44 protein-coding genes and 1 pseudogene (2 of these 45 cut by a window edge) are annotated in these 57,671 nt (G+C 44.5%); 19 read left to right on the forward strand and 26 right to left on the reverse strand.

The window, feature by feature from the left end:
- Positions 1-304, reverse strand: the 5' portion of a protein-coding gene (locus G3R49_RS14165) for a tRNA-uridine aminocarboxypropyltransferase (protein WP_167870127.1). The gene continues 254 nt to the left of window position 1, outside the view; the window shows 304 of its 558 coding nt (coding positions 1-304); its start codon is at positions 302-304; the stop codon falls past the left edge of the window.
- 248 nt (positions 305-552) lie between these two features.
- Here G3R49_RS14165 and G3R49_RS14170 point away from each other — a divergent pair, with 248 nt between their 5' ends.
- Positions 553-1,233, forward strand: coding sequence for a LysE family translocator (locus G3R49_RS14170; RefSeq protein WP_167870128.1), 681 nt, complete (start codon positions 553-555; stop codon positions 1,231-1,233).
- 294 nt (positions 1,234-1,527) lie between these two features.
- Positions 1,528-2,091, forward strand: a complete 564-nt coding sequence (locus tag G3R49_RS14175) for a hypothetical protein (protein WP_167870129.1) — start codon at positions 1,528-1,530, stop codon at positions 2,089-2,091.
- An 86-nt stretch (positions 2,092-2,177) separates the two neighbouring features.
- Here the strand turns inward: G3R49_RS14175 and G3R49_RS14180 are convergent, their stop codons facing one another.
- Positions 2,178-3,695, reverse strand: a complete 1,518-nt coding sequence (locus G3R49_RS14180) for a sigma-54 dependent transcriptional regulator (RefSeq protein ID WP_167870130.1) — start codon at positions 3,693-3,695, stop codon at positions 2,178-2,180.
- Between the two features lie 44 nt (positions 3,696-3,739).
- The gene (locus G3R49_RS14185; RefSeq protein WP_245335377.1) at positions 3,740-7,330 is read right to left on the reverse strand and encodes a PAS domain S-box protein; all 3,591 of its coding nucleotides are present in this window, start codon (positions 7,328-7,330) and stop codon (positions 3,740-3,742) included.
- A gap of 374 nt (positions 7,331-7,704) precedes the next feature.
- Here G3R49_RS14185 and G3R49_RS14190 point away from each other — a divergent pair, with 374 nt between their 5' ends.
- The 6 genes from G3R49_RS14190 (at position 7,705) to G3R49_RS14215 (ending at position 14,376) form a co-directional block, all read left to right on the forward strand.
- Positions 7,705-9,069, forward strand: coding sequence for a fused response regulator/phosphatase (locus G3R49_RS14190; RefSeq protein WP_167870132.1), 1,365 nt, complete (start codon positions 7,705-7,707; stop codon positions 9,067-9,069).
- A 30-nt stretch (positions 9,070-9,099) separates the two neighbouring features.
- Positions 9,100-9,489: an ATP-binding protein gene (locus tag G3R49_RS14195; protein WP_167870133.1), complete on the forward strand. Its 390-nt coding sequence runs from the start codon at positions 9,100-9,102 to the stop codon at positions 9,487-9,489.
- A gap of 388 nt (positions 9,490-9,877) precedes the next feature.
- Positions 9,878-10,243 carry an STAS domain-containing protein gene (locus G3R49_RS14200; RefSeq protein ID WP_242620252.1) on the forward strand — a complete coding sequence of 122 codons (366 nt, stop codon included), beginning with the start codon at positions 9,878-9,880 and terminating at the stop codon, positions 10,241-10,243.
- Positions 10,244-10,290: 47 nt separating this feature from the next.
- Positions 10,291-11,586 (forward strand): polysaccharide biosynthesis/export family protein, encoded by a 1,296-nt coding sequence (locus G3R49_RS14205; protein ID WP_167870134.1) that lies wholly within the window; start codon positions 10,291-10,293, stop codon positions 11,584-11,586.
- Between the two features lie 10 nt (positions 11,587-11,596).
- Entirely contained in the window at positions 11,597-13,168 is a 1,572-nt protein-coding gene (locus G3R49_RS14210; protein ID WP_210147230.1) for an exopolysaccharide biosynthesis protein, read from the forward strand.
- The gene (locus G3R49_RS14215; protein WP_130602125.1) at positions 13,108-14,376 is read left to right on the forward strand and encodes an O-antigen ligase domain-containing protein; all 1,269 of its coding nucleotides are present in this window, start codon (positions 13,108-13,110) and stop codon (positions 14,374-14,376) included. Before G3R49_RS14210 ends, G3R49_RS14215 begins: the two co-directional genes overlap by 61 nt.
- 1 nt (position 14,377) lies before the next feature.
- Here G3R49_RS14215 and G3R49_RS14220 read toward each other — a convergent pair whose 3' ends face one another.
- The gene (locus tag G3R49_RS14220; protein ID WP_130602123.1) at positions 14,378-14,623 is read right to left on the reverse strand and encodes a hypothetical protein; all 246 of its coding nucleotides are present in this window, start codon (positions 14,621-14,623) and stop codon (positions 14,378-14,380) included.
- A gap of 557 nt (positions 14,624-15,180) precedes the next feature.
- On the opposite strand from G3R49_RS14220, the gene G3R49_RS14225 reads away from it, so the two are divergent.
- Positions 15,181-15,537 carry a hypothetical protein gene (locus G3R49_RS14225; protein WP_130602121.1) on the forward strand — a complete coding sequence of 119 codons (357 nt, stop codon included), beginning with the start codon at positions 15,181-15,183 and terminating at the stop codon, positions 15,535-15,537.
- Positions 15,538-15,645: 108 nt separating this feature from the next.
- Here G3R49_RS14225 and G3R49_RS14230 read toward each other — a convergent pair whose 3' ends face one another.
- Positions 15,646-16,014: a hypothetical protein gene (locus G3R49_RS14230; RefSeq protein WP_130602119.1), complete on the reverse strand. Its 369-nt coding sequence runs from the start codon at positions 16,012-16,014 to the stop codon at positions 15,646-15,648.
- 388 nt (positions 16,015-16,402) lie between these two features.
- Here G3R49_RS14230 and G3R49_RS14235 point away from each other — a divergent pair, with 388 nt between their 5' ends.
- The 6 genes from G3R49_RS14235 (at position 16,403) to G3R49_RS14260 (ending at position 24,824) form a co-directional block, all read left to right on the forward strand.
- Positions 16,403-17,800 carry an oligosaccharide flippase family protein gene (locus tag G3R49_RS14235; RefSeq protein WP_167870135.1) on the forward strand — a complete coding sequence of 466 codons (1,398 nt, stop codon included), beginning with the start codon at positions 16,403-16,405 and terminating at the stop codon, positions 17,798-17,800.
- Positions 17,797-18,855, forward strand: coding sequence for a glycosyltransferase family 2 protein (locus G3R49_RS14240; protein ID WP_130602115.1), 1,059 nt, complete (start codon positions 17,797-17,799; stop codon positions 18,853-18,855). The genes G3R49_RS14235 and G3R49_RS14240 overlap by 4 nt, the downstream gene beginning before the upstream one ends.
- Before the next feature lie 385 nt (positions 18,856-19,240).
- On the forward strand, positions 19,241-21,298 hold the full coding sequence (locus G3R49_RS14245) for a WecB/TagA/CpsF family glycosyltransferase (RefSeq protein ID WP_167870136.1): 2,058 nt from the start codon (positions 19,241-19,243) through the stop codon (positions 21,296-21,298).
- Between the two features lie 64 nt (positions 21,299-21,362).
- Entirely contained in the window at positions 21,363-22,835 is a 1,473-nt protein-coding gene (locus G3R49_RS14250) for a sugar phosphate nucleotidyltransferase (protein ID WP_167870137.1), read from the forward strand.
- A gap of 47 nt (positions 22,836-22,882) precedes the next feature.
- A complete protein-coding gene (locus tag G3R49_RS14255) occupies positions 22,883-23,296 on the forward strand; it encodes an adenylyltransferase/cytidyltransferase family protein (RefSeq protein ID WP_130602109.1) in 414 nt (137 codons plus the stop codon).
- A 124-nt stretch (positions 23,297-23,420) separates the two neighbouring features.
- Entirely contained in the window at positions 23,421-24,824 is a 1,404-nt protein-coding gene (locus G3R49_RS14260) for a CDP-glycerol glycerophosphotransferase family protein (RefSeq protein ID WP_167870138.1), read from the forward strand.
- 227 nt (positions 24,825-25,051) lie between these two features.
- Here the strand turns inward: G3R49_RS14260 and G3R49_RS14265 are convergent.
- The 4 genes and pseudogenes from G3R49_RS14265 to G3R49_RS14280 all read right to left on the reverse strand — a co-directional run.
- Positions 25,052-25,282 (reverse strand): annotated as a pseudogene (locus G3R49_RS14265) (4-oxalocrotonate tautomerase family protein); the annotation flags it as partial.
- Positions 25,283-25,467: 185 nt separating this feature from the next.
- A complete protein-coding gene (locus G3R49_RS14270) occupies positions 25,468-28,677 on the reverse strand; it encodes a DEAD/DEAH box helicase (protein WP_167870140.1) in 3,210 nt (1,069 codons plus the stop codon).
- Positions 28,678-28,960: 283 nt separating this feature from the next.
- Positions 28,961-29,212, reverse strand: a complete 252-nt coding sequence (locus G3R49_RS14275; protein WP_167870141.1) for a hypothetical protein — start codon at positions 29,210-29,212, stop codon at positions 28,961-28,963.
- Between the two features lie 515 nt (positions 29,213-29,727).
- Positions 29,728-31,683 (reverse strand): monovalent cation:proton antiporter family protein, encoded by a 1,956-nt coding sequence (locus G3R49_RS14280; protein ID WP_167870142.1) that lies wholly within the window; start codon positions 31,681-31,683, stop codon positions 29,728-29,730.
- Positions 31,684-31,840: 157 nt separating this feature from the next.
- On the opposite strand from G3R49_RS14280, the gene G3R49_RS14285 reads away from it, so the two are divergent.
- The gene (locus tag G3R49_RS14285) at positions 31,841-32,722 is read left to right on the forward strand and encodes a GGDEF domain-containing protein (RefSeq protein WP_167870143.1); all 882 of its coding nucleotides are present in this window, start codon (positions 31,841-31,843) and stop codon (positions 32,720-32,722) included.
- Between the two features lie 71 nt (positions 32,723-32,793).
- Here G3R49_RS14285 and tilS read toward each other — a convergent pair whose 3' ends face one another.
- The 17 genes from tilS to rpsB form a co-directional block, all read right to left on the reverse strand.
- Positions 32,794-34,440, reverse strand: a complete 1,647-nt coding sequence (gene tilS / locus G3R49_RS14290) for a tRNA lysidine(34) synthetase TilS (protein WP_167870144.1) — start codon at positions 34,438-34,440, stop codon at positions 32,794-32,796.
- A gap of 22 nt (positions 34,441-34,462) precedes the next feature.
- Positions 34,463-37,939 carry a DNA polymerase III subunit alpha gene (gene dnaE / locus G3R49_RS14295; RefSeq protein ID WP_167870145.1) on the reverse strand — a complete coding sequence of 1,159 codons (3,477 nt, stop codon included), beginning with the start codon at positions 37,937-37,939 and terminating at the stop codon, positions 34,463-34,465.
- A gap of 198 nt (positions 37,940-38,137) precedes the next feature.
- The gene (gene rnhB / locus G3R49_RS14300; protein ID WP_167870146.1) at positions 38,138-38,761 is read right to left on the reverse strand and encodes a ribonuclease HII; all 624 of its coding nucleotides are present in this window, start codon (positions 38,759-38,761) and stop codon (positions 38,138-38,140) included.
- Between the two features lie 354 nt (positions 38,762-39,115).
- Positions 39,116-40,258, reverse strand: a complete 1,143-nt coding sequence (gene lpxB, locus G3R49_RS14305) for a lipid-A-disaccharide synthase (protein ID WP_167870147.1) — start codon at positions 40,256-40,258, stop codon at positions 39,116-39,118.
- Positions 40,259-40,267: 9 nt separating this feature from the next.
- Positions 40,268-41,038 carry an acyl-ACP--UDP-N-acetylglucosamine O-acyltransferase gene (gene lpxA, locus G3R49_RS14310; protein ID WP_167870148.1) on the reverse strand — a complete coding sequence of 257 codons (771 nt, stop codon included), beginning with the start codon at positions 41,036-41,038 and terminating at the stop codon, positions 40,268-40,270.
- The gene (gene fabZ / locus G3R49_RS14315; protein ID WP_130602087.1) at positions 41,035-41,496 is read right to left on the reverse strand and encodes a 3-hydroxyacyl-ACP dehydratase FabZ; all 462 of its coding nucleotides are present in this window, start codon (positions 41,494-41,496) and stop codon (positions 41,035-41,037) included. Before fabZ ends, lpxA begins: the two co-directional genes overlap by 4 nt.
- A gap of 97 nt (positions 41,497-41,593) precedes the next feature.
- Positions 41,594-42,613 (reverse strand): UDP-3-O-(3-hydroxymyristoyl)glucosamine N-acyltransferase, encoded by a 1,020-nt coding sequence (gene lpxD / locus G3R49_RS14320; RefSeq protein WP_167870149.1) that lies wholly within the window; start codon positions 42,611-42,613, stop codon positions 41,594-41,596.
- 5 nt (positions 42,614-42,618) lie between these two features.
- On the reverse strand, positions 42,619-43,116 hold the full coding sequence (locus G3R49_RS14325; RefSeq protein WP_130603577.1) for an OmpH family outer membrane protein: 498 nt from the start codon (positions 43,114-43,116) through the stop codon (positions 42,619-42,621).
- A gap of 63 nt (positions 43,117-43,179) precedes the next feature.
- Positions 43,180-45,663 (reverse strand): outer membrane protein assembly factor BamA, encoded by a 2,484-nt coding sequence (gene bamA, locus G3R49_RS14330; protein WP_130602083.1) that lies wholly within the window; start codon positions 45,661-45,663, stop codon positions 43,180-43,182.
- Between the two features lie 31 nt (positions 45,664-45,694).
- A complete protein-coding gene (gene rseP, locus G3R49_RS14335) occupies positions 45,695-47,059 on the reverse strand; it encodes a sigma E protease regulator RseP (RefSeq protein ID WP_167870150.1) in 1,365 nt (454 codons plus the stop codon).
- An 18-nt stretch (positions 47,060-47,077) separates the two neighbouring features.
- Positions 47,078-48,268, reverse strand: a complete 1,191-nt coding sequence (gene ispC, locus G3R49_RS14340) for a 1-deoxy-D-xylulose-5-phosphate reductoisomerase (protein ID WP_167870151.1) — start codon at positions 48,266-48,268, stop codon at positions 47,078-47,080.
- 2 nt (positions 48,269-48,270) lie between these two features.
- On the reverse strand, positions 48,271-49,131 hold the full coding sequence (locus tag G3R49_RS14345) for a phosphatidate cytidylyltransferase (RefSeq protein WP_167870152.1): 861 nt from the start codon (positions 49,129-49,131) through the stop codon (positions 48,271-48,273).
- Between the two features lie 34 nt (positions 49,132-49,165).
- Positions 49,166-49,984, reverse strand: coding sequence for a polyprenyl diphosphate synthase (uppS, locus tag G3R49_RS14350; protein WP_130602075.1), 819 nt, complete (start codon positions 49,982-49,984; stop codon positions 49,166-49,168).
- Positions 49,985-50,065: 81 nt separating this feature from the next.
- Positions 50,066-50,623 (reverse strand): ribosome recycling factor, encoded by a 558-nt coding sequence (frr, locus tag G3R49_RS14355; RefSeq protein WP_130602073.1) that lies wholly within the window; start codon positions 50,621-50,623, stop codon positions 50,066-50,068.
- Positions 50,624-50,748: 125 nt separating this feature from the next.
- Positions 50,749-51,489 (reverse strand): UMP kinase, encoded by a 741-nt coding sequence (pyrH, locus tag G3R49_RS14360; RefSeq protein ID WP_130602071.1) that lies wholly within the window; start codon positions 51,487-51,489, stop codon positions 50,749-50,751.
- 68 nt (positions 51,490-51,557) lie between these two features.
- Positions 51,558-52,409: a translation elongation factor Ts gene (tsf, locus tag G3R49_RS14365; protein ID WP_167870153.1), complete on the reverse strand. Its 852-nt coding sequence runs from the start codon at positions 52,407-52,409 to the stop codon at positions 51,558-51,560.
- 115 nt (positions 52,410-52,524) lie between these two features.
- On the reverse strand, positions 52,525-53,253 hold the full coding sequence (rpsB, locus tag G3R49_RS14370; protein ID WP_130602067.1) for a 30S ribosomal protein S2: 729 nt from the start codon (positions 53,251-53,253) through the stop codon (positions 52,525-52,527).
- A gap of 364 nt (positions 53,254-53,617) precedes the next feature.
- Here rpsB and map point away from each other — a divergent pair, with 364 nt between their 5' ends.
- From map to dapD, 3 genes are all read left to right on the forward strand, one after another.
- Complete coding sequence (gene map, locus G3R49_RS14375; protein WP_130602065.1) at positions 53,618-54,430, forward strand: type I methionyl aminopeptidase; 813 nt, start codon at positions 53,618-53,620, stop codon at positions 54,428-54,430.
- Between the two features lie 77 nt (positions 54,431-54,507).
- Positions 54,508-57,081: a bifunctional uridylyltransferase/uridylyl-removing protein GlnD gene (gene glnD / locus G3R49_RS14380; RefSeq protein ID WP_167870203.1), complete on the forward strand. Its 2,574-nt coding sequence runs from the start codon at positions 54,508-54,510 to the stop codon at positions 57,079-57,081.
- 9 nt (positions 57,082-57,090) lie between these two features.
- Positions 57,091-57,671: the 5' portion of a 2,3,4,5-tetrahydropyridine-2,6-dicarboxylate N-succinyltransferase gene (gene dapD, locus G3R49_RS14385; RefSeq protein ID WP_130602063.1), read on the forward strand. 244 nt of this gene lie beyond the right edge of the window; only the first 581 of its 825 coding nucleotides appear in the window; its start codon is at positions 57,091-57,093; its stop codon lies off the right edge, out of view.

Genomic DNA, 57,671 nt, shown 5'->3' on the forward strand with positions numbered 1-57,671 from the left:
CTGCAAATTCTTGCCATGATACTGAACTTGCAGCAACAGATTCTGTAATCGGCTGAATCGAGCGACTAACCTCACTAGGCTCAGCACCATTTTCTGCACTATGATCTTCACTTGAACTAGCTCTATCATCCTTATATACCAGTGCATACTTGCCAGTTTGCAAGCGAGCCAATAAATCTTGATCAGGCACTTTGCGCTGCCACTCAACGACCTGGCAATCGCAATACACTTCTGCGACTAATTTTCCGGTATTGCTTGGGCGCATTAACTCCCTTGAGTGAGTCAGCAAGATAATTTCAAACATAAGTTATATATGCCTTCGCCAATAGTTGATAGCTGGTTACTACAATTTAGGTGAAAATTCATTAGAGTAATTAAGCAGTTAAGAGTGGTATTATACCAATCAGGATAAATAAGTGAGCAGAGATTACGCAGGAAAAATTGCTTAGAACAAGGCGGAAATTGCAGCGAGCTAGTTATTCTAACGAAGTTATAAGCAATTTTAACCAGTAAGCATGTTCAAAGACTTATGCTGATTGGTATTATACTTCAATGCAAGCCCATCACTACCTAAACTTATTTATCGCCATAATTACGCTAGCTGTCATTCCCGGCCCTTGCGTACTCGCCATTGTATCTCGAGCAATGAGTCACGGCTTTGGTGCGGCTGCGTTAATGACGCTGGGCGTGGCGCTGGCTGATGTGGTATTTATTTTACTCGCCGTACTGGGGCTTAGCGCACTGGCAAGCATGTTGGGTAGTGCCTTTGTTGTGATTCAATATTGCAGCGCAGCTTATCTGATTTATCTAGGCGTAGGTTTAATATATGCCTCATTAAAAATGCAGCATGAAGTTACAAGCACTGTGCGTCATCATGAGCGAGATGAATACAAACCATCTACTGGCTCTGTAAAGGCAAATAAGCCGACAACTCACCTGCTAACTGGGCTCGCGATAGCCATGAGCAACCCTAAAGCAATTGTGTTCTATGTCAGTTTTTTCCCTGCATTCGTGCCAGTAACACAACTTGGCTATATGGATATTCTGGGTTTAATGCTGCTATCTATTGCTGGTTTTGGTGGTACCAACCTTTGTTACGCAGCCTTAGGAGCCAGCGCACAAAAGCTATTAACATCAGCCAAAGCGGTAAAGATAATGCAGCTTGTATCGGGAATAATTATGCTCTGTGCAGGCTTTGCCATCAGCTATGTTATAAGTCAAACAGCTCTCTAATCGAAAGTTCCCTTAACAGGTTTTAGCTCAACTTAGCGAATGAGCCAGATTCTCATAAACAAACACCTTATTAAGCAAAGGCTAAATTTGTTAACAAGTTAGATCATCAAGGTTAACCCGGTTGCAATTACGTACCGCGTCGCAACCTGCTTGTTAATCCTGAGTAGTATTTGCTCAATAACACCCGCCAATAAATGAACAATTTTTAGCTATTCGCTAGGCTAAGACTATCAATTAACCCGCTTGGGCATCCAAAAATAAAAGCACAAGTGGATTAGTCTAGATGGAGCGCATATGGCACTTTCAACATTAAATAGTCAAGCACAGGTTTCTGCGGCTCAGGCTTACCTGACCCAATACCAAACTGATAATAATCAGCAACAGGTGCAGTCGGTTAAAAAGGTCAACCAAACCAATGCAACTCGCTCAGCTAATGAAAGTGGCTACCAGGCGACCCGCGCTCAGCAGCAAGTTAAAAATCGCGAACTACCGCAACCTTCAACCTCAGTAGCCATCAGTAAGCAAGCACAAGAAAAGCTTGCCGCCGAGCAAGCGAGGGAAGTAGACGAAAAACATGAAGAGTTTATCACTCCTCTTGAGCCTACCTTACCGAATGAAGGTGAGAAAATTGAAGACTATCTGGCATTCAAGAAAGGCATAAAGCAGTACCAGATATATGCAGACCTCGCCAATATTGCCACAGGCTCGAATCAACACATGTCAGCGTCCACTGCATACTATTTATCAAATAATGACGGCGCCCGTAACGCGACGGTTAACGTGATGAATAAGAATATGCAGATGGCAGCGATGCAAACCTACTATGACACGACTCAGGCTATTAACACTGAAGCCTAGCTTTCATTCTGCTCATATACTCAATAAATGAAAAACGCCGCTTGATGATATTCAAGCGGCGTTTTGATTATTTACGACGAATCGAATTAAGACTCAGCAGCTTCCATTTCATCCCATGACTGCTTTTTACGATAAATCGTTGATGGGCTAATATCTAATAACGCTGCTGCTTTTGGAATATTGCCATCGCACATGGCAATGGCATGCTCAATCGTACGTTTCTCAGTTTTCCACAATGCCTCAATCTGCTCATTAGTAATGGATGAAACTTGTTGATTTGGCATTGCTTGCTCAGGCGTATTTTGATACTCACTTCCAACCTCTAGCTGAGCTTGGTCAGCAAACGGCTCGACAGGGTTAGTATGTGCCAGCTGCGTACTAACTTGCACTGTCTCACTTGCATTCGAAACAGGTTTAGCCGTTTGACTTAGTTGAGTTTTGACCTGCTGTGGCAGCATTTCAAATTCGACCTCAGGAGCATCATTTAACACCACAATCTGCCTGATCACATTTTGTAGTTGCCTGACATTGCCAGGCCATGGGTACTGACTCAGCGCCATTTGCACCTGTTTACTGAATCCTTTAAACGACTTGCCCTCTTCCGTCGCATATTGGCGCAGCAATTTTTTAGCAATCAACAGCACGTCTTTTCCGCGCTCTTTTAGCGGTGGCAGTTCTACTGGGATAACATGCAAGCGATAATATAAATCTTCCCTAAACTCGCCTTGTTGCACCTGCTGCCAAGGATCTTTGTTAGTAGCACTAATAAAGCGTACGTCTACTTTTTCATCTTTAGTTCCACCCACACGACGAAACACGCCGGTTTGAATAAAACGCAATAATTTACTTTGAAGCTCAAGCTCCATTTCGCAAATTTCATCAAGGAACAAGGTGCCACCATCGGCCTGGGTTGCTGCGCCATCACGCTGATTAACCGCGCCAGTAAATGCACCTTTGGTATGACCGAATATTTGACTTTCGATTAAGTCTTTAGGAATGGAGGCACAATTTAGCGCGATAAAAGGTTTTTCTGCGCGTTTACCTGCTTTATGAATCGCTTCTGCGCATACTTCCTTACCTGTACCACTTTCGCCGACAATGAACACTGACGCCTTACTATCAGCAACACAGTCAATTGTTTTATATACAGTTTGCATCGCAAGAGACTCACCTATAAAGCCTTGATAGTTAGCTTTAGGTAAGCTTTTTTCATAATCGCCAACTAGCTTCAACAAGCGTCTTTGTTTCAGTGCATTGCGCACGGTAATTGACAATCGCTTGCCATCAAACGGTTTAACCAAAAAGTCAAAAGCGCCAGCTCGCATGGCATCAACGGCTATATCTATCGAGCCATGGGCGGTGATCATAATCACTGTGATATCGGGATGGGTTTGCTGCACTTGGGCAAGAATATCCATTCCTGACATATCTGGCAGTTTAATGTCTAACACCAGTAAGTCCGGTGGTTGGCGATTAATTTCTTTAAGCGCCTCTTCACCTAGCTGGACTAGCTTGACATCACCACCTTCACTGCACAAAAACTCACTGTATAGCGCCCCTAATGACATACTGTCTTCAACTAAAATTACGCTAAATTCTGCCATTTACTCTGTCCTTAGCCTGTTATTCTTTTTCACTTACACGCAGCTTATTCGTTGAGTCGGAGCTTAAGCGCTTTAATACTCATTGTTGCGAGATGCACACATTCATCAATGGCATCCTTGCTTACCTGTTTATCTCTGGCTTGCTGCTCAAGTACTTTCGCTGATGCCGATAAGGCTTTGGCTCCAAAACTACCTGCGCTTGATTTAATAGTGTGGGCCTGCGTTTCAATTTGCTCAAAATCTTCATCATTCAAGCTAACACTGGCAAACTCACTTAAGGTGTTTGCACGCATTTGTGTCTCATCCATAAACACACCGAGCATTTTCGCGAGGCTCGAGACACCTATTGCTTGCTCTAGATCATAAATAATCGCTTCGTCTATAAGTTCATGATTTGGCTCATGAGTTATTTCGTTCTGGTCACTTTCAGCTACTTGCGAGCTTTCAGCATCAACTGAAGAGCCTTCTGAGTTGGGTAAGTCCCCCTCAGAGCTAACTGTCTCCCCCATGCTTTCTGTAGTTTGAAAAGCATCTGATGCATTACCCGTTAGCAATGAAGTAGATTCTTTTTGCTCTACGTTCTCATCAGATTGCTCATTAGCAGCATTGATATCAAGAGACATTGCGGTCGTCATCGCCGCTTGCACTGGCTTTACATTAGCCCAGCGAGCCACGCTGGAAATCAAGTCATGACGAGTGACGGGTTTACCAATGAAGTCTTTCATCCCTACAGCCATGCAAGCTTCAATTTCTTCTTTAAAAACGTTGGCCGTCATAGCCAAAATAAGTTGCTGCGGCTTTTGTGCAAGAATACGCCGAGTAGCTTCAAGACCGTCCATTTCTGGCATACGAATATCCATTAAAATAAGGTCGTAATCTTTACTAAGCGCCATTTCCAACGCTATTGCACCATTATTAGCATACTCAATATCTGCGCCGTATTTATCTAACATGGCGCCTGCAACCATCTGATTTGCTGGGCTATCTTCTGCTAGCAATATGGTCAAGCCCTGAGGTAGACTTAGCTCCGACTTGGCTTCAGTGGTAATACTGGTTTGCGAAGTCGCGCCGCTGATTAAACTGAGCAACATAGAGCGACTGAGTGGTTTATTCACCACTTGCTCAATGCCCATTTGAGCTAAAACTGAAGATAACTCTGGATTGACACCATCACTCAACACAGCAAGTAAACCGCTATCAAAGACATAGTCATTGGTTAGCATTTGAATAGATTTATCATCCATTTCAGTCAGATTTGAATCATCAAGAAGTAATAGGTCAAAACGCCCTTTAACTTTTGATATTTTAAATACATCTTTAATATCAGTAACATAAATAGTACTTACACCATACTGAATGTACTGTTTCTTGACCATCTTACAAAGGGTTGGGTCTGGATGAACTAACAGCACGCGACTGTGCTCAGGCAAATGCACATGATGAGTTTGGCTGTCGCTACTTTCATCTAGGGTAACGTACAAGTTAAAGCTACTGCCCTTGCCAGGTTCACTGCTGACTTCTATATCACCACCCATCATGCGCACTAGCTCAGCGCAAATAGCCAGTCCTAACCCCGTACCCTTGTAGCTTGTACTGTGGGTATCATGGACTTGCGAGAATTCCTGAAACAGCTTTTGCTGAGCATCGCCACTGATCCCAATACCCTGATCGGTCACGCGGCAACACAGCTCCACTCTCGCTTGGTGGTTATTGGGGATCCACACTTCGACTGTGATGCAGCCCGAAGTCGAGAACTTAATCGCATTGTCCACAAGGTTATGGATCACCTGCCTAAGTCGCTGCGGATCGCCTACCAAAGATTGCGGCACATTGCGATTAATAAAGCTGGCTAAATGTACGCCTTTATCAGCCGCTTTAGTCGCCAAAATTTGCAGCACCTGTGCCACCAGCTTATCGGGCTCAAATTCGTGAGACTCAAGCACCATTTGCCCAGCCTCAATTTTAGAAAAGTCGAGAATATCGTTAATTGTATTGAGTAGCGCATCACCGGCTTCTTTGGCTGTATTGGTGTATATTCGTTGCTCAGAACGCAACGGCGAGTCAAGCAGCAGCTCAACACTGCCCAGCACAGCATTAAGCGGCGAGCGGATTTCATGACTCATGGTGGCTAAAAAGCGAGACTTAGCTTTACTGCCCGCTTCGGCTTGCTCTTTGGCTTGTTTAAGCTCTTCTTCTCGAGATTTTTGCTCAGAAATATTGCGCAAAAATGCGGTAAACAAAAGCTCATCACCCAGTTGAATTGGAATAACCCTAAGCTCAACTGGAAACTCCTTACCACTTTTATTCACCGCTGGCACTTCAATTCGCTTATTAAGCACCGGGCCTTCACCAGTGCGGCGATGGTGCTCCATCCCCTTACGGTGAGGGTCACGAAACCCGGATGGAATGATTAAATCTTCTAACATCTCACCAAGCGCTTCTTCGCGGCGGTAGCCAAATAACTCAACTGCTGCAAGGTTAAACTCTTGCACCCGCCCAGTGATATCAATCGAGATAAGCGCATCCTGGCTAGCTTCAAGGGTAGCCAGCAAAATCGACTCAGAGCGCGCGGCTTCTGCCTCGTTAGTTTTAATCTCAGATAAGTCTTTTACAAAGCCAAGGAAGAAGGTCTCGCCGTCTATTTCCATGCGAGAAACCGATAATTCAATTGGAAATTCTTGCCCAGATTTGGCTTCAGCAACTAGCTCTCGGCGCGTATCAACAACACGCTTTTCGCCAGTATCCAAAAAGCGTTTAATAAAACCATCATGTAAATGTCTGCCCGCCATCGGCGTTAAAATAGCAACATTCTCACCAATTAATTCATCATGTTGATAGCCAAACATCTGCGCAACGGCAGGGTTTGCATCGGTGATAATGCCGCTAACATCAATGATCACAAAGCCATCAATCGCTGATGCTAGTATGGTATTCAGGCGCACATTAGCAGATTCTAACGCTTGGTTGCGGGCATCTATATTTTCTACCATCTGGTTAAATGCCTTGGCTGTTTGTGCTAATTCATCAGTGCCAACCACCGGAATTTGCACCCCAGATTCACCATTTAAAATTCGCTTAGATGCCTGCTTTAACAAAGTAAGGTTTTTGGTGAGATACATACCCAACAGCCAAGAAAACAACGCTACGAGTATCATTTCGAGGCCGGCTATAGACAAAAACTGCCGCGATGCTTTGGCTAAAAATGAGTCGAACTCACTGCGATCGAACCCCACTTCAATTGTCGCGATAGCTTGCCCATCAAACACAATCGGATTAGTAATGTTTAACAGCGCACTAGATGAGGTGTCGATAGTATGGGTCGCTTGCCCCCAGATTGGAGCGGCCATGCCCTTACCCATACCAACAAGCAAAACGTCATTGTGGTAGATATTGATATGATTAATTTCGCTCTGGTGACTAAGCGTTTCAGATAGCACCGTCAAACGCGTTTGGTCATCATTTTGCACGGCATCTTTTACCGCGAGTGAGAATATATTCGCGATATGACTGGCGCGTTTTTGTAGCTCATCCTGATTGGACTGCTCAAGGTAGTCGATGCTGGTATACACCAACATTAACAGTAATATCCCCTCAATAATGGCAATTCCAACTATGGTTTTTAATCTAAAGGACAAATCCATTCTCCTTTACTGCTACCATGATTAAATACACTCACAGCAACTCATTATTTATTGTGAGACCCAAAGTGCATTTAGCAAAAGGTCTTTGTTACTCAGTACTTGGTTTCGAGTATTAAAATTAAAACAACTCGCAAATACAGCATGAAACATGCGCCAACTAAAACTATGAGCTAGGTCTTTGCATTTTGCAATTAAAATCAGATTGCAATGTTCGTTACTCATCCCCTAAAAGCTCACCTGTCGCTAACAAATTGATATTTATATATTAAGCCAACACGGCATACTCCTTGCTGCATCCTAATATTCGCGGCTTTTTTGCTCTCGCATTTTGCAATTAGCCAACGTTAAACTGCCAAGTAGGTGCTGCCATGACACTCGATAACTCGTTTCATATCCTGATTGTTGAAGACAGCAACAGTGAGCGCATGTTTATTCACTCGGTAATCAACGCCATCGAGTTTGAACATGGTGATATTCATATTCAAAGCTGTGCAGACGGCGAACAAGCTCTATCACTTTGTCAGCAAGCTAAGTTTGATCTGGTCGTAAGCGATTGGCGTATGCCAAAACTCACTGGTATCGACCTATGCGTTGCATTGAAGCAGCAAAAGCAGCAGCCTTATGTTCTATTACTGACAGGCAATAGTCAGGACGACGATCTTGTGTTTGCAATGTCGTCTGGCGCAGATGACTACTTAAGTAAACCTTTCGCACCTAAGGTGTTGCAAATACGCGTCATTGCCGCATTGAGGATAATCGTGTCGCAGCGCAGCTTGCAACTGCAGCAACGTCAGTTACAACACACACTCAACCTCAATCAAACTCAGTTACAGAGTAAACAGTTAGAACTTCAGCAAGCAGCACAGCTGCAACAATCACTGCTACCTGAGCACAGTTTCAAACATAATAATTGGCAAGCTCATCACTGCTTTATGGCAGCAAATGAACTTGCCGGAGACATGATGCAGTGCATTGCTATCGATGAGCAGCACCTTGGCTTTTTTATTGTTGATATCACAGGTCATGGCGCAGGGCCTGCAATGCTAAGTTTTACTCTGACCCAACAACTAAGTCCAAATCAAGTTGATTGGCAGAAAACGCCAGCAGAGCTAATGCGCCACCTAAACCAACGTTTTGTGGACCCAGCCGAACAAGGCACCTTTGCCACAGTGCTGATTGGCAAGCTCAACACCCTTACCGGTGAGCTGCAGCTAAGCAATGCAGGCCATCCTCGACCTATGCTAATCACGCCTCATGGAACCGAAGAAATTAACATGCCATCTCATTTACCTATTGGCATTTGTGACAGCACCGAATACCGCAACTGGACCGGACAAATCAATGTGCAGGATAAGCTAATGATATTTTCAGACGGAGCTTACGAAGTACAGCATCAACGCCACGGCATGTTTGGCTTACAAAGATTAATTAAGCTATGCCAGGCTGCGGCAGCCGAAGCACCAGAGCAACTGTTGTCGCAACTTCGATATTACTGGAAGCTCTGGCAACAAGGTGAGCAGCAAGATGATATTTCCGTGCTGCTGCTTAGTCCCCTAGCAAAATCTGCTGGCTCTGAGCCTAAGCTGCATCCACATAGAACTGAGTCAAACGCAGAAAATCAAGCATTGCAGCAACCTAAAGGTTTATCTAAAACAACAAGGTTGCAGCAAATACCTGCAAAGCAAATTACGACAAAAGAACAACCGTTAAAAAAGCTACAGAACGCTAGTTAACCGTATTAGGCATACAGAGAGGATAAGATTATGAATACCTTACAATTAAGTCTTTCGGCAAAGCTACTAGACAATAGCTACCATTTAAAAGAGCTTGAACAATTCATGTGCCTCAATGGCGTCAAAGAGGGGCAACGCTTTAAGTTGATCACCTGTACGATGGAAGGACTCAACAATGCATTAATGCATGGTGGAGATAAGCTAGAAAATATCATTTTGATGGCACATTGCAGCCAGGACAAAGTGATGATCGATCTTCTTAATCAAGATGATTACCAACCTCTACCTGAGGTCAATGATTACCCTAACCCTAATGATGAAGGTGGCCGCGGCCTATGGATCATGCTCAATTGGATGGATCAGGTCACCTACGAGCCCTCGGTGCTCGGCACTCATTTAAGAATGTGCCTGCTGCGCTAAAAGAACCTATGAAGATTAAGCCAAAGTCTACGCTAGCATATCTAAGCCATTCATTCGCGCACCTCTCCTGTCCAAAATTCTTTGTTGGGCAGGAGCGCTCCCTTTCATGCCATTTTTTGCTCAACCTTTCTGACTGCTCGTCAACTCACAACTAGTTAATTTTGAGTCCCCACTTCATAAAAAGAACGCTTCCCGCTGTTCACTAATGCCAATTTGCAATCTGCAACTGTTCGACTTTCGATTTGCAACAACAGCAAACCTTCAACACTTACCACCTCACAACAATAACACCTAAACCATTGATGTAAAACAAAAATAAAAGTTGGCACGGCTTTCGCTTTATCCAAGTACGAGTACACTGATATCTAATCCACTAAGCGAGGCCATTATGATGAAATTTGAAGCAAAACCTAACATGCGTGCCAGCCTTGTTCGTCTTCCAGAAACAATGGTAATGGCTCAAACACCAACTTATCGTGCGGCAATTATCGATTATATCGACCGTGGTAATACCCGACTAGCCATCGATATGAGTGAGCTGCAATACATTGATTCGAGTGGTTTATCGATTCTTATCTCGGCTCGTAATCAAGTCAAAAAATACTGTGGGGAAATTGTACTGCTTAACCCTAACCCAAGTGTAATGGCGCTACTTGAACTCACTCGTTTACATCACATCATGGATATTTATCAAGACGAGTCCCAAGCTTTGATCGACCTGAGATTTAGCAAGACTACCAAACAAGCAAGTTAGTTAGCAGATGTAGATTTTCAACTAAAACCAACAAACGGAGATGGCACATGAGCTTATTTAACCCACTAACCAAATCGCTATTTAAGCCAACATTGACCATCTTCGTTTGTATGGGATTAACAGCTTGCGTAACGCCAATGGCGCCAACCCAAAATAATATTTGTGAAGCAGACAATCAAAGCGCGACTCATATGACTGTCGCGAATTCACAAGCAGACACAGCGCACTCAAGCAACTGCCACTATTTTGGTCAACACACCCCGTACCTACGGACTCAAAGTGCGCAAACAGATAAACTAATCGCGCCGTTCGAGTCTGCAAAAACAACCGATTTACCCGTCACTGTGGTAACGACAAACGCACAAACAAATCAAACCTTGACCTTATCAGCAGGTGATAAAATCGATATCAAAATCTTAAATGGTGAAGACTTTAGTCAAGCTGTTGAAGTAGATGCCGATGGCTTTATCTATCTACCCTACCTGCCAGCAATTAAGGCGAAAGACTTATCTATTGCTGAACTGAATCAAGCAATTAAACAAACCTTGATTAATGAAGACATGATGCGCGCCCATGCAATTCGTATAAGCATTTTACCTATCAGCTGGGCGCCGATTAATATCATCAGCTCAGGCGCACTGTTTGAGCCTGGTCAGCACATGATCAACAAAAAACTTCCCGTTGAAAATATCGATGATGGTAGTAACTATAGTGGTGATTTAGCCAGTAACCGCTCGATTGCAGCAGCGCTAAAATCATCTGGCGGTGTGCGCCCTGATGCAGACTTGTCTAGAGTGACGGTAACACGTGATGATAAGGTATTTTTACTCGACCTAAGCGGTATTTTATCGGGAGAGCAAACACAGGAATTCATGTTGGTGAGCGGCGATAGAATTCACGTGCCTAGCACTTATCGCTTTGACGACAAGCTAGTTAGACCATCACAAATCACGCCACCTGGTATTAGAGTGTTTATTTCTAATCTGACTCAGCCAGCAAGTTCAAACAGCCAGTCAGCAGTTGACCGTGAAGCCACTCGCTTTCCTTATGGTACCCGTTTATTGAATGGTGCTATCGCGGCGAACTGTGTTGGCGGCGCTCAATCGACTAATGCGTCTCGATACGTGATTTTGGTGACTAAAAACCCACTTTCAGACGAGCTAGATGTTGTTGAACGCTCAATAGACGACCTAATTCGTAACGCATGGCAACCCAATTTTAATCCTGTATTACTACCGGGCGATGGTCTTGCTTGCTATGACTCTAGAATAACCAATGGCCGCGAGATATTTAGAAGCATCACAGATGTTGTGATCCCTTCAAGCCTGCTAGGCTGGTTATAAGGAGGCGTAGATGAGTAAAACTAACAAACAAAATGATGCGCCAGTTCAAGATGCAACAACTCATGATACGACAACTAGTGATGCATCAAATAATGCGCAGTTATTCGACTTAAATGAGCAGCAAGCACAGAAAACAGATACCCAAAGCATCACAGAGCTAGCCTATCTTTTATGGCTAAAACAGGCTGTTGTTGAAGGTAGTAAGCTAACTCATGCCTCCCGTAAACGCCTGTATTTTCAAACAGCTGCCGCTGCGTTGCTTGTTATCTGGGTAGTAGCTGGCATGCTGATAATTATGGCGCCAACGAAATATGTCAGTAAGTGGACAGTGATTTTACCTGGCAATGGCGCTGGCGCTCTGGTTAATCTTGAAAGTTTAGGCCAGGCAACAACTTCATCAAGCTCACCTTATTTAAGCTCTGCCATCGACCCTAGGGAGAACTATAAAGCGATTGCTAATAGTGAACTACTGCTTATTCGTGCAGGCCAACTTGCAGGGCTTGGCACAGGAAAAATTGAGAAACCAAAGCTTAAACTACCGACCCAAACAGGATTGATGGAGTTTAGTATTTCAGCCAAAGATCCAGCGACCGCTCAAGCAAAAGCGTGGGCACTATACCGTAGTTTACAAGCTATGTTGGATGATTTACGTGCTGATGAAGTTGCCATGCGTGAAAGCGGCATTCGCCGCGGTTTAAGTGGCTTTTCAAACAAAGTCGACTTAACTCAAAAAGCGATTTTGGACTTTCAATCAGACAAGGGATTAGTGTCACTAGACCAGTTTAAGGAGTTAGCAATCACTATCGAGCGTTTACGTCACAGCCGCGTAACGCAAGTCGCTAAACTAAATGGTTTAAAAGCAAAAGAAAGTGCATTGGCAACAAGGCTAAATACTGATGCAAAGCTTGCGGCTAAGCTATTGAAACTACACAACGACAAACTGATTGGTCAAATGGTCGCAAGTTATAACTTAATCCAGACACAGCGTCATGAAATGTCAGCGCATTATGGTAGTAACCATCCGCAAATGACAACCTTGGCCGCAGAGAAAGCTGAACTATATCAGGCACTAAATGATCAAGTTAACGCACTACTGGCAATATCTTCACAAGGGACTAGCAGCGCACAACTGGTTGATATACTCACCATTGATGATATTGATGGTCGTGCAGAGTTATTTGAAACCTTAATTGCAATCAATGCCGAGCGAGAAGGCCTAGAGCAAGAGCTTGACAAACTAGATCGTGAGATCCTTGAGTGGGAGCAACGTCTTGAATACAGCAATGACGATGCAGCTAAGCTTGAAGATTTGCACCGCGAGCACCAACTTGCCACTGCAATTTTAACTTCAGCGATCGCCAAAATGGATGTTAGCAAAGCGGACGTGTTTACTGCTTACCCTATGTTACAGTTGCTTTCGCCACCAACATTGCCTGCAAAGCCAAATAATCTAACTATGATTTTATTGGTTGTGGCAGCACTTGGCGCCTCATTAATGTCAATCACAGGACTGTGCATTTTATGGATACGCAAACCCTTACTCCGCAAAATGTTGACGAAAAAGCCGTCTATGGCGCAATAGTCTTCAGCCATGTGTTCTGGCTACTTGGAGCGCTTTACGCCATAGCACCAATTCTCGCGTGGTTGCTGTTTATAAAAATGGTCAGCGCTAAGATGTATCGCCAACCTCTTAAAGCGCTAACTGGCCTGCACTACCTATGGTTTGTTGGTATGTGCTTTATGTTACTGGCATTGGTGATTGGCCATCTTGAGCAAGGGTTAGGGATTGCCAAGTTAATCAAGTCCAGTATAGGTTGGGCTAAAGGTTGGGCGCTTTTGGCAATATTCCCAGCACTAAGTTGCCTCAATATCCGCGTAGAGATCATCTATCGCGCCGCATGTAAGGTGTGTAAATATACTGTCATGCTGTTGCCAGTATTCATTCTTGCCTGGCTAGTTGGCTTACCAAAGACGCTGTATGTCTCACCACTGAGTATCATTGGAGGCCCTGGCCCAGAGTTCTTTTCAGTCAGCTTGTATGAAATCGACCCTGGCAGTGGCTTACCACGCTGGCGACTCTTTACCCCGTGGGCACCAGCACTTGGCATGCTTGGCAATTTGTACTTTATCTTTGCACTGCAAGAGAAAAGCTACAACTGGCGCATGTGGGGTATCGCAGGCAGTTTATTGATGGTGTTAATGAGCGGCTCTAGGCTTGGTATTGTGTGTTACATCACCTTGTTTGGTTATTTTAGCTGCTTGCACTGGGTTCGCTCGCCTGTCATGTACTTTCTAATAAGCCCAGTGCTGTTGGCAGCTGGTGCTATTGGCGACAAAATTATTGAAGCAATCACAGGCACCATAACGGCTTTTAAGTCTGCAAGGGCTGACTCAAGCCGCGTACGTGAAGCACTTGCAGATATCGCAATTGAACGCTGGTGGAACGAAGCTATCTTTTTTGGTCACGGCATAGTGCATCGCGGTCCCCATATGGTCGAATACATGCCAATTGGCTCCCACCACACCTGGTATGGTTTATTGTTCGTTAAAGGCATTGTTGGTGCAATCGCACTATTCGTGCCGATGATGCTAACCTTTTGCGCATTATTGCTGCGCATCTTCAACAGCCAAATAGCCAAGGTTGGGTTAGCTATTTTGATGCTACTAACTTTGTATACCTTTGGTGAAAACCTGGAGATCCTTGCTTACCTTTTCTGGCCAGGGTTACTGGTACTTGGTATGGCTTTTCATACGGAGTCAGACAATGAACAAACAATGGTAACTGGCTAACTTAGGATTGAATATTCATTTCCTCAAAGTAACTGTCAAGAGCAGATTTGAGCTTTACAGGATCAACTAAGTCCCCAAAACAAACCTTTAGCACTTTTTTACCATTTAAATTCTCATTAGACATAGAAATCGAAATGCGATGAAAACCACACATATAATCGCTTAAATCAAACATATCATCTACGTCATTCACAAACATGAATGCTTCACCGTCTTCGAAAAATAACTCATTGATTTTACTGTTCATGACTCCAACACTCGCTTTTAACAAACTCACTGTCTTCTGGATTTGGTTCAGGTCTATCTTAATATTATCATTTTCTCAACTGTATCATCAGCATCGCGTATTTTTAGCATATGGATTTTCACGTTTATCACCCTACCAATCAACGTTGTCAGTTTTATCCCTTATGTTGCTCTAAAGAGCATTGGCTCTTGTTCATATAAGTATCAACCATGATTTAATAGATAGGCTTAATTGCACCGGCAATATCACTCCAACGACACTCATACTTATTATCAACCTATGCGTCAGCTAACACTTTACAAAAAATCCCTTTACTTCATTAACATAGTGCTTCGCCGTAAAACCAAGGCCTAAATACCATACGGTAAATTAAGCTGCCAAAACTTCATCAAATGGTCACTTTTTCGCATTGCTTGAAGGTTTGTTCACTGCTAAGTTATTGATTGCTTGCCTAAGTTTCATCTAGCAGGGATAAATTTGGCGGCAGAGATTTTAAAGTAAAACAATAATTATTGCGCAACCATGGCTGCGCAAAGTAAAAACTTGTAGGAGATACAATGAGTGAAATAGAGGCAGGAAGCGGCCAAGAACAACTTAAAAACACCACCAAAATTGCATATATCTTATATTTGGTTAGCTTAGTGTTTGGTGTAACGAGCATTATAGGTGTTGTTATCGCGTACATTAATAAGGGCGAGGCAAAGGGCTATCTTGAAAGCCACTATCAGTTCTTAATTCGTACATTCTGGATTGGCTTTTTGTACATTTTCATCGGCACACTCACCGCCATTTTGATTATCGGCTGGTTCATTTTACTGTTTACCGCGATTTGGTTAGTCGTTCGCTGTATCAAAGGGCTTAAAGCACTTGATGCAAATCAGCCAATTGACAACCCAACTAGCTGGATGTTCTAAGGCGCTAATAGCAATTGACCATTAAGGCTAGTTGCAAAAGGCAAAAGGGCAATCATGATGATTGCCCTTTTGTATACTAGCTCGTTTATCCGACTTTTAATCTTTCTGCTATTCAGCCATATGCACTTGCTTAGCAAGCATTTGTTGATGCATATAGTCACACCACTTGTCTGTGCCGCGCTCAGGTAATGAAGCGTTTGACTGAATATCAAGCTTAAACTCAATTACGCCAAACCACTCGTCGCTACCAATGTCTGGGCCATGACCATGACCGTCTTGACTACTTAAACCTTGTTCAAGTTTCTCAAGAACCTCGTATGTACACGTAATGGGCTTAGCATTTGCCAGCAAACTAGGGTCGTCACTTATCGGAGAGCGCTTAATTATTGGCTCTTCACTACAACCGACCGTGAGCAGTGCTACCAATGCTAAGGTCAACACGATCGTCGTCACAAAAGTTAAATTTACAGATCTCAAATGTTACCCCTAACACCTTGCTCGCTTTGATCTTCGAAAGCGCTTAACAACCTCAGTCCTTCACAGTCCATGCAATTTGCAATTTGCGAACAATTTGCAATTTGTTTGCAACACTCAATATTTCTGGCTACTTGCGGCATGAAACCAAACAGCTTAAATCATTAAAAAAAATATGAAAACCTTTTAAATACAATACCTTGAATGGTCAGCGTCAATATTGGCACGAAACATGATAACTCAATAACATGTCACTAAGCTATTAGCAAAATCGTACAGTTTAAGTCATCAGCAGATTCATATAGCTTAAGCCGTTAACAACGTAGCTTTTATGCCGGTCATCGTAAACCACAGATGCTAACAAGACTAATCGAGAATGTAAGGAATTGTTATGTTTTTAGCCTCAAAATGGCAAACTTGCCGTCAAACCAGTCAACGTGCGTATAGCCAGGCTATCGCGGGCTTTTCTGCACTTGGCAAAAGTATGCTTTGGTTAGGCAGCGCACAATTTAGTGGCCGACTAGTTCGGGTTGTTTCTAGCATTTTACTGGCGCGAATTTTTACGCCAGAAATCTTTGGTCAGGTTGCCATTATCGTCACCAGCTTTGAGCTCATCTGTACGCTTACCAGACGCATTACCTCGGTCACCTTAATCCGCATGAACGATGAAGATTTTGCTAAACATTTAAGTAGTGCCAATTGGGTCAACATCATCGTTTGCGTTTTTGCGTTGCTATTGATGGTCATCGTTGGCTTTGGGCTTGTTTACTATTACCAAATGCCGTCACTGCTTTGGCCCATGATCGTCATGTCAGCAAGTTTTCTATTGCTGCCCTTAGGGATGAATTACGCCACTCTAAACCTTCGCAACAACAAGATGCGCATAGTTGGTCGTGCCAACCTTTGGCAAACAATAGCCGATGGCGTATTAACCGCACTACTGGCCATAGCAGGCATGGGAATTTGGGCAGTTATCATCCCCAAAGTGTTGGTCATTTTTGTATGGATAGCCGTTCATCGTTATCAAAATCCACTGCCCTCGCACGGCAGTGCAAAACGCGAGTGCCAGACTGGCTATTTATCAGCCAAGTTCAATACTGCGAAGTCACAGTGCACTATGTTGCTTAGAACTGGTGTCCCCGTGGTATTAAGCGATGTCGTCATCGCCTTAAGACAGCATATTGACTACTTGCTAATTGGCTACTTTTTGGGGTTAGAAGCGCTAGGTGTCTACTTCTTTGTTTACAACATTAGTCTAGGAATAAGCCTAGGCCTAGTTAACAGTTTTGGCACCGCATTTTACAGCTATATCTGCTCACACAGCAAAAGCAAACTTCAGGCATTAAAGTCCGAGAATACGCAAGACTGTCAGCGCAGAAAATTCATCAATAGCAGCTTTGCCATCATGGCTGTCACCAGCGTCATTATTATTAGTCAAACGGCACTAGCTCCTTGGTACGTGCCCTTTATTTACGGTGACAAATGGTTAGCTACAGATGCCTTGAGCCTGTTTACCTTTTTATGCTTGAGCGGGCTTACAAGACCATTAGCAGAAGCGGCAAGCCAGTTGTTATTGGCAAACAACCTGGGCAAGCTCAACCTCAAAATCAACTTATTTTTAACAGCGACGCTAGCCGCAGCCATCATAGTAGGAGCACAAATATCCACGCTCGCGGTAGCGCAAGCTGTCATGCTGTGCTGTTTAACATTGATGCCAGCAGTGTTCTATTTCAGCTACAACAAGGTTTTTCGTACTAACGCTCACCTTTCGATAGGAGAATCATTATGAGTGCAAAAATTTCAGTGGTAATGCCAGTCTACAATGTAGAAAAATTCGTAAAACAAGCGATTATTTCAGTATTAGAACAAACGCTTACAGACTTTGAGCTACTAATCGTAAATGACTGTGCAACCGACAATAGCCTGAGCATTTGTGAGTCATTCTCTGATCCGAGAATTCGTATCATTAATCATCCTGTCAACCGCGGCTTAGCTGCGGCGCGCAACACAGGTATTCGCCATGCCATCGGTCGTTATGTCGCCTTTATCGACAGTGATGATCTATGGCATCCAACTAAGCTTGAAAAGCACGCCAAGCATTTAGATGACAACCCAAAACTTGGCCTTAGCTTCTCTCGCAGCGCGTTTATTACTTTTGACGGTGAACCGATGGATTTTTACCAAATGCCAAAGCTAACCGATATTGATGGTGCGCACTTACTATGTCGCAACCCTGTGGGTAATGGCTCCGCACCAGTTTTGCGTCGCAGTGCATTAAATGACATTCGTTTTGCACATCATGGCAAGCAAGCATATAGCTGTTACTTTGATGAAGACTTCAGACAATCTGAAGATATTGAGTGCTGGTTTAGATTGATCACTACAACTAAGTGGAAAATGGAAGGCTTACCTGAGCCACTAACCTTTTATCGCTTAAACCATGGTGGTTTGTCTGCCAACTTATTAAAGCAGTTAAAGTCTTGGGAGCAAATGGTTGCAAGGGCAAGGATATACGCACCTAAAGTGCTAGCGAAGCATGAGCAAACAGCTAGAGCATACCAACTAAGGTATCTTGCAAGACAAGCCATTCGTATTAACGATGGCAAAATGGCTGCAACTTTAGTTACACGCGCACTTGCGACCTCACCAAGAATCATCGTTGATGAAACTAGCCGTACCTTCACGACATTGTCGGCAGCATACTTACAATGGTTGTTACCTCAATTTTGCTACCAGTATTGTGAGCAACTAGGACAACGTATGATTGGTAGCTTGCAAAAGTATCGTATCAACCGCGAAGCCGGTACAAAAGTAACCAATTCGCTCGGTAAAGCAGATAGTTAAGTCAATAACTAAACCGATAACGAAGCACATTACTTGAATGATTACGACTATGGTTCTTTCAATCCTCACTGATACAAGCACTGTAAACTAACTTACCCTAGATTTTAAGTTAACAGTGCTTTCTATCGTTCAGCTTGCTTTCATATATTGGTAAAGCAAGGTTCTTGCTTGTCGCTAATAATTTTTTGCATAGGCGTATCTAAATTCGCAGCTTGCAAGATGCCTATCAAAACTATTCGCAAATTCAAAAACACTTCAATACCTTCAACTATCAGAAAGCTTAAAAATCAAAACAAAATTAATAAAAACAGCGTATTAATAAACATGGCACATTCTTAGCTTATCTACTGTATCAAAGTACAACTACAGCTAAGCAGAGGTCATTATGCGTACTCATATTAATCAAATAGCCTTCAGCATTCGGGTATTTGAAATCATCAGCGCGATGATGCTTTTAATCGTGCTTAGCCCACTATTGATAGTCAAAGCACTTTACTTACTCGCTCGAGGAGAGCAGGTATTCGAACAAATCCAATTTCACGGTCACATGAATATGTTCAACCAGTATCAGTTCACACGTGGCAGATTCTCAGGTATTTTGCATCTGTACAATGTCCTGACTGGTGACATGGGTTATGTTGGTAGTAGAGCTCAATATGCAGTGATTGAAGCAACGCCTTATACAGTGCGCCCTGGTTTAATGTCATTTGAGAAAATGCATCAACAAATGGGCATTTGTTACGACAAGTTTACTGACGATCCTCACCTAAATCACAGTATTGGCAACTACTTAGTCACTCTTGGTCGATGCATCATCGGCTACGCCCTAGCTTCAACCAAATCAAAGCTCAGCATTGAACCACAAGTCATGACTGAACCCCAAACGGGCCCAAAGCCGGTTGAAAATAAGTTCGAGATATTTAAGGTTTGCATCGACAACCTGACGATGACGCAAGCCATCAACAGCGTGGTCAACACAGCTAAGGATACGCAACCCAACATATTTGAAGGGCTGAGTTCGACCCCTAACCAATGTCAGCAATTTTGTTTCGTAAACACTGACTGTTTGAATACTGCATACAAAGATGATGTATACCGCCAAACGCTAGCTCAAGCCAACAAGGTTTTTGCTGATGGCAGCGGTATTCGCTTAGCGAGTAAGTTATTAGGGTTTACCGTCAAGGACAATGTTAACGGCACAGATATGCTACCGCTGCTATGCCAAAAAGCAGCCAAGCAACAACTGCCACTCTTCTTACTTGGTGCTAAGCCAGGCGTTGCCCAGCAAGCCGCAAACAAGCTTGTTGCTGCCCACCCAGGGCTGAAGATCGCTGGCACTCAGGATGGGTATTTTGATGAAGCGAAAGTCGATGAGGTTATCGCTACGATAAATCAATCCGGCGCGAAGATTCTTTTAGTTGCCATGGGTGCACCAGCTCAAGATAACTGGATTGCTAAATACCAACATAGACTGCAAGTACCTGTTGCCATGGGCGTGGGTGGGTTATTCGACTTTTATGCAGAGCGAGTTAGCCGTGCCCCCGTTGCAATTCGTCAAATTGGTATGGAATGGACGTGGCGCTTGATGCAGGAGCCTGTGCGCATGTGGCGTCGCTATCTTATTGGTAACCCTTTGTTTGTTCTGCGAGTTATCGAAACAAAATTTAAACTGAAAACAGGTTTAGAAGCAGTAAGTAAAGCACTTAGTACAACGAGTACGCCGCAATCGGATGATGAAAAAGTTGGCAACGCTATTGAAACCAACCCAATTGGTCACTTTAGTCACCACAAATTGAAATATGCTTCACGTCGTAAACAGCGTTATTACTTAAAACTACTAGCAGCCAAAGTCGCAAAACGCAGCTTTGACATCGTCGCCTCCGCTATTTTGATGCTGTTATTAAGCCCACTGCTATTAATCACAGCACTGTTAATTCGTATTGAATCACCGGGCGCGATTTTATTTACCCAGACTCGTGCAGGGCTTAACAACCAGCCTTTTACCATGTGGAAGTTTCGCTCGATGTTTATTGATGCAGAAGCAAGGCTTGCCAAATTGCAACAGCAAAATGAAATGCGTGGTGGCGTGATCTTTAAAATGAAAAGCGATCCAAGAGTAACCCGTGTTGGACGTTTTATTCGCAAAGCCTCTATTGATGAGCTTCCGCAGCTTTGGAACGTATTTATTGGCGAAATGTCACTAGTTGGCCCAAGACCTGCACTACCTAGTGAGGTAAGCCAATATCAGCCTTCAGATCATCGCAGATTGCTAACTAAACCTGGCATCACTTGTATCTGGCAGGTTTCTGGACGCTCAGATATCCCTTTTGACCGTCAAGTAGAACTAGATGTTGATTACCTTTATAAACAGTCATTTACACAGGATTTTAAGTTGTTATTGAAAACCATACCGGCAGTTTTATTCGCCCGTGGAGCATACTAACTCAAGTAGAGCTTAAGACAATTCAATAACGTAGGCTGACTCATACTCACTAGGAGGTCGCATAATGCAAGCCATCATATTTGCAAATCGCAACGGCAATGAACTTGCTCCGCTAAACGATTACTTTTGCCCAGCACTTATGAAAGTGGCAAATAAAGCGGTTGTTGAGTACACCCTAGATAATTTGAAACAAGCAGGGTTTTCGCGCGCGACACTGGTAGCCGCTAATGACATCAGCAAACTAAAAGACCACTTACAAGACGGCAGCCGCTGGGGCATTGAGATTGACTATGTGCTGAGTAAACCCCAAGAGTCAGTCGCGTCCGTATTGAATAAACTCAAGCTTGATACTAACACCAAGAATTTATTGATCCGCGGCGACATGATTATCGCCGCCTCTATTTCAGAATATATAGAGTTGTGTCAGCACATGCCGAGCACCTTTATTAGCGCCAAGCTTAATGGCGCAAACCCCGGCATCTTGATGCTGCCTGCAGCGAAAGAACATCTTTCAATGCTGGACTGGCCGTTGACAGCTAACCATCAAGCAGCAGCGACTTGTGGGTCAACTGTAGAAAAAGCCAGTGTTAGCCAGATATTACATGGTGAGTGTTTCTACCTAGATAACTTCGCCAGTATCATCGCCGCCAATCGTTATATTTTGACGCATCCTCTAAAATTTACCTTATCAGGTAGGCAGGTAAACCCAAATAAAAACCAATGGCTTGAACATCAAGTGCATTTAACTTCACCGCAGCATTTCAATGGCAGTGTTGGTGCTTTTAGTCATATCGATGCCAACGCAAAAATCAGCGGTTATGTCAGCCTAGGACAACACACTTATGTTGGTGAATCGAGCATTAAAGACAGCATAGTGATGGACAACACCAGCATAGGTGACGGCCTAAATTTAGATAATATGATCGTAGTTGAAAACACCCTTATCAATGCAATCTCTGGTCAAGTTGTCACCATTCATGATGACAATATTATCGCAGCGGTTAACTCACCTACTCTACAAGGTCAACATCTTGCCCACCAAAAACCAACAGCTGCACATATCAATGGTGAGCAAACTGGGCTTAACCCAAGTCAAAGGGTCAGCGCAGGACAAAAGCTATGTTCATTAATGCTGCTGCTTTTAAGCTTACCGGTCATGGTGATAAGCATTTTTCAGGGCATAATGAAGGGTCAGCGCAATATTTGGATTAGCTACAAGGCTCAAGACAACCAAAGTGGCAGTATCAAAATGTTTGAGCTTAACTGCAAAAACCCTCTCGTGCGCCACCTTCCTAAGCTGCAACACGTACTAAGCGGCAAACTGCAACTGTTTGGCGCCGCTCCCGAATTAACAGACAAAGACGCAAGCTTTGATAGTTCAGCGCCGCAAAAACCAAACAAACGATACGGCGTTTTTGGTCCCGTACAGTTGTTTTTAAACAAACCACCTAAAGAAGAAGTAGATTTAATCGAGCTTGAATATGCCAATTTATCCCAATGGGGATACCTGCAAAAGCTGTTGGCAACCCGTTCTTAGGGCAAGAAAGACAAATCAGTTGCATTTAACCGTTTGAGGACAAGGCTATGAAAACTATTATTACCTACGGCACCTTTGATTTATTCCACATTGGCCATATTCGCTTATTCAAGCGCTTAAGCAAACTTGGCGACAAATTAATCGTTGGCGTATCAACTGACGAGTTTAATGCGATGAAGAACAAAGCGGCTTACTTTAGCTACCAAGAACGCCGAGAAATAGTTGAAAGCTGCAAATACGTGGACATGGTAATTCCAGAGCAAGACTGGCAACAAAAGCGCGGCGACATTATACGTTTAAACGCCGATATTTTTGCCATTGGAGATGACTGGCTAGGCAAGTTTGATGACTTAAGCGATATCTGTCAGGTCATGTATTTGCGCCGAACTCAAGCAATCTCCACTACAGAAATTAAGGCGTCACTAGCAACTTTTAATCCGGCTCAAGCCCTAAGCGCCTAAACTGGAAGTTATTAGACAGGGAATGCTTAAACGAAAGAGCTTGAGCAACAATAAACTATTGAACACTAGTCAAAAGGGACGAACGATGAGGTTCATGCAGCACATCCAAAGCAGCATAAAAACGATGATGACATTATCGAAGGCATCGCTTAAGTGGACTATTGTGACGGTTTGCCAAGCTTTAACCTGGATAATTCCACGTCAACACAAGGCTGTCTGCGGTTGTTATAAAAACAAGTTTGCTGATAACAGCAAGTACCTTTATTTGCACTGGCTGCAGCAAAAAAATATCAAAGCTATTTGGATTTCTGGCGACAAACAGCTGATACGTGAACTTAACCAGCAAGGTCTGACCGCCTACTACCGTTGGTCGCTATTGGGCGTCTTCCACTCGGTTACTGCTAAATACTATGTATATAACAGTTATATTGGCGATGTGAATCAATACCTTGCCAATGGTGCAGTTAAAATCAACCTATGGCATGGCTCTCCACTAAAGCGCATCGAGCACGATATTAACAATGGCCCGTTAAACCAAGTATTTAGGCCGCGTAATTGGCAACAGCATCTGATTGCTAATGGGTTATACCATCAGCAACATACTAGACCTGATTTGATGTTAGCACCAAGCCCCTTGGTTGAAGCTCTATTCTCTAGTGCATTTGAAATAAATGCTGATAACTTTCTACGCTGTGGCAATCCCCGTACAGACTTTTTCCAGCGCTATTCTCACCTTAAAAACAAACAGCAAATGCCAGAAACGTTAAAAAGCATCATTGATGCGGGCACAGCAGCAAGTGCTGTTAAGCAACCTCAGTTGGTACTGTATGCACCATCATGGCGAGACAGCTTACTAGATGGCAATGGTTCCAACCCCTATCTTGCCGCGATAGACTTTAACCAACTCAACCTGGCTCTTAAACAAAACAATCAGCTTATGCTATTGAGATTACACCCTAATGAGCAACATCTTGCCGCTGATTTTGGTCACCACGATCACATTATTGACATATCACACTGGCAAGATATTTATGCCATTTTGAATGACATTGACGTGTTGATTTCTGACTACTCATCAATCTTTATTGATGCACTCGCGAGCGACGCGCATTGTTGCTCTGCTGAAGTTGACGACTCACAAGTCGAGTTCGTGAATAAGAGAAAAACGGCCATTGCTTTGTTCAAGTTCGATGAGCAAATGTTCACTCAGGACTGCCGGTCACAATATGATTATGTTGCAAGCATGCCTGCGGTCGGCCCAACTTTAACGGATTTTGCGGCGTTAACTGAATATCTAGCACATGTAGCAAAAGCTAACTCAGAGGAGGAACAGTTACTAAACAAGAAGTTACAAGCTGAGCTAACTCAGATGTTCTGGCAGCATGGCAACATCTCAAGTTTCGAGGCTATAGACAATTGGTTAGCAAAGCAGCAAGGTCAAGCTCCAAGTTCTGAGACTCCCCCAAACTCCAGGTCTCGTTATCGCTCTAAAGGTAAGCGAGCCAAGTGGTGGCAAATTTACGGTTGAGCACTAGTAAGCTTTTAATTGTGTCACGCTAGAAACTGTGTAGCTAAGAGCTTAACGGCCAACCGTAATATAATTGCCAGCAACTTATGTCGTTACTGAGGTGCGGTATCGTCAAACGCCATTTCTAATTGAATAGGTTTTACTAACACCACCAAATATTGACAAGATTAATTAACCGTCAACGCATGAGTTTTTGTCACTACAAATAACCAAAGCACTTTATCTGGTCATTCTTGTTGTTTAAGCCAATCATCTGTGAGCATACCGGCAAAGCCCCAGTCTTGAGGTTCAATTTCCTGAATGACAATATGAGTATGCTGCGGCTTTTTACCTAATACCCGTTGCAAAGAGTCAGTAATATCTTTAACTATCTCAGCTTTTTGTTCGCGACTTGCACCTTTGGTGATCTGCACATTGACGTATGGCATGGCTTTCCCTTTCCTCATCGAATTAACGCTCGGTTCAAACGTTGTTTGAACTCAGGTTAAGCAGTTTTAAACCGCAATGGTCTCACTGTATATAGCACCAAGGGTGGAACTTGTCGTTGCCAACAAATTAATTCTGACGATTAGCAGATTTCCATAAAAACGCCGACATTAACGTCGGCGTTTATCAAACATGATTGGCACAATTCACTATGCTGTTAACTTAGCAGAGATAGAAGATCCTCAGCACTGCCTTGCCACGGGCCTTTAGCGGTATCAGATAAAATTCTGTCTGCTAGCCCTTGCTTATGCACCTGCATCTCCTGAATCTTCTCTTCCACTGTACCTTGAGCAATAAGCTTGTACACAAATACAGGGTTTTGTTGCCCTATGCGATGAGCACGGTCTGTCGCCTGACGCTCAGCAGCGGGGTTCCACCATGGGTCGAAGTGAATAACCGTATCTGCGGCAGTAAGGTTAAGCCCTGTGCCACCCGCTTTTAAGCTAATCAAGAACACTGGAATATCGCCATCTTGAAACGCGTCAATTTGCGGCTGTCTGTCCCGCGTTTGCCCAGTAAGCTTACTATATGGAATATTGAGCGCTTCCATCTCCTGCTCAATGTAATGCAGCATAGAGGTGAACTGACTAAAGATGAGGATTTTACGCCCTTCTTCTACCATCTCGGGTAGGTTTTGTTTAAGCCAAGTAAGCTTGGCGTTATCTTGCACTAATTGAGCTTGTTCAAGCTTAACCAGCCTAGGGTCGCAGCACGCCTGACGCAACTTAAGTAGTGCATCTAAGAACTCAATCTGACTGCTAGACACGCCTTGTTTAGCAAACAGCTCGCGCAGCTTTTTCTCCATCACTAAACGAATAGACTCATAAAGGTTACGCTGATCTTTCTCAAGGGTTAGCGACTGCACAATTTCGGTTTTTTGTGGCAGCTCTGCCATCACTTCTTTTTTAGTACGGCGCAACATAAATGGCGCGACACGCTGAGTGAGTAATTTGCTTTGCTCAACATCACCTTGCTTTTCAATCGGGCCTCTAAAGTGCTTCTGGAAGAAGGTTTGCTGACCAAGCAGCCCTGGCAGGCAAAAGTCCATCAACGACTTTAGTTCGCCTAAATGGTTTTCAAGCGGCGTGCCTGATAAACACAACCTAAACTGACCGCGAAGGGTTTTGATCACCTGAGTCACTTTGGCTTGATCGTTTTTAATCAACTGGGCTTCATCCAGTACAATGTGCTCAAATACAATATGTTCGTACGACTCATAGTCGCGCAGAATTAGCGGATAGGTTGTGACAATGACATCAAATGATTCAAGGTTTTCTAAATACTGCTGACGCTTAGCGCCATGAATAACAGCAACCTTGAGCGATGGGGTAAACTTGCTCGCTTCTTTTAACCAGTTACCCACAAGGCTCGTAGGACATACAATGAGACTTGGTGATGTCTCGTGAGCGGCTTGCTTGTCACGCAGCAAAAACGCCAATGTTTGTAAAGTTTTACCTAACCCCATGTCGTCAGCCAAAATGCCGCCAAGTTGATACTCTCTTAAAAAGCATAACCAGTTGTAGCCTTGCTTTTGGTAATCGCGCAGCTCGGCATTCAAGCCTTGTGGCAATGGCACATCTTGCACGCCGTTAAACGACTTTAGCTTGGTGGCTAATTTTCGTACCCGTTCACCATTAAGCAATCTCACTTCGCTTTCTGATAATTCATTAAGCAAATGGGCACGATTACGTGGCACCTCAAGCACTTCTTGATTGTGGCGTGTAAACAGCTCTTGAATGATAGAAACCAAAGGTTTAATCGCTTTGGCTTTGACCTTAATGAACTGACCATTTGGGCCTGGCAACAACAGGGCTTGCTCATCGTCAGGCTCACCGTTTTGCTGTAGCCAGCGCGCAACAAGCGTGAGCAGCGGCACGTTTTGCCCTTCGATATCAGCATTAAGTGACAGCGAGAACCAACCCGACTCATCTTCATCAACTAAATCGACATCAAGCTTGGCATCAATAATATTTAGGTCAAAAGCATCATCAAAGACCACTTCAACACCGATTGACTCTAGCCAGTCAACACCTTGATGAGATAACTCTGACCAAGCAAAAATCCACTCTGGAATATAACCCGCAGTGAACAGCAACCCTTGCTGATTTGATGGGTACAGCTTTTTATCGATAACGGTGAGCGAGTGCTCTAAAAACTGCTGAATGAGCGCTTGCTCTTCGGTAACATTGCGATGAATTTGGTATTGAACATTACCTTTTTTAACTAGAGAAATACGCTCTGAGTGCAAACTTGCAGCAACACTCACACCACCGTATTTAAAGCTTAATGCCAGCACAGGTTGCACTGTGTCATCGTTGCTTAACTTAGCCATGGTAAAAGTCGCTACAGCTTGCAACGGCTCATCAATCTCGTAAAACTCAATATCGCTTGGCACAGGCACTGTTTTAGGCGAAAAGTGGCGCAGCATTGTATGACTGATGCTTTCTAGCTGAGCGACAGGCACGGGCGGCATATGCTGCAATAACTTGAGCTTGTCTACGGTCAACTCGGTTTGAATATGCCCCATTTTTAGGTAATCAAGCTCAACAAACATTGCCGGCTCTGTGGCTACAAATTCCCAGTTTTCCAAACCTGGCATGCTCATTTGCATTTGCGTTTGCTTTTTATCTAACTCACACCAAACAAACTCTGGCGCGATGGCCGGGCTCCAGCTTATTGGCGTGCGGTTTTCTTCCCAAAACCCGACGCCCTGAGCAAGAATTTTACCTAAAGCAAGGTAAGCAAACTCACCTTCAAGATAAACCTTAGAGCCACTGCTACCACCTAATAGTAAATGGATGATTTGCTTGTCTTCACTATCAACCCAGCTAGGAAGCTTCTGCTTTAACTCTAACAAAGGCAATTTACTGCCCTTGTTATACAAGCCTTTTTTATTCAATCGCGAGCGCTTAAATTCGACAAATACACCGTGGGGATCACTTGAGAATATATAAATAACCCTGTCTAGCTCTTGCTCAAACTCAGCATCTTGTTGCTGATCACTGTTAAGCTCATCAAGCTGCTTCAGCCACTGGTTTAATCTTTGCTCTTCAACTGGCTTTTTATCGATTAACGCCAGCATCGCGGCTGCGACATGCTTACAGTTGGTGCGCACAGGACAAGTACAGTGTGAGCGCATCACCACCTTGTGGTTAACATTCACAAGGGTGATTTCTTGACGATAGGCTTCATCGGCAGAGCCTTGCACATAGGCTTCAATATTGTGATTGCCTTTACTCGCAGTAACTTCAAGCACACGACCTTGAATAAGATAATTTTGCGCTTTTTGAATTTGAGTCGCACTGAAAAGCTTTGCCACCAACTCATGTGACAATTTGATAGGAAGGTTGAACAGTTTTGCCGACATCTAAACACCAACACAAATGACGCATTTACCTTGCCTGCGAAATCGACGGTCATCGACACTCACAAACACAAAAAATTTAAGCGCGTCTGAAAAAGTTAACTATCCATTTTATGGAAGATGGCGTGCAATAGCTATAACTAATATCCGCCTTCTCAATGATTTTGTGAGCTACAATCGATAGATAATTAAATCAATAAATTCATGAGAAAAATACATAAAAAATGGACAGTTTTTATAACTGTCCATTAGTTGATAACGGCAATGAGTGAATTGCTGAAACGACTTAACTCTTAAACTGGAACTTAGATAACCTTGCCATCGACACCGCCATCCACATCACTGCGCCGACCAGGATAAACGCCATTACCGCAGTTTGTGCTCCGTAAACAAAACTCAACATAGATAGCGCAACAATACTTAAACTTGAAGCGAGGAGTAATCTTACCGGTGCTGTAAGTACTGACTCACGCTCTTTCATCACCCACACCGCAGCAAAACAAATTAGACTAGCTAACAATACAATTGAAATTTGCATATCGACCTCGGCTATTTAACTAGGGCGTGTTGATCTTTGCTGATTAGAATTTGTTCGAATTAAAAGCACTTTAATCGCGGCGTGAGCGATGACGTCTAGTCACCTAAACAAACTCGCTCACAACAAAGAGTAAAGTGCTTTTAAACGAACCGTTCCGGCAGCGCTTGTTGTCATTTCTACTGTGTTAACGACTTATCATGTGGAATAACCACACATCAAAGTCGTTGCCTTGTATAAATATCCAACAAGCAGCTGCAAAAATAATCTTGAAAGATCAACACGCCCTAGGCATGTAAATCTAAGTTAATGCCAGTAAATTACCTCAATAACGAAACAGATGCAAATGATAATGATTTTTATTTATGAAATAATGGGCGTTAACAATGAAATCATAGAGGCTGCCGATTAAAACAACTCCAAGTAAACTAGTTAATCAATGACAACATCAAAATCAACAACATCTAAAGCTAGCTGTCGCCAAAATAATTAATTGCAAGCACCATATCTGAACTGCACTAATTCTGTAATAGATACTCTTCCGCTTTCTCAATACTGCGAGGTTTACCCACCAGCATCAAAATATCATTTTTGGCCAATACCCAATCTTTTGTCGGTGAGTTCACTTCCTCGCCGCGACGGCGAATAGCACGTAGCTCAACCCCGAGGCTACGCCAAGGAATACTCGATAGCTCACGCCCGACAACAGTTGCCCCCGAAGGTAATGGCACCGCGTGCATGGTGTCTAAAGTGAAATCTGTCTCAGCGCCAGTAAAAAATCCATGTAAATACTGGTAGTGATTGCGCCGCTCAGACTCCAAACGCTTGATAATACGAGGTAGCGGCACGCCGCATTTATACAACACTTGCGATACCAACATCAGGCTGCCTTCAAGCGATTCGGGAATAACCTGAGTCGCCCCAGCCTCTTTTAACTCACCTAAGTACTCATCATCTTTGGTGCGCACCAGTATCTTCGTTTCTGGTGCGAGCTTGCGGCAAAGTGATAGCGCCTCTTCAGCTTGCCTTGGTTCACCAAACGTCACCACCACCAAATTGGCTTTACGGATCCCAGCTTGCTTTAGAATACTCATACGACAAGCATCGCCAAAATAGACTGGCTCGCCAGCGGCTTTGGCTTCACTCACCCGCTTAGGGTCGAGATCAAGCACTAAGTAAGGCACATCTTCAGTTTTCAGAAAGCGCGAGATTGTCTGACCGACGCGGCCATAACCAAGGATGATAACCAAGTCACTTTGCTGTTCAATAACTGGAAAGTCAGCTTGCTCTAACTGCTGATTTTGCTTCGCGATATGGCCAACAAAGCGCTCGGCAATATCAATGCTGTGGCGCACTAGCCAAGGGGCGATAGACATAGACAGCACTGCCACCGCAACCAAAATAGTGCTGACTTCAGCGGCCAGTAATTGGTAGTTCACCGCAAGTGCTAACACAACAAAGCTAAACTCACCGACTTGGCCAAGGCTTAACGCTGAACTTAAGGCAACTTTGGCGTTCTCCCCCGCAAGACGTAGCAAGCCAAATACCACGGCAACTTTAGTAAATAACACTACAACTAAAGTCAATAAAATTTGCCACCAGTATTGGATTACCAAGCCAAAGTCCAGCAACATGCCGATGGAGATAAAGAATAAGCCCATCAGCAGATCGCGAAACGGTCTGATGTCCGCCTCTAACTGACGGCGGTATTGACTCTCACCAAGTAGCATGCCTGCGATAAAGGCGCCCAACGCCATCGACAAGCCCAGCCATTGAGTAAAAGCACCAGTAACTAACGCAACCACCAAGGTTGATAACACAAAAAGCTCATTAGTACGGGAACGCGCAACTTCATCGAATATGCGAGGCAATACCCACTTACCAAAAGACATCAAGGCGATAAATGCCAAAATACCGGTAAATAGGCCCCAGGCGAGTTCTCTAAAGCTAACCTGAGAGCCATCGGTTGCGAGCAGTGGCAATAGAATAAGTAATGGGATAACCGCTAGGTCTTGAAATAGCAATACACTAATAGACAGCTCACCGTGGCGGCGACGCAGCCATCCTTGCTCGTTGAGCAGTTTCAATACAATCGCGGTTGATGACAGCGCGATAACAGAGCCAATCACAATGGCGGCAACCATGCCCTGCCCGACTAGCAACGCCATACCGCCAGCAATTAGCGCAGTAATGGTCATCTGCATGCTACCTAAACCAAATACAGTGCGGCGCATTGACCACAACTTAGGTACAGAGAATTCAAGGCCAAGGGTAAACATCAATAGCACCACACCTAACTCAGCCACAGAGTGCATTTGATGCTGGGTAAACCAATGGAACCCGGCTGGGCCACTGACAACGCCTGTCAGTAAATAAGCAAGAATAGGCGGTAAACCAATACGACGAAGTAAGGCGATAGCAATAATGGCGATCACCAGCATGGCTAAAATATGAACGAGCAAGCCATGTTCCATGTCAGTCTACCTCCGTCAAAAATTCGCCATTGGTCACAGTAAGATTATTATCAAAAATACGCACAAATAACAAACTACTAATAAATATAGAAAAAACCTTTGTGGCACAAGATGTGCAAGTTTGTATCAAACCCCATGTGTTTTTCGGAGCATGATTATGGATTTTGCCTCAGTAACTGAACTTTACCCCGACGACCAATGGTATCGCGGCGACGTTTATGAGCAATTAACCCCAGAAATTGACCAAGTACAAATTATGCAAATGCTACATGCCAGCCTTGATCCTAGGACGGTATTTTCCTGCTTCGGCAACATTGTCGGACAGCATTTGCCGCTGTCTGGGGTTCAGCTAAATATCAACCAGCATCAATTTGCCTGGGGTCGTCGCCGTGGTATTGAATTTCAGCGCTCAGTTGAAGAGCATCAGACAAAGTACCAATTTATCTATCAGCTTACGCAAAAACTGAGTGCAGCTGACGTTAAAAAGCTCAAACAAATTGAGCAGTTAATGATCCAGCCTCTCAACAATGCCATTAAATACCAAGCCATGTCTAATCAGGCTATGTTTGATGACTTAACTAAACTGGGCAACCGCCATTACTATCAGCAAGCAATCAAGCATGCGATTGCCAGAAGTGAACGCAAACTGGATGACATGACATTAATTGTGGCAGACCTAGACAGATTTAAACAACTAAACGACAACTATGGGCACCAAATTGGCGATTGTATGCTGCGCAACTTTGCAGATTTATTACAAAACGCCACTCGAAGTACCGATCAGGCGTTTCGTCTCGGTGGCGATGAGTTTGTGATTATTACCCAAGGTGATATCAGCGCCGCGCAGATTATATGCCAGCGCATCATAGATGCTGCGGCTGAAGATACACAAATGTGTCGCTATGATGTGAAATGCAGTCTAGGTATTGCCCAGGCGCAACATAAGGTGAGTGCAGATATGTTATTTGATCGCGCTGATCGCGCTATGTACAGTGCAAAAGCAGCCGGTCGTAATACTTACAAGGTATTTAGTCACTAGCCAGCAAACAACTCGCTTGTCACTCTAATAGTGATAGCTATTGATGGATGTCCGCGATAATACCGATTGGGTTACTTATCAAGTAGCTCAATCACAATCCCCAACTCTTCATCTAAAGCGCAAAAGCGTTTATCGACCCACAAGCCCATTACCGCCACTAAATCGTTACCATAAAACACTATTGGCAGTTGATTGCGCCTCCATGGTGGCACTTGGCACTCTTGCCATAGTTTTTTAAGCTCACGGGGTTTATTACGATAACTATGAACAAACGCTGGCTGACACTTGAGCTTACCACTGGCGGCGCCGAAGCTCACTTCTACATTTTCGCCGTTCTTGGGTAACCTTAAGCGCGTACCTGCTGTGGCAATACTAAGTTGATAGTGAGATTCGCCAGCGACTTCATTTGTGGCATTCACTGCGACATTATCTGAGGCGTAGGTTACGCCAGACACAGTTGCGGGATCGCACAGAGATGATAAATGCCCTGCGATTGCATTAGCCTGCTCACCCTGAGCTTGCCAGTTGAGCACATCATTACTCACCAAGTATGCGCAATGATTAAATCGTTTGATTACTGCGTTACCACATTGAATTTCAATATTGGCATCTTGCTTAGCCTGCGCTAACTGAGTTAACACTTGCGATAGCACCAGCTTGCTTGGCAATTCAGCACCTGTGTTTAACTGCTTAGCTTGGATAAATTGCCTTAAAATAGCGGCCTGCCATTGGGGTGTTTTCGCAAACAGCAATTCAAGTGATAAACCTTGATTTCCAAATAATGTGTCTTCGAGGCTTTGCTGATCGTTGCCACTCTGGTTGCTCAGCATGTGGTTTAGTCGCAGCTTAGCTTCATTCTCGATCATCTGCTGCTGCTCAGCACACAAGCTTGCACTACGTGATGCGGTCACAGCAATACTAGGCCAGCGCGCTTTTAAAAGTGGGATAACTTGGTTGCGCAGAAAGTTACGGTCGAACTTATCATCACTGTTACTCTCATCTTCAATATGAGTGATGGCAAATGTTTGCGCGATTTGCTCAATATCATCCCGGCTCACATCTAACATTGGTCTTGCATGCCATATACACGCTCGCGCAGTATCTGGAGCTTGCAAAGCCTCAACAGCTTCGTTGCCTGCCGATATAGCAAGCGGCTGCAACTTCCCCATGGCCGCCAAGCCTTTTGGCCCCTGACCGCGTTTTAACGCAAGCAGCAGGGTTTCAAGTTGATCATCTTGATGGTGGGCGGTGAGTAATACATCACCTACATTGAGGTGTTTATTGATAGCTTGGTAACGGGCACTGCGTGCTAATGCTTCTAGGCTTTGCCTTGGCGCTTTAGTAATTGTGACTTGCTCAATTGCAATATCGAGCTGATAGTGCTGCGCCTTTGCTAAACAATGCGCCGCCCAGGTATCAGCATTTGGGCTTAGACCGTGGTGCACATGAACCAATTTGATTGGCACTGGGTAGATAAACATAAACTTAGCAAGTACATAGCAAAGTACTTGTGAGTCCAGACCGCCACTGTAAGCCAGTACTAACTTATTACCTAGACCTGCGCTACACTCTTGCTCAGGGCTGCTTGTTTGCCCAGAGCATGACGACTCACCTGCATTATCAAGAAGCCCTGTTTGTTGACAAAGCTGTGCTATCTCACTGACTAACTGAGTAACTAGAGCCTCACCTTTGGTTGCCGTTTCCTTGCCTGTCGTCATGGTCATTTCGCTACAAGCTAGCCTAGTTAAAGGAAATTTTAACGTTCGCGGAGCCTACCAGAGTTTCTAAATCTAGCATTAACTCGTCAGTTGGGTTAACTCGCCATTGCTCGCCTAACTGCAATTGCCCCTGAGCACTATTTTGAGAGTAAGTGATCACTACCGGCACGGCGCCGCCACGCCAAGGCGTGAGGGTTTGTTCAAAATCAGTTAACCACTTTGGGGTGACCTGCTCTGCTTGCAGGTTGATTTCAACGGCTTTTGCAAAGTGACTGCGGGCTTCGCCAATCTCGATAATATTGCGCGCGTTCATGCGATTGCCACCAGAGAAGTCATCAACGGCGACTTCACCCTCACAGATCAAGATTTTATCTTTTTCTAGCAGATGACCGAACTTCTCAAACGCTTCGGTGAATAACATCACTTCGAGGCGAGCACTTTTATCATCAAGCGTCACTAGCCCCATTTTTGAGCCACGTTTAGTCACCATCACACGTGTACCCACAACCAGACCAGCAATCTTAATGGTTTTACCGCGACCTGTCGGGTGCGCATCTTTAAGGCGCCCTGAAGTGTACTGCCTTAACTCTTTAAGATACTGATTAATTGGATGGCCGGTTAAATACAAGCCTAGTGTTTCTCGCTCACCCTCTAACCAAACTTTGTCAGGCCAAGGCGTACACTCAACAAACTGCTGCTTAGAATCCTCTGGCGTGTCGTTCAGTAGGCCAAACATATCACTTTGCCCAATAGACTCAGCTTTTGCGTGTTGCGCTGCGGCGCTTATCGCCTCAGGCAGAGTTGCATGCATTGCTGCGCGGTGCGGACCTAAACTGTCAAGGGCGCCGGCGGCGATCAGCTTTTCAATCACGCGCTTGTTAAGCTTTTTAAGATCAATGCGGGCACAAAAATCAAATAAGTCTTTAAATGGACCGTCTTTGCGTGCTTCAAGGATAGAGTCAACCGGGCCTTCACCCACACCTTTAATCGCGCCGATGCCATAAACAATGTTTTGCTCATCATCAACGGTAAACTTGAATAAGCCTTTGTTCACATCAGGTGGAATAAGCGGTAAGCCCATACGCTCACATTCATCAACTAGGGTAACAATCTTGTCTGTATTATCCATATCGGCAGACATTACCGCCGCCATAAATTCAGCTGGGAAGTGGGTTTTCAACCACAAGGTTTGGTATGAAACTAGTGCGTAAGCAGCTGAGTGCGATTTGTTAAAACCATAACCTGCGAATTTCTCTACCAGGTCGAAGATTTTCATCGACAGTTCGCCATCAATATTGTTATTGATAGCGCCCTCTTTAAAGGTACCGCGCTGCTTAGCCATTTCTTCTGGCTTTTTCTTACCCATAGCGCGACGCAACATATCTGCGCCACCTAGGGTGTAGCCTGCCATAACCTGAGCGATCTGCATCACCTGCTCTTGATACAAGATAATGCCGTAAGTTGGCGACAACAGCTCTTTTAGACATTCATGCTGATATTGCTGATCGGGATACGATACTTCTTCACGGCCGTGTTTACGTTCAATAAAGTTATCTACCATGCCCGACTGCAGTGGCCCTGGGCGGAACAGCGCTACCAGTGCGATCATGTCTTCAAAGCAATCTGGCTGCAGGCGTTTAATCAGATCTTTCATACCGCGAGATTCCAGCTGGAACACCGCTGTAGTTTCATAACGTTGCAGCAGTCTGAATGATTTGAGATCGTCCAGTGGAATCGCCTCAATGCGGACCGGCTCTTTCCCTTCACGCGCTAGGCGCGGGTTAATCATCTGCAGCGCCCAGTCGATAATGGTAAGTGTACGTAACCCTAAGAAGTCAAACTTAACCAGTCCCGCTGTTTCTACGTCGTTTTTATCAAACTGAGTAACTGGATTTAACCCTTCGCTGTCGCAATAAAGCGGCGCAAAATCGGTAATGGTGGTCGGTGAAATAACCACGCCACCTGCGTGTTTACCCGCATTACGTGTCACACCTTCGAGGCGGCGACACATGTCGATAAGCTCGCGCACATCTTCATCTGCGTCATAAGCTTCAGGCAGTGATGGTTCAACCTCAAAGGCTTTAGCAAGTGTCATCCCAGGCTCTGCTGGGATCATTTTAGTTAAGCGATCAACAAAACCATAAGGATGCCCAAGCACCCTGCCCACGTCACGCACAACCGCTTTTGCAGCCATGGTACCAAAGGTGATAATTTGCGATACCGCATCACGGCCATATAGCTCAGCTACGTGGTCAATAACTTCATCACGTCTATCCATACAAAAGTCGACGTCAAAGTCGGGCATAGATACACGTTCAGGGTTCAAGAATCGCTCAAACAGTAAGTCAAATTCGAGTGGGTCAAGGTCAGTAATCTTAAGTGCGTAAGCAACCAAAGAGCCCGCACCCGAACCACGCCCTGGTCCTACGGGAATATCGTTATCCTTACTCCATTGAATGAACTCCATTACGATAAGGAAGTAACCAGGGAAGCCCATATCGTTAATTACTTTTAGCTCAATTTCCAAACGCTCATCATATTCAGGACGTTTTTCAGCTCGTTCTTGCTCATCAGGGAACAAAAACTCTAAGCGTTCTTGCAGGCCTGTGCGCGACACTTCAACCAGATAATCATCAATCGAGAGATCACCGGTTGGAAAATCAGGTAGGAAGTACTCGTGTAATTTAACCGTCGCGTTGCAACGCTTGGCAATTTCGACAGTATTGCTTAAGGCTGATGGAATATCGTCAAATAAGGCGCACATTTCATCAGATGTGCGTAGATATTGTTGTTCACTGTATTTTTTAGGGCGACGGGGGTCGGCTAGCGTAAAGCCATCATGAATCGCAACACGGATTTCGTGAGAATCGAAATCTTCTGCTTTTAAAAATACCACTTGGTTGGTCGCAACAACAGGCAAGCCCACTTCAGAGGCCAGCTCCACTGCCATTTGAATATAACGCTCTTCATCTGCTCGACCAGTACGAATAAGCTCAAGATAATAACGGTCAGCGAAATGCTGCTGATAGAACTCAACCAGCTCATGAGCCTGAGTCATATTGCCTTTAATTAGGGCCTTACCAATGTCGCCGTCTTTGCCACCAGATAGCAGTAAAATGCCGTCGTTGTATTTGCTCAGCCAGTCTTGATCAATAACGGTTTTACCGTCAATTTGCCCTCTTGAGTAGGCCTCACTGATCAGCAATTTAAGGCTTAAATAGCCAGCATCATTCATGGCAATGACAGTCAATGCACAAAAATCATTATCAAAGCCTGGCACCTGCATCCAAAAATCAGCGCCAATAATGGGTTTAATGCCTTTGCCGTGGCAACCGTCATAAAACTTCACTAATCCGCATAAGTTATTCTGGTCAGTTAACGCAATCGCTGCCATCTGTTGCTCTTCAGCGGCGGCCAAAATGGGTTTAACCTTGGCGACACCGTCTGACATGGAAAAGTCACTGTGAACACGTAAATGAACGAAACGAGGATCTGTCATGGCAATATTTTTGGATTCGTTGTTTTTATTAAGCTTGGTGAAATCTGAACTAAAGATAATGAGTTCAGATAGATGAGTTAGGTTATCAAACTACTTAGGTAATAACCAACAAAGCCACAGCTATTTGTGGCTTTATTGTGCGCTATCACCAAGGCAAACAATTGGGGTAAAAAGCCAACTTTATGGCAATGCGAGTGTTTATTTCTCAAGCCGCTCTGCAACGGGTCTAAAGCTTTTTCTATGCTCATCGAGCACGCCGTATTGCTCCAATGCTTCAAAGTGCGCTTTGGTTGGGTAGCCTTTGTGATTAGCAAAGCCATATTGCGGGTAACGTGCATCAAGGGCTTTCATTTCTTCATCACGGGTGACTTTAGCAATAATCGATGCAGCACTAATCGCTGCGACCAAACCATCGCCTTTTACCACGGCGTGAGATGCAATACCGAAATCCGGACTGCGGTTTCCATCGACCAAGACTTTCTCAGGTTTAACACTGAGTCCTGCAACTGCGCGCTGCATCGCCAGCATAGTGGCATGAAGAATGTTCAACTCGTCAATCTCATGCGGCGAGCAGCGACCCACACTTATCGCAAGCGCTTTATCGCAAATCTCGTTATAAAGTGCCTGACGTTTTTTCTCACTCAATTTTTTCGAGTCATTTAGCCCAGCAATCGGCTGGCTCGGGTCAAGAATAACAGCTGCAGTAACCACATCGCCTACTAACGGCCCACGACCAACTTCATCAACGCCAGCAACTAATCCGCTAGACAAAAGCTCGGCTTGCTCAGGGGTAAGCCCTTTAATAACGGCAGGGAATTGCATGGTATATGGTTACTCTTTGGTTTTACTGTGCATTTTACGTTGCAACGCTTTTGTTGTGCAGCCGTGCTGCGCCGCGATGGTAATCGCTACTAGGGCGTGTTGAACTTTGCTGATTAGAATTTGTTCGAATTAAAAGCACTTTAATCGCGGCGTGAGCGATGACGTCTAGTCACCTAAACAAATTCGCTCACAACAAAGAGTAAAGTGCTTTTAAACGAACCTTTCAGGCAGCACTTGTTGTCATTTCTACTGCGTTAACGACTTATCATGTGGAACAACCACACATCAAAGTCGCTGCCTTGTATAAATCTCCAACAAGTAGCTGCAAAAATAATCTTGAAAGATCAACACGCCCTAATCAACAAGCTCAATTACAGCCTTAGCGGCCTTGGCACTGGCGTCTTGTCTTAGCTGCTCATGCAGTTCAACAAATTTTTCATGCAATGGCGTAAAGTCACTATTCATTTGCTTAATGACGGCTTCAGCTATGTTATCTGGTGTGCAGTTATCTTGAATGAGCTCAGGAACAATAGTCTCGCCAGCAAGCAGATTTGGCAGCGAGTAATTACTAATAAGCATCATGCGCTTAGCAATATTGTAAGTAATTGGGCTAACGCGATATGCCACCACCATCGGGCGCTTAACCAGCATGGCTTCAAGCGTCGCTGTGCCTGATGCTAGCAAAATGTAATCAGCAGCGGCCATCACTTCTCGAGACTGACCATCAATAAGCTCAATCTCCAAATCTGGGGCATATTGCTTTAATGCTTCCAGGTACTGGTTTTTACGCGCTTCATTAACCAGTGGCGTGACAATTTTTACGTCAGGATATTGCTGTTTAACTAACGCTGCGGCTTTAACAAATGGCTCAGCCAGCTGTTTTAACTCACCACCGCGTGAGCCTGGCAATACAGCTAAATACTCAGCTTGATTATCAAGTCCAAGCTGCTCACGAGCGGCAAGCTTGTCACTTTCAAGAGGGATATCATCAGCAAGTGTGTGACCAACAAAAGTACAAGGCACTTGATGTTTATCGTAAAACGCTTTCTCAAAAGGCAGTAGCGACAGTACCATATTGGTTGCCTTGGCTATTTTGAAAATGCGCTTTGGACGCCATGCCCACACTGACGGACTGACATAGTGAACCGTTTTAATTCCTCGGTTTTTAAGCTTAAGCTCTAAACCAATATTAAAATCTGGCGCGTCAATTCCGATAAAACAATCTGGTTTGGCAGTGACAATTTGCTCAATAAGGCTAGCACGTACTTTTATCAGCCGAGGCAAGCGAGAGAGCACCTCAACAATCCCCATCACTGCTAGCTCTTCCATTGAGAATAAACTCTCAAATCCCTCAGCTTGCATACGTGGACCACCAATACCAATAAACTTGGCATCTGGGTAGGTTTGTTTCAGCGCTTTGATTAATCCAGCACCTAAAATATCGCCGGAGATTTCTCCGGCGACTAGGGCAAATACTTTTGCGTTGTTGGTGCTCATTAAAAGCCTTTAACGAATAATGCCACGGGAAGAGCCTTGTACGAAGTCGATCATCTTTTGAATATGCTCGTCGTGCTCAGCATCAACTTGCATTTCTGCAATAGCTTCTTCAACAGTAAGATTCTTACGGTAAAGTGCTTTGTAGGCGCGGCGAATAGCGTGCTGAGTTTCTTTAGCAAAACCGCGACGTTTAAGACCTTCAGCATTTAAGCCGCGTGGTATAGCCGGGCTGCCAGACGCCATCACAAACGGAGGCACGTCTTGGAAAATAGTCGACGAGCCAGCAGTAAACGCATGATCACCAATATGAACAAACTGATGCACACCAGTCATACCACCAAGAATAACTGAGTTACCAACGTGAACATGACCTGCGATAGAGGCGTTGTTTGCCATAATGACGTTATCACCAACTACACAGTCATGGGCAATATGTACATACGCCATAAACAGGTTGTTAGAACCGATGCGAGTCTCGCTGTTGTCTTGCACTGTACCGCGGTGAATTGTGACTGACTCACGCACAATATTGTTGTCGCCCATGATGAGTGTTGTTGGCTCACCAGCGTACTTTAAGTCTTGGCAATCTTCACCTACTGAGGCGAATTGGAAAATGCGGTTTCCTTTGCCGATAACACTTGGACCTTTCACCACAACGTGTGAGCTGATCCAAGTATCGTCACCGATTTCAACGCCTGCGCCAATGTAGCTCCAAGGGCCGATGGTGACATTGTTGCCAATTTTGGCATCAGGATGTACAAACGCGAGTTTATCTATCACTTTTCAATCTCTCTGCGTGCACACATGATTTCAGCAGAACAAACTAGTTCGTCATCTACGTATGCTTCACCTTCAAAAACGCCAATCCCGCGGCGTTCCTTGATCATTTTCACTTTAAAGTGGATTTGATCACCAGGACCAACAACTTGCTTAAAGCGCGCTTTGTCGATACCTGCAAAATAATATAGTACATTTGCCGATGGTTCAGTACTCATCGTCTTGAATGCCAATAGACCAGTAGCTTGTGCCATTGCTTCTAAAATCAACACGCCAGGCATGACAGGCTGCACTGGAAAGTGACCTTGGAAAAAAGGCTCGTTGATAGTGACATTCTTAATCGCATGTAGGCTGTCACCGACTTGGTAATCTAACACCCGATCGATCAATAAGAATGGATATCTATGAGGCAGATACTTTAAAATCTCTTGGATATCCATGGTGTTTAGTTCATTTGACACACTAAATCCTTTGGGAGCAATTCGCTCTACATCTTACAAAGTTTGTTGTTTAGCTCTCGCGCTGCTTCGTGCTAAACAAGCAAGCTTAATACTTGCTTTAATCTTTTAACGACTTCTCGATGGTTTTAACTCGAGTAAATAAGTCATCTAACTGGCGTAGCCTTACTGTGTTGCGACGCCATAGCTTATTATCGGTGGCGACTGTGGCTGAGGAATACACTCCTTTCTCACGCACAGCGTGAGTAATATTGGTGCTACCAGTGACGTGTACACCGTCAGTAATGGTCAAGTGTCCTGAAATACAGCACCCACCACCAATCACACAGTACTTACCAATAGTAGTACTACCAGCAACAACTGTTGCGCCTGCAATTGCGGTATTTTGGCCAATCACCACGTTATGAGCGATTTGTACCTGATTGTCTAAAATCACGCCATCGTGAATTTCAGTATGAGACAAAGCACCACGGTCGATACTGGCACAAGCACCAATTTCAACTCTGTCGCCAATACGTACACCACCAATTTGCGGAATTTTAATCCATTGCCCTTGCTCGTTGGCATAGCCAAAGCCATCCGAACCTATCACAGTCCCTGACTGAACTAGGCAATCCTGCCCCATATGCACATCATGGTAGACAGTAACGTTTGCCCACAATCTAGTGTTTGAACCTATGATTGAATCATTACCAATCACAGTGCCGGCGCCAAGTTGTACGTTCTCGCCGATAATGACATTGGCACCAACGACGACGTTAGCCGCAATTGCAGCGCCTGCGCCAACCTGAGCTGTAGCATGGATCACTGCACTTGGGTGAATACCCGATTCTTCATCAGGTGTGGTATCAAGTAGCTGAGTCACCTTTGCAAACGCGACATAAGGGTCTTTTGCAATAATGGCATTGCCAGCAAAGCCTTGTGCATCAGCCTCTGTGAGTAAAACAGCACTTGCTTTGGTTGCTTCTAACTGAGAGCGATACTTACTGTTGGCAAGAAAGGTGATTTGCCCTTCTACCGCATCAGCCAAGGTTGCAACAGCTGAGATAACAATCGACTCGTCACCTTTAACCGTTGCGCCTAAATGCTCAGCAAGTTGTTGTAACGTTACTGCTTGCATAAATCTTATTGGCCTTTGCTTAGTGCTTCAGCAACCTTGTTGCTAATGTCTGCTTCAGGCTTAACAAATACCACTGCACCACGTTGTAAAACAATGTCGAACTTTTCTTGTTCAGCAATCGTGTTAATTGCAGTTTGAACCTTGATCAGCAACTTGTTTTGCTCTTCACCTTGGCGACGACGCATGTCTTCATCAAGTGCCTTACCTTTTAGTTGTAGGTCAGCTTGAAGGCCTTCTAGTTCACGTTGTAATTCAGTCTTTTGAGCTTCTGACATAAGCGCGCCGTCACGCTGACCTTTTTCAGCTAACGTGCGCATCTTCTCTTGCATCTGTTGCACTTCAGCAACACGGTCACCAAATTCCGATTTTAGTTGCTTTGAGATTTGCTCGCGCTGTGGCAACTGCTCAAAAACGGCACCCATATCGACTACTGCAATTTTCTCTGCGTGAGCCATCATAGGTGCTGCAAGGAATGCCAGTGTAACTAAAGCGCGATTTACCATCTTGTTCAAAATAAACTCCTTTAAATTGTTATTTTTCAGCTCAAGGTGCTGAGTGTATTGATTTTAGAATGTTTTGCCAATATTAAACGAGAAGATCTCAGTTTCATCATCAACTTGTTTCTTAATTGGCCAAGCTAAGCTAAACACCATAGGTCCCATAGGTGAAAGCCACTGAACACTCATACCCCAAGAGGCACGAATACGGGTTGGGTCACTATAGTCCGCTAGCAGATCAAACTGCTCGGCTGGTAAGAAGCGATAGCTGTCATAGTCAAATTCAGTATCCCATACGTTACCGGCATCAACGAAGAAACTGGTACGTACTGAGTTTGAGTATGCTTCATCCAAAAACGGCGTTGGTACAATAAACTCAGCGCTTAAGGTCGCAATTGCATTACCACCAATCGAGTTACCGCTAGTGACTGTCACGCGATTTGGCTCACCCGGGATGCTACAACCGTTACCAGATGGATCTGGCGAGCATGGCTCACTGCCGCGGAATAAGTAGAAAGATCGCGGACCAACTGAGTTAGATCTAAAGCCACGTAGCGAGCTGCTACCACCTGAGTAGTAGTTTTCCCAGAAAGGCAGGATTTGATCGTTCTCATTAAACTTGCCATAACCATTACCGTAACCCAGACGAGCACGGGTTAAGAACACCCATTTATGGCTGCGGCTCAGTGGGAAGTAGAAATTAGTATCGAAATCTGCTTTAAAGTACTGAAGATCAGAGCCTGGTACCGTCATCTTACCGGTCAAGCGCTGCGAGGAACCTGCACTTGGGAAAGTACCACGGTTTAGACTACTGCGGGACCACCCCAGAGATAGCTCAAAGTTGTTGAAGCTTAAATCCTGGTTCGGATCGTCAGTGCTGCGGTAGATGTTATAGAAGCGTACCGCCTGCTCGTACGATGAAATCTCAGAAATCGTATTGTGACGGAAGCCAATACCACCGTTAATACGGTTGTATTCATTAATTGGGAAGCCTGAGTTTAATGCCACACCGTAAGACTTATTCTTATAGCGCTCAAGGTTAGCTTCTTCTGCGTCAAACTCATTCCAGTAGATACTACCACCAAGGCTGACGCCATCTTTGGTAAAGTATGGGTCAGTGAACGACACGTTCGCACTCTTAGAGTACTTGTTGGTGTTAATACTGACACCAGCCTGGTTACCTGTACCTAAGAAGTTACTTTGTTGAACACCAAATTGCAGGCTCAGTCCGGATTCAGTACCATAACCCACACCAGCGTTAAATGAGCCTGATGGCTGCTCTTTTACGCTCACTTCAATATCAACCAGGTCATCACTACCTGGCACTTGAATGGTTTCAGTATCTACCGTTTCAAAATAACCTAGACGGTTAAGGTTAGCTTTTGACAATTCAACTTGCTGTGAGTTTAACCAAGCACCTTCCATTTGACGAAGCTGACGACGCATCACTTCATCTTTAGTGACCTGGTTACCGGTAAAGTTAATTGAGCGCACGTATACGCGCTTACCCGGATCGATATTAATGTTTAGGGTAACTTCTTTATTTTCATCATCGATTTCTGGGAAGGTTTTAACTTCTGGATAAGCATAACCAAAGCGGCCTAAGTATTTGCTGTACATTTCTTCAGCAAAAGTAACTTCACCACCGTTGTATGTAGTACCGCTCTTAATCGGTAAGATTGCTTTAAGCAGCTCTTCGCGACCCATTAACTCACCAGTTAAGTTGACGTCCTTAACGGTGAATTTCTCGCCTTCATCAACGTTGATTGTGATGTAAAGGCCTTTACGGTCTGGTGTCATCGCGACCTGAGTCGACGTCACCTGAAAGCGAATATAACCTTCGTTTTGATAATGCGTGGTAATGGTTTCTAGGTCAGCTTGCAGCTTTTGCTTTTGATAACGACGCTCACCGAAAATATCCCACCAAGCGACATAATCTTTTAGCTCAAGCATGCTGATAAGCTCTGAGTCTGAGAATACCGTATTACCTACCACGTTAATCTGGCGGATTTCAGCTGCTAAACCTTCTGTGAAGTTAAATCGAAGCTCAACACGGTTACGAGGCAAGTTGATAATTTGCGCTTCAACCTTAGCGCCGTATTTACCCACACCGTAATAGAAGTCTTGCAGACCCTTTTCAATGCCAGACAGCATGGTTCTGTCTAACGACTCGCCAACTTTCACGCCCGAGCCGTCAAGACTTTCTTGCAACTGCTCGTCTTTAATGTCTTTGTTACCTTCAAAGGTAATCGAGCTAATCGTTGCGCGCTCTTGTACTTGAACATATAGCACGCCATCTTCATGGCTTACACTGATCTGCTCGAAGTTAGTTGAGCTGTACAAGGTTTTAATTGCTTGTTGCAATCTTACCTGATCGACAGTATCACCCACTTTAATCGGGATATTAAGCAGTGCAGCACCAAGTGCAACACGCTGCAAGCCTTCAACCTGAATATCCTTGACTTCAAATGGCTCGAAAGGCTGCGCTAACGCGTTCCCTGAAAATGTGGCTCCGACGAATAACATCGAGGCAAAAAGTTTATTAAATCTCATAGAGCTCTTCTAATTATTTGTCTGTCCTTGCTCAGAGTCGGGCAAAATCGTTAAAGAGCGATAAGCTCATTAACATCAGCAGTAATACTGCCCCAATCCTGAATCCTACTTCCTGCACCTTTTCTGGCACAGGTTTACCTGAAATTGCTTCAAAGGTGAAAAACATTAAATGGCCGCCGTCCAAAACCGGCAATGGCAATAAATTAATAATGCCCAAATTGACACTAATTAGTGCGACAAAGCCTAAAAAGTATGCGAGACCAACATTGGCACTTGCACCCGCACCTTGGGCTATCGAAATTGGCCCACTTAAACTCTTAACCGACACATCACCAGTAAACAACTTGGCAATGGTAGAAAAAGTTAACGAGGTTAATTCCCATGTTGCTTTGAACGCTTCAGTAACCGAAGTAAGTGCGCCATATTGCAAATCAAATTGCATAGCTTCAGGCCATTGCCCCGCTGTTGGGCTAATACCTATCATTCCCACAGGTTTACCAGAAGCATCTTGTTTGGTTTGCGGGTAAACATCAAGCGATAATTGCTCGCCATTGCGAATAATATCAAGGCTAACCTTAGTATCAAGGGCGCCTTGTACTACCTCAACAAAGCTCGGCCAATTAACGTATGGTTGACCATTAATCGCAACGATTCTGTCGGCGACCTTTAAGCCTGCCACTTGTGCTGCACTGTCTTTGGCAACATTTGCGATAATAGGTTCAATATCAGGGCGAAATATCCCCAAACCAATGGCACCAATTGGCGATTGCTTGTCTGGATCGAAACGCCACTGGCTAATATCAAGCTGATATTGCTTACCTTGATAATTTGCCGGGCTATCTATCTCTCCAATACCAATTGACACCTCATTGGCGCCAATTTTGCCAACTAAGGCGAAGTTAACATCTTCCCAGGTGCGAACTTGTTTACCATCGACGCTGAGAATACGTTGTAAACCATCTACCTGTATCACACTAGCGGGCGAGCCATCACGGGTAGAATCTATAACAGGTAACAGTGACGGTACGCCAATTAAAAATTTAAGGTAGAGCGCAAAAAAAGCAAAAATGAAATTAGCTAAAGGGCCTGCTGCGACAATAGCAAAACGCTGCCACACGCTCTTGCGATTAAAAGCTTGGTGCTTTAATGACTCAGGGACATCCTCGACACGCTCATCAAGCATCTTAACGTAGCCACCAAGCGGTATAAGTGCGACGACATACTCAGTGCCATCTTTACCCACTTTGCGCCAGATTGCTTTACCGAAACCAACTGAAAAGCGTTCGACCTTTACGCCACAGCGTCTCGCGACCCAAAAATGTCCATACTCATGCACTGTCACCAACACACCTAGGGCGACAATAAAAGATGCTAAATTCCATAAAAAATCAAACATGCGAGTAGAGTAAGTTCCTTAAGTTAAGCAAGCGATCACTTGCTCTGCAACGTGCCGAGCTTTAGCGTCGAGTTCAAGAATGGCTTCAATGGTATCTAGCTTTTGCGCGCTAACCTGCTCTAAGCTAGCACGATTTACTTTAGCAATATCGGTAAACGCAATCTGATTATCGAGAAATGCAGCTACAGCAACTTCATTAGCAGCGTTAAGCACTGTGGTGGCTTCTTGCCCTTGAGCGCAGGCATCAATAGCCAGCTTTAAGCATGGGAAACGCTCAAAATCTGGTTCACAAAAATTGAGCTGACCCAACTTGAAGAAATCGAGCGGCTCAACCCCGGCCTCAATGCGTGCTGGATAGCTCATACAATGGGCAATGGGAGTGCGCATATCAGGGTTCCCCAGCTCTGCTATCACTGAGCCATCAGTATATTGCACCATTGAATGAATAACGCTTTGTGGGTGGATAACCACTTTCAGCTGTTCAGATTGAGTATTAAACAACCATTTAGCTTCAATATACTCCAAGCCTTTGTTCATCATAGTGGCAGAGTCAACCGAGATTTTCGGGCCCATTGACCAATTAGGGTGATTGCAGGCTTGCTCTGGTGTCATTGATGCAAGCGTAGCGATGTCAGATGTTAAAAATGGCCCGCCAGAACCTGTCAGTAAAATATGACTGATACCAGCTTGAGTTAAGTCACAATGGCCTAGATTATCTTGCACCGACTGTGGCATAGACTGAAATATGGCGTTGTGCTCACTATCAACAGGTAAAATTGTTGCCCCAGATTGTTTAGCTGCATCCATAAATAGCTGACCAGACATAACCAAGGCTTCTTTGTTTGCCAGTAGCACGCGTTTACCTGCTTTTACTGCAGCAAAAGTCGGCACTAAACCGGCAGCACCAACAATGGCGGCCATCACGGTATCAACTTCAGTCGAGGTCACTAGCGAAATTAATGCATTCTCACCTGTGGTAATTTGTGTTGTGAATGATTGCGGCAGACGCGCTTTAAGCTCTGCTGCAGCATTTTCATCAACCATGTGTGCCACAACTGGTTGATGAGTCGCGATCAGCGTAAGCATTTTGTCCACACTGGCATTGGCCACTAACGCATAAGCGTTAAATTGCTGCGGGTTTCTTGCAATCACATCAAGGGTGCTGGTGCCAATTGAGCCCGTTGCCCCTAAAATCACCATATTTTGCATGATTATGACATCCACATAGCGACATAGATAAAGGCGAATACTGGCAGTGCTGCAGTAAGGCTATCAATACGGTCTAAAATGCCGCCATGGCCGGGTAAAATGTTTCCTGAGTCTTTAATATTGGCGCTACGTTTGAACATGCTTTCAGACAAGTCACCAAATGCAGAAGCGACGGCTGTCACTAGCGTCACGGCAATCACTAAACCCAGCTCTTGCTCTGGAGATAAATACATCACACCAGCCACCACAACCATGGTGGTTAACAAACCACCTAATAAGCCTTCAATGGTTTTAGCAGGGCTAACATTCGGCATAAGTTTATGCTTACCAAAACTCTTACCTGCGAAGTACGCGCCGGTGTCAGTTGCCCATACGACAAGCATGACTAGAAACACTAGGCTACCGCCAAAGTATGGATCTACTTGATCGTTAACGGACTTAAGTGCAATTAATGCGGTAAAACATGGAATAAGGGTCAGTTGACCAAACATGGATTTAAATAGTGAGCTTTTTTGCCATAATTTGCCGCTATTTGGGTAAGTAAAGACCAGCAAGGTACTTGCCCCCCACCAAAGGACACCAGTTGCGATAATCGCTTCATAAATAGGATGTAGCCTACTGTTAAACCACAGTGAGTCGACAGGTACAATAATGTTTAATGCAACGAGAATAGCTGCAATGGTAAACGTGAAAGTCCATTGGGTAATGTTGCACTTACTATCAATGAGCCTACCCCACTCTTTTGCCGCTATCAAAAAAATAGGCACAAGCGCCCAGGCAAAGTAGTTAGCAGGCAGCAGAAAAATGCCTCCCATCACAACAGGAATTAAGCATAGTGCGGTGATGATTCGTTGTTTTAGCAAAAGCTAATCCTCTTTAAGGTTTTTATTTTTATTATTAAAGTGCGCGAATTTGTTCAATTTGGCAGCCCGTTAAGCCAAAACGGCGCTGGCGGCTGGCAAAAGTAATTAACGCTTGCTTGAACACATCTTCGTCGAAATCAGGCCACAAGGTCTCAGTGAAAATTAATTCAGCGTAGGCAGCCTGCCATAGAATAAAGTTACTGATGCGATAATCGCCGCCAGTACGGATCATTAAATCCACCTCGCTTTGACCTTGCATACTCATTTGCTTGTTTAAGGCACCTTCGGTGACATCTTCAGCGCTCATTTCGCCGCTAGCAACTTTGGCAGCTAAAGCTTGTGCAGCTTGGGCAATATCCCAACGGCCGCCATAATTTGCCGCGACATTAAGCACCAAGCCTGTGTTGTCTTTGGTTTTAGCTTGCGCGGTGGTAATTTGCTTTTGCAGTCGCTCTGAAAACCGACTAATATCGCCAATAATATTCAGCCTGACGCCGTTTTTATTTAACAGTTTCAATTCACGCTGCAGCACAGTCATAAATAATTCCATCAATAAACTGACTTCTTTATCTGGTCTGCGCCAATTTTCACTTGAAAAAGCAAATAAGGTTAGCGACTCAATTCCCAACTGACTAGCTGTGCTTACCGCTCTTCTTACGGCTTTCACCCCAGCTTTATGACCACTTACACGGGCCTTGCCTTGCAACTGCGCCCAACGGCCATTGCCGTCCATAATAATCGCAACATGCTTTGGCAGTGACTGTTTGACCACATCTGAAAGCTCACAAGGTAGCGCCGTAGAATTTTCCAGCGACTCGCGAGGAGCTTGGTCAAACTCGGAGGGTGATGACATTAATTACGACCTTAAAATAAACAAACGCCGTGTAGTATACCCTTACACGGCGTGTTAACTCTAGTTTTAGAATTTAAGCGCTTAGACTTCCATCAACTCTTTTTCTTTAGCGGTCAAAACTTCTTCAATTGTTTTGATATTTGCGTCAGTATACTTTTGAATTTCATCTTCGCTGCGACGAACGTCATCTTCAGTACACTCCTTCGCTTTCTCAAGCTTTTTCACTTCGCTAATAGCGTCGCGGCGCACATTACGTACAGCAACACGGCCATTTTCAGCTTCAGCACGTACCACTTTGATGAAGTCTTTACGACGCTCTTCAGTTAGTGCTGGTAGTGGGATGCGCATGATGTTACCCGCAGTCATTGGGTTCAAACCTAAGTCTGAACTCATGATTGCTTTTTCTACTGCTTGAACCATAGATGGATCAAATACAGACACGGTTAAGGTGCGTGCATCTTCAATATTGATGTTAGCAACTTGCTTAAGTGGCGACATAGAGCCGTAGCAAGATACTTGAATAGAGTCTAGTAGGCTTGGGTGTGCACGACCTGTGCGAACTTTTGCCATTTGATTCTTAGTTGAATCAACACATTTGCCCATGCGCTCTTGCGCATCTAACATAATTTCATCAATCACAATAATATCCTTTTCGTCTCTTTCTTTAGAGTGCTTGGCATTAAGTTAAGGATGACATAAGCCCGATTTGAGCTCAATTACTTAATGCCAATTACGATAACTTAGTATCAAAAAAGCGCTAGCTATTAGCCTTCTTGTTTCTTATCGCTAATAATCGTGCCTTCTTGCTCACCCATGATCACGCGGCGCAGCGCACCAGGCTTATTCATGTTAAACACAAGTAGCGGCATTTGATGGTCGCGAGCCAGCGTAAATGCGGCTAGGTCCATCACTTTTAATTCGGATTCCAACACATCTGAGTAGCTCAACTGGTCATGCTTAACTGCATCAGGGTCTTTCATTGGGTCGGCTGAGTAAACACCATCGACTTTAGTGCCCTTTAGTACCACTTCAGCTTCAATCTCAATACCGCGCAAACATGCAGCAGAGTCTGTAGTGCAGAATGGGTTACCTGTACCCGCTGCAAAAATTACAACGCGGCCAGATTTTAATAAACTGATTGCTTCAGCCCAGTTGTAGTCGTCACATACACCTTTTAGTGGGATTGCCGACATCAGGCGAGCATTAACATAGGCTCGGTGCAGCGCATCACGCATTGCTAGGCCATTCATTACTGTGGCTAACATACCCATGTGGTCACCAACAACACGGTTCATACCCGCGTTAGCTAAGCCTTCACCACGGAATAGGTTGCCACCACCAATTACCACACCAACTTGAATACCGAGTTCAACAAGCTCTTTCACTTCTTGAGCCATGCGATCAAGTACTTTAGGGTCAATGCCGAAGCCTTCTTCGCCCATTAATGCTTCGCCGCTTAATTTAAGCAGGATACGTCTAAATGCTGGTTTTGGATTGGTGCTCATAATGTTTTTCCTGATCATAACAAAACCGCAGCGGATGCTGCGGCTTTAGGGTATTTAGAAATTCGCGATTAAGCGTTTTTAGATGCTTCGATTTGCGCGGCAACTTCAGCTGCGAAATCTTCTTCTTTCTTCTCGATACCTTCACCAACTTCTAAACGAATGAAGTTAGCTACAGAAGCGTTCTTCTCTTTTAGGAAGTCGCCAACAGTTTTCTTTGGTTCCATGATGAACGCTTGACCAGTAAGAGAGATCTCACCAGTAAACTTCTTCATACGACCAGTAACCATCTTCTCAGCGATTTCTTGAGGCTTACCTTCGTTCATTGCGATTTCAACTTGAAGAGTCTTTTCTTTCTCAACAACATCAGCAGGAACGTCAGATGGGTCAACATACTCAGGCTTAGAAGCAGCTACGTGCATAGCAACGTGTTTTAGTGTTTCTGCGTCAGCATCACCAGAAACAACAACACCGATACGGTCGCCATGACGGTAAGAAGCTTGAGTTGCACCGTCGATGTACTCAACGCGACGAACATTGATGTTTTCACCGATTTTAGCAACTAGCGCAACACGAGTTTCCTCGAACTTAGCTTTTAGCTCTTCGATAGAAGCTTTAGATGCTACAGCAGCGTCTAGTACTTCGTTAGCGAAACCTAGGAAGTTGCTGTCTTTAGCAACGAAGTCAGTCTGACAGTTAACTTCTAGTAATGCAGAGAAACCTTCGCCAGCTTTGATAAGGATAGTACCTTCAGCAGCAATGTTACCTGCTTTCTTAGCAGCCTTAGCAGCACCACTCTTACGCATGTTATCAATCGCTAGATCGATATCACCGTTAGTTTCAGTAAGTGCTTTTTTACAATCCATCATGCCAGCGCCAGTGCGGTCACGAAGTTCTTTAACTTGGGCAGCAGTAATTGCCATTGTTAAATCCTCTAATTAAATTCGACTAATATTGCATCTATAAAACAGGGGCCTACAAGGCCCCCTGCTCACCAACTATTTATTGGCTAATAAGGGCGATAAATATCACGCCTTATTAAACAGCTTCAACGAAACCGTCTTGCTCAGCTTGTACAGCTAGATCTTGACCACGGCCAGAGTTAGCAGCAGCAGCAACAGAGCTAGTGTATAAACGGATAGCGCGCATCGCGTCGTCGTTACCAGGAACGATGTAGTTAACACCGTCTGGTGCAGAGTTAGTATCAACAACTGCAACAACTGGGATACCTAGGTTGTTAGCTTCTTTAATAGCGATATGCTCGTGGTCAGCACCGATTACGAATAACGCATCTGGTAAACCGCCCATGTTTTTGATACCACCTAAAGATTTCTCTAGCTTATCAAGCTCACGAGAACGCATTAGTGCTTCTTTCTTAGTTAGCTTGTCGAAAGTACCGTCTACAGACTGGCTTTCTAGCTCTTTAAGACGCTTGATAGATTGACGAACAGTTTTCCAGTTAGTCAACATACCGCCTAACCAGCGGTGGTCAACGTAGAACTGATCACAAGAAACAGCAGCTTCTTTGATTGCTTCGCCAGCGGCACGCTTAGTACCTACGAAAAGGATTTTGCCTTTCTTAGAAGCTACGTTGCTGATGAAAGCAAGTGCTTCATTGAACATTGGCACAGTATGCTCAAGGTTGATGATGTGAACACCGTTACGAGCACCAAAGATGAATGGCTTCATTTTTGGATTCCAGTAACGAGTTTGGTGACCGAAGTGAACACCAGCTTGTAGCATATCGCGCATTGAAACAGTAGTCATGATTTTTACCTTTTAAAAGGGGTTAGACCTCCACGCATCCCATTGTTTCGACCTTCGACTAAAAAGGCACCCCGAAAAATGTGTCGATACGTGTGTGATTTAGTATTTAAGTTAATTGCTATGTATAATAGCCGGCAAATTTTACGCCTTTAAGACAAACTATTTAAGCGACATATAAGGGATGAACACCCCAACTATGCACTTTAAGCCGAAAGTCAAACAAAGGGCTTAACCAACTAATTAAACATAACGGCGCGCTTTATACCATAATCAGCCTTTAAACACAAATTTTATAGTGTAAAATAGCCGTCAGATATCCGTTAATTTGCTAGTGCGTGACTAGCCAAAAAACAAAGAGAAATTCATGAGTATTGTCATTAAGACCGCTGAAGAAATTGAAAAAATGCGCGCTGCTGGAAAGCTTGCGGCTGAAGTATTAGAAATGATTGCGCCGCACGTAAAAGCTGGCGTGACCACCGATGAGTTAAATGACATTTGCGCTAAATACACAGAAGAGCACGGCGCGATTTCTGCCCCACTTAATTACCATGGTTTTCCTAAGTCAATTTGTACTTCAATTAATGAAGTGATTTGTCACGGCATCCCAAGTGCGCGCAAGCTCAAAGATGGCGACATCATTAACATCGACATTACCGTGATAGTTGATGGCTACCACGGTGATACCTCACGTATGTTCTACATTGGTGACGTATCTCCTGCTGACAAGCATCTGTGCACTATTACTCAAGAAGCACTTTACGAAGCGATTAAGATTGTTCGCCCTGGTACTAAGGTTGCCGACATTGGTGAAACTATCGAAAAGTTCATCAAGCTTAAAAACAAAAATCGTCCAAACAAATACAGCATTGTGACGGATTTTTGTGGCCATGGTATCGGCGCAGGTTTCCACGAAGAGCCTCAAGTGATGCACTACAAAGAAAAGTTTGGTAAACCAGACAAGCGCGTATTACGCCCAGGTATGTGCTTTACCATCGAGCCAATGATTAACGCTGGTAAAAAGCACTGTTATGTTGATGCCGATGATAATTGGACGGCATACACAAAAGATGGTAAAAATTCTGCTCAGTGGGAACATACCCTATTGGTCACAGAAACTGGCGTTGAAGTATTAACCTTACGTAGCGACGAAAGCTTACCTAGGCATATTAATCACTAAGTAATCACTTAGGCTTCAACGACTATGGTTTAATTTGTGCGCCTTTTGGCGCACTTTTTATGGAAGTCACAAAGCCGATGAATCAAGCGCTGGAAGCAAAACAACAACTTCAACAAATCACCGCGCATCTTGAATCCCAATTCCAGCAACAAGTGCCCATTGCTGAACTCATTAAACAACGCGCTATTGCTGTCGACGAACTACTGACTCAAGCATGGCTACACTATGGACTAGACGCGCTACCAATATCTCTAGTAGCGGTTGGCGGCTATGGCAGACAAGAACTACACCCTCGCTCCGATGTCGATTTATTGATTCTAACCGAAACCACGAATGTTTCGCCCAAAGCCCAAGCCGCGATTGGCGAATTTATTACTCACTTGTGGGATACCGGGCTTGAAATAGGCCACAGCGTAAGAAATGTTGAGCAGTCTATCGAACAAGGGCTTGCTGACATTACTGTTGCTACCAACTTAATTGAAGCTAGGCTAATTAGCGGTAATGAAGCAGAGTTTGACCGCCTTTATCAGCAAGTCAGACAAAAAGATTTTTGGTCATCCGCCGACTTTTACTTGCAGAAAAAGCAAGAGCAAGTCGAGCGCCACGCAAAAGCCAATGCCTTCGATCTTGAGCCCAATTTAAAGAACTGCCCTGGCGGACTGCGCGATATTCAAACCATTGCTTGGGTGACCATTCGTCACTTCAACGCGGCAAACTTGCACGAATTAGTTGAGAACTACTTTTTAGAACAAGCTGAGCTTAATGAGCTTATCGAATGTCGCGATTTTCTTTGGCAGATCCGCTTTGCACTGCACTCCATCGCCAACCGCGACGAAAACCGCTTACTGTTCGACCTACAACGGCAAGTAGCAGATTTTCTCGGTTATGAAGATAAAACTCAGCTGGCGGTAGAGCAGCTAATGAAGAAGTACTATCGCACCGTTCGCCGAGTGATGGAGCTTAACCAAATGCTATTACAGTTGTTTAAGCGCGCCACTCTTGGGCATATTCAAGCGCTGCAAGTACAACCGATTAATAGCCAATTTCAACGCCGTGGCCGCTACATAGAATTGTTAGAACTTGGACTATTTAAAAAACAAACCTCATCAATCCTAACGTTATTTTTGAACGTCGCTAAAAACTCCAACATCCAAGAAATCTACGCACCAACGTTGCGTGAACTACGAAATGCCCGCAGGCAACTGCAAGGCCCACTGCAAGATGATGCAGAATGTCGCAAGGTGTTTATGGATATTCTAAAACACCCTCGCGGCATCGCGGCGTTATCCTTAATGCACAAACACGGCATTTTATCGTCCTATTTGCCCGCATGGCGCAAAATTGAAGGCCAGATGCAGTTTGACTTGTTCCATGCCTACACGGTTGATGAACACACTCACAGGCTACTACTCAACATTGAGCGGTTTTCACAAAGCGATCAAAAAGATGAATTCCCGCTGGGCGCGGTGCTGATTAATCAACTGCCGAAAAAAGGCCTACTGGTACTCGCTGCGATTTTCCACGATATTGCCAAAGGTCGCGGCGGCGATCACAGTAAGCTTGGCGCAACTGACGCGCTGGAATTTTGTAAGTTGCACGGACTGAATGACCATGATGGTCGCCTGGTTGCTTGGTTAGTTGAGCAGCATTTAGTGATGTCGGTCACCGCGCAGCGCCGCGATATATCAGACCCAGATGTGGTATCAGACTTCGCCGATAAAGTACGCGATGCAGTGCATTTAAGCTACCTGTATTGCTTAACCGTGGCAGATATTTGCGCCACCAACAACAAAGCCTGGAATAACTGGAAAGGCTCACTGCTTAGAGAGCTATATTTCTCAACTCAAAGGGTGCTGGCGCGCGGTAAAGAAGTCCCTATTGATGCAGCTGAGCGCGTTGAAGAAGCGCAAGCAAAGGCTAAAAAAGAGTTACTACGCCGCGGCGTGCGTGAGAAAGAGCTAGACACACTGTGGCAACGCTTTAAATCTAAGTACTTTTTGCGCCACCAGCCTAACCAAATTGCCTGGCACTCAGAGGCAATACTTAAACATAAATCGGATGAGCCACTGGTGTTAATCTCAAAGCACACCACTCGCGGCGGCACCGAACTGTTCATTTATAGTAAAGATAAGCCGAAACTGTTCGCCACTGTGATGACAGTGCTGGACAACAAAAACATCAATGTGCATGATGCCAATATCATGACCTCGAAAGACGACTATGCCCTCGACACTTTCGTGATCTTAGAGCAAGACGGCGAAGCGGTTACTCAGTTATCTCGTATTCAGAGTATCAAAAAAGCACTAAGCAAAGCCTTAGCCAATGAAAATCCAAAATTGCCTAAGTTCCGTAAGTTATCGCGGATCATGAAACCTTTTAATGTAGCAACCCATGTCAGTTTCTTAGACGACACCAACCGTGGTACAAGTATGATGGAGCTGCAAGCTCTTGACTCACCTGGACTACTGGCTAAAGTCGGCGAAACCTTTTTCCGCTGCCAAGTAAGGTTAATTTCAGCCAAGATCACTACTATTGGTGAACGTGCTGAAGACTTTTTTATTTTACAAACCCTTGATGGCCAAGCATTGAATGAAGCGCAGCAACAACAGCTGGCTCATGCGATGCAATTAGCCTTAAAGCAATCTAATTAGGAGTATCCAATGGAGGCATTACGCCAACGAATTGAAGCGGCTTTTGAAGCACGCCAAGATATCACCCCAGCCACAGTAGACCCAAGTGTTCGCGCTGACGTAGAAAAAGCGATCGACATGCTGGATAAAGGTGAAGCGCGCGTAGCCGAGAAGATTGACGGCGAGTGGCATGTGCACCAGTGGCTAAAGAAAGCAGTATTATTATCGTTCCGTATTTTCGACAATGAAGTTGTAGACGGCGGCGACACTAAATACTTCGACAAAGTCGCGCAAAAGTTTGCTGATTATGATGAAGCGCGATTCAAGCAAGAAGCAATCCGCGTAGTCCCACCAGCAACCGTGCGTAAAGGCTCATTCATCGGTAAGAACACCGTATTAATGCCATCTTACGTAAACCTGGGTGCATTTGTTGATGAAGGCACTATGGTCGATACTTGGGCAACCGTTGGCTCATGTGCGCAAATTGGTAAAAACGTTCACCTGTCTGGCGGCGTAGGCATTGGCGGCGTATTAGAGCCACTACAAGCTGGTCCAACTATTATTGAAGACAACTGTTTCATCGGCGCGCGCAGTGAAATCGTTGAAGGCGT

Source organism: Shewanella sp. WXL01 (assembly GCF_012263345.1).
Taxonomy (GTDB): domain Bacteria; phylum Pseudomonadota; class Gammaproteobacteria; order Enterobacterales; family Shewanellaceae; genus Shewanella; species Shewanella maritima.

Bases quoted from the DNA above. Each gene is read 5' to 3' on its own strand.
- G3R49_RS14285 (WP_167870143.1), top strand. From the start codon at position 31,841: ATGGATTTTGCCTCAGTAACTGAACTTTACCCCGACGACCAATGGTAT.
- bamA (WP_130602083.1), bottom strand. From the start codon at position 45,663: ATGAGATTTAATAAACTTTTTGCCTCGATGTTATTCGTCGGAGCCACA.
- pyrH (WP_130602071.1), bottom strand. From the start codon at position 51,489: ATGAGCACCAATCCAAAACCAGCATTTAGACGTATCCTGCTTAAATTA.
- G3R49_RS14250 (WP_167870137.1), top strand. From the start codon at position 21,363: ATGCAAGCCATCATATTTGCAAATCGCAACGGCAATGAACTTGCTCCG.
- rpsB (WP_130602067.1), bottom strand. From the start codon at position 53,253: ATGACTACTGTTTCAATGCGCGATATGCTACAAGCTGGTGTTCACTTC.
- uppS (WP_130602075.1), bottom strand. From the start codon at position 49,984: ATGTCATCACCCTCCGAGTTTGACCAAGCTCCTCGCGAGTCGCTGGAA.
- G3R49_RS14225 (WP_130602121.1), top strand. From the start codon at position 15,181: ATGAGTGAAATAGAGGCAGGAAGCGGCCAAGAACAACTTAAAAACACC.
- dnaE (WP_167870145.1), bottom strand. From the start codon at position 37,939: ATGACAGATCCTCGTTTCGTTCATTTACGTGTTCACAGTGACTTTTCC.
- G3R49_RS14270 (WP_167870140.1), bottom strand. From the start codon at position 28,677: ATGTCGGCAAAACTGTTCAACCTTCCTATCAAATTGTCACATGAGTTG.
- G3R49_RS14210 (WP_210147230.1), top strand. From the start codon at position 11,597: ATGAGTAAAACTAACAAACAAAATGATGCGCCAGTTCAAGATGCAACA.
- G3R49_RS14325 (WP_130603577.1), bottom strand. From the start codon at position 43,116: ATGGTAAATCGCGCTTTAGTTACACTGGCATTCCTTGCAGCACCTATG.
- tsf (WP_167870153.1), bottom strand. From the start codon at position 52,409: ATGGCAATTACTGCTGCCCAAGTTAAAGAACTTCGTGACCGCACTGGC.
- glnD (WP_167870203.1), top strand. From the start codon at position 54,508: ATGAATCAAGCGCTGGAAGCAAAACAACAACTTCAACAAATCACCGCG.
- G3R49_RS14180 (WP_167870130.1), bottom strand. From the start codon at position 3,695: ATGGCAGAATTTAGCGTAATTTTAGTTGAAGACAGTATGTCATTAGGG.
- G3R49_RS14235 (WP_167870135.1), top strand. From the start codon at position 16,403: ATGTTTTTAGCCTCAAAATGGCAAACTTGCCGTCAAACCAGTCAACGT.
- ispC (WP_167870151.1), bottom strand. From the start codon at position 48,268: ATGCAAAATATGGTGATTTTAGGGGCAACGGGCTCAATTGGCACCAGC.
- map (WP_130602065.1), top strand. From the start codon at position 53,618: ATGAGTATTGTCATTAAGACCGCTGAAGAAATTGAAAAAATGCGCGCT.
- lpxB (WP_167870147.1), bottom strand. From the start codon at position 40,258: ATGAGCACCAACAACGCAAAAGTATTTGCCCTAGTCGCCGGAGAAATC.
- G3R49_RS14190 (WP_167870132.1), top strand. From the start codon at position 7,705: ATGACACTCGATAACTCGTTTCATATCCTGATTGTTGAAGACAGCAAC.
- G3R49_RS14255 (WP_130602109.1), top strand. From the start codon at position 22,883: ATGAAAACTATTATTACCTACGGCACCTTTGATTTATTCCACATTGGC.
- G3R49_RS14240 (WP_130602115.1), top strand. From the start codon at position 17,797: ATGAGTGCAAAAATTTCAGTGGTAATGCCAGTCTACAATGTAGAAAAA.
- rseP (WP_167870150.1), bottom strand. From the start codon at position 47,059: ATGTTTGATTTTTTATGGAATTTAGCATCTTTTATTGTCGCCCTAGGT.
- G3R49_RS14175 (WP_167870129.1), top strand. From the start codon at position 1,528: ATGGCACTTTCAACATTAAATAGTCAAGCACAGGTTTCTGCGGCTCAG.
- G3R49_RS14260 (WP_167870138.1), top strand. From the start codon at position 23,421: ATGATGACATTATCGAAGGCATCGCTTAAGTGGACTATTGTGACGGTT.
- G3R49_RS14170 (WP_167870128.1), top strand. From the start codon at position 553: ATGCAAGCCCATCACTACCTAAACTTATTTATCGCCATAATTACGCTA.
- G3R49_RS14245 (WP_167870136.1), top strand. From the start codon at position 19,241: ATGCGTACTCATATTAATCAAATAGCCTTCAGCATTCGGGTATTTGAA.
- G3R49_RS14280 (WP_167870142.1), bottom strand. From the start codon at position 31,683: ATGGAACATGGCTTGCTCGTTCATATTTTAGCCATGCTGGTGATCGCC.
- G3R49_RS14205 (WP_167870134.1), top strand. From the start codon at position 10,291: ATGAGCTTATTTAACCCACTAACCAAATCGCTATTTAAGCCAACATTG.
- G3R49_RS14200 (WP_242620252.1), top strand. From the start codon at position 9,878: ATGATGAAATTTGAAGCAAAACCTAACATGCGTGCCAGCCTTGTTCGT.
- G3R49_RS14195 (WP_167870133.1), top strand. From the start codon at position 9,100: ATGAATACCTTACAATTAAGTCTTTCGGCAAAGCTACTAGACAATAGC.
- tilS (WP_167870144.1), bottom strand. From the start codon at position 34,440: ATGACGACAGGCAAGGAAACGGCAACCAAAGGTGAGGCTCTAGTTACT.
- G3R49_RS14215 (WP_130602125.1), top strand. From the start codon at position 13,108: ATGGATACGCAAACCCTTACTCCGCAAAATGTTGACGAAAAAGCCGTC.
- rnhB (WP_167870146.1), bottom strand. From the start codon at position 38,761: ATGCAATTCCCTGCCGTTATTAAAGGGCTTACCCCTGAGCAAGCCGAG.
- G3R49_RS14220 (WP_130602123.1), bottom strand. From the start codon at position 14,623: ATGAACAGTAAAATCAATGAGTTATTTTTCGAAGACGGTGAAGCATTC.
- G3R49_RS14275 (WP_167870141.1), bottom strand. From the start codon at position 29,212: ATGCAAATTTCAATTGTATTGTTAGCTAGTCTAATTTGTTTTGCTGCG.
- lpxD (WP_167870149.1), bottom strand. From the start codon at position 42,613: ATGCAAGCAGTAACGTTACAACAACTTGCTGAGCATTTAGGCGCAACG.